Origin of the sequence: Alteromonas nitratireducens, from assembly GCF_040812025.1 — a bacterium.
Taxonomy (GTDB): Bacteria; Pseudomonadota; Gammaproteobacteria; order Enterobacterales; family Alteromonadaceae; genus Alteromonas; species Alteromonas nitratireducens.
Genome location: NZ_JBFNPK010000005.1, coordinates 1 through 57,671, shown reverse-complemented (window position 1 = coordinate 57,671; position 57,671 = coordinate 1). Strand labels below are relative to the sequence as shown.

The 57,671-nt window shown below is 53.0% G+C and carries 56 protein-coding genes and 1 pseudogene (1 of these 57 running past the window's edge); 21 read left to right on the top strand and 36 right to left on the bottom strand.

What is annotated here, in order from left to right; genetic code table 11:
- The 11 genes in view from AB1N33_RS06265 to gspC are tightly spaced (at most 21 nt apart) and all read right to left on the bottom strand, a layout consistent with a single transcriptional unit that may run on beyond the window.
- A protein-coding gene (locus AB1N33_RS06265; protein WP_411270689.1) for a type II secretion system protein M crosses the window boundary here: on the bottom strand, positions 1 to 323 show its 5' portion. 157 nt of this gene lie to the left of the window's left edge; only the first 323 of its 480 coding nucleotides appear in the window; the start codon lies at positions 321 to 323; its stop codon lies off the left edge, out of view.
- Positions 320 to 1,519: a type II secretion system protein GspL gene (gspL, locus tag AB1N33_RS06260; protein ID WP_411270688.1), complete on the bottom strand. Its 1,200-nt coding sequence runs from the start codon at positions 1,517 to 1,519 to the stop codon at positions 320 to 322. The genes AB1N33_RS06265 and gspL overlap by 4 nt, the downstream gene beginning before the upstream one ends.
- The gene (gene gspK, locus AB1N33_RS06255) at positions 1,519 to 2,502 is read right to left on the bottom strand and encodes a type II secretion system minor pseudopilin GspK (RefSeq protein WP_411270687.1); all 984 of its coding nucleotides are present in this window, start codon (positions 2,500 to 2,502) and stop codon (positions 1,519 to 1,521) included. Before gspK ends, gspL begins: the two co-directional genes overlap by 1 nt.
- Positions 2,499 to 3,122 carry a type II secretion system minor pseudopilin GspJ gene (gspJ, locus tag AB1N33_RS06250; protein WP_411270686.1) on the bottom strand — a complete coding sequence of 208 codons (624 nt, stop codon included), beginning with the start codon at positions 3,120 to 3,122 and terminating at the stop codon, positions 2,499 to 2,501. The genes gspK and gspJ overlap by 4 nt, the downstream gene beginning before the upstream one ends.
- Positions 3,119 to 3,496, bottom strand: a complete 378-nt coding sequence (gene gspI / locus AB1N33_RS06245) for a type II secretion system minor pseudopilin GspI (RefSeq protein WP_411270685.1) — start codon at positions 3,494 to 3,496, stop codon at positions 3,119 to 3,121. The genes gspJ and gspI overlap by 4 nt, the downstream gene beginning before the upstream one ends.
- Positions 3,493 to 4,119 (bottom strand): type II secretion system minor pseudopilin GspH, encoded by a 627-nt coding sequence (gene gspH / locus AB1N33_RS06240; RefSeq protein WP_411270684.1) that lies wholly within the window; start codon positions 4,117 to 4,119, stop codon positions 3,493 to 3,495. Before gspH ends, gspI begins: the two co-directional genes overlap by 4 nt.
- 14 nt (positions 4,120 to 4,133) lie before the next feature.
- Positions 4,134 to 4,571, bottom strand: coding sequence for a type II secretion system major pseudopilin GspG (gene gspG, locus AB1N33_RS06235; RefSeq protein WP_411270683.1), 438 nt, complete (start codon positions 4,569 to 4,571; stop codon positions 4,134 to 4,136).
- Positions 4,571 to 5,791, bottom strand: coding sequence for a type II secretion system inner membrane protein GspF (gene gspF, locus AB1N33_RS06230; protein ID WP_411270682.1), 1,221 nt, complete (start codon positions 5,789 to 5,791; stop codon positions 4,571 to 4,573). Before gspF ends, gspG begins: the two co-directional genes overlap by 1 nt.
- A 2-nt stretch (positions 5,792 to 5,793) precedes the next feature.
- The gene (gene gspE / locus AB1N33_RS06225; RefSeq protein WP_411270681.1) at positions 5,794 to 7,359 is read right to left on the bottom strand and encodes a type II secretion system ATPase GspE; all 1,566 of its coding nucleotides are present in this window, start codon (positions 7,357 to 7,359) and stop codon (positions 5,794 to 5,796) included.
- A gap of 2 nt (positions 7,360 to 7,361) precedes the next feature.
- Positions 7,362 to 9,407 (bottom strand): type II secretion system secretin GspD, encoded by a 2,046-nt coding sequence (gene gspD, locus AB1N33_RS06220; protein ID WP_411270680.1) that lies wholly within the window; start codon positions 9,405 to 9,407, stop codon positions 7,362 to 7,364.
- 21 nt (positions 9,408 to 9,428) lie between these two features.
- On the bottom strand, positions 9,429 to 10,349 hold the full coding sequence (gene gspC, locus AB1N33_RS06215; RefSeq protein ID WP_411270679.1) for a type II secretion system protein GspC: 921 nt from the start codon (positions 10,347 to 10,349) through the stop codon (positions 9,429 to 9,431).
- A gap of 124 nt (positions 10,350 to 10,473) precedes the next feature.
- Here gspC and hslR point away from each other — a divergent pair, with 124 nt between their 5' ends.
- The 3 genes from hslR to AB1N33_RS06200 all read left to right on the top strand — a co-directional run bounded on the left by hslR (position 10,474) and on the right by AB1N33_RS06200 (position 13,681).
- On the top strand, positions 10,474 to 10,878 hold the full coding sequence (gene hslR, locus AB1N33_RS06210; RefSeq protein WP_411270678.1) for a ribosome-associated heat shock protein Hsp15: 405 nt from the start codon (positions 10,474 to 10,476) through the stop codon (positions 10,876 to 10,878).
- A 41-nt stretch (positions 10,879 to 10,919) separates the two neighbouring features.
- Positions 10,920 to 11,819 (top strand): Hsp33 family molecular chaperone HslO, encoded by a 900-nt coding sequence (gene hslO, locus AB1N33_RS06205; RefSeq protein WP_411270677.1) that lies wholly within the window; start codon positions 10,920 to 10,922, stop codon positions 11,817 to 11,819.
- 296 nt (positions 11,820 to 12,115) lie between these two features.
- A complete protein-coding gene (locus tag AB1N33_RS06200; protein ID WP_411270676.1) occupies positions 12,116 to 13,681 on the top strand; it encodes a phosphoenolpyruvate carboxykinase in 1,566 nt (521 codons plus the stop codon).
- Positions 13,682 to 13,752: 71 nt separating this feature from the next.
- On the opposite strand, the gene AB1N33_RS06195 is transcribed toward AB1N33_RS06200, so the two are convergent.
- Together AB1N33_RS06195 and AB1N33_RS06190 are read right to left on the bottom strand one after the other, a co-directional pair.
- Positions 13,753 to 15,486, bottom strand: coding sequence for an N-acyl-D-amino-acid deacylase family protein (locus tag AB1N33_RS06195; RefSeq protein ID WP_411270675.1), 1,734 nt, complete (start codon positions 15,484 to 15,486; stop codon positions 13,753 to 13,755).
- Between the two features lie 4 nt (positions 15,487 to 15,490).
- Positions 15,491 to 16,540: a mechanosensitive ion channel family protein gene (locus AB1N33_RS06190; protein WP_411270674.1), complete on the bottom strand. Its 1,050-nt coding sequence runs from the start codon at positions 16,538 to 16,540 to the stop codon at positions 15,491 to 15,493.
- Positions 16,541 to 16,915: 375 nt separating this feature from the next.
- Here AB1N33_RS06190 and AB1N33_RS06185 point away from each other — a divergent pair, with 375 nt between their 5' ends.
- Positions 16,916 to 19,435 carry a reprolysin-like metallopeptidase gene (locus AB1N33_RS06185; RefSeq protein ID WP_411270673.1) on the top strand — a complete coding sequence of 840 codons (2,520 nt, stop codon included), beginning with the start codon at positions 16,916 to 16,918 and terminating at the stop codon, positions 19,433 to 19,435.
- Between the two features lie 197 nt (positions 19,436 to 19,632).
- Complete coding sequence (locus AB1N33_RS06180) at positions 19,633 to 20,079, top strand: hypothetical protein (protein ID WP_411270672.1); 447 nt, start codon at positions 19,633 to 19,635, stop codon at positions 20,077 to 20,079.
- Between the two features lie 47 nt (positions 20,080 to 20,126).
- Here the strand turns inward: AB1N33_RS06180 and AB1N33_RS06175 are convergent, their stop codons facing one another.
- From AB1N33_RS06175 to prmA, 13 genes and pseudogenes are all read right to left on the bottom strand, one after another.
- Complete coding sequence (locus AB1N33_RS06175) at positions 20,127 to 20,906, bottom strand: transglutaminase-like domain-containing protein (protein ID WP_411270671.1); 780 nt, start codon at positions 20,904 to 20,906, stop codon at positions 20,127 to 20,129.
- Positions 20,903 to 22,129: a hypothetical protein gene (locus tag AB1N33_RS06170; protein ID WP_411270670.1), complete on the bottom strand. Its 1,227-nt coding sequence runs from the start codon at positions 22,127 to 22,129 to the stop codon at positions 20,903 to 20,905. The genes AB1N33_RS06175 and AB1N33_RS06170 overlap by 4 nt, the downstream gene beginning before the upstream one ends.
- A 111-nt stretch (positions 22,130 to 22,240) precedes the next feature.
- Positions 22,241 to 22,774, bottom strand: a pseudogene (locus AB1N33_RS06165) (YceI family protein).
- 141 nt (positions 22,775 to 22,915) lie between these two features.
- On the bottom strand, positions 22,916 to 24,232 hold the full coding sequence (gene envZ, locus AB1N33_RS06160; protein WP_411270669.1) for a two-component system sensor histidine kinase EnvZ: 1,317 nt from the start codon (positions 24,230 to 24,232) through the stop codon (positions 22,916 to 22,918).
- A gap of 38 nt (positions 24,233 to 24,270) precedes the next feature.
- Positions 24,271 to 24,996 carry an osmolarity response regulator transcription factor OmpR gene (ompR, locus tag AB1N33_RS06155; protein ID WP_411270668.1) on the bottom strand — a complete coding sequence of 242 codons (726 nt, stop codon included), beginning with the start codon at positions 24,994 to 24,996 and terminating at the stop codon, positions 24,271 to 24,273.
- Between the two features lie 96 nt (positions 24,997 to 25,092).
- On the bottom strand, positions 25,093 to 25,992 hold the full coding sequence (locus tag AB1N33_RS06150) for a phosphoribulokinase (protein ID WP_411270667.1): 900 nt from the start codon (positions 25,990 to 25,992) through the stop codon (positions 25,093 to 25,095).
- A gap of 90 nt (positions 25,993 to 26,082) precedes the next feature.
- Positions 26,083 to 27,018: an ion transporter gene (locus tag AB1N33_RS06145; protein WP_411270666.1), complete on the bottom strand. Its 936-nt coding sequence runs from the start codon at positions 27,016 to 27,018 to the stop codon at positions 26,083 to 26,085.
- Positions 27,019 to 27,169: 151 nt separating this feature from the next.
- The gene (gene purD / locus AB1N33_RS06140) at positions 27,170 to 28,462 is read right to left on the bottom strand and encodes a phosphoribosylamine--glycine ligase (RefSeq protein ID WP_411270665.1); all 1,293 of its coding nucleotides are present in this window, start codon (positions 28,460 to 28,462) and stop codon (positions 27,170 to 27,172) included.
- Positions 28,463 to 28,476: 14 nt separating this feature from the next.
- Positions 28,477 to 29,292 (bottom strand): class I SAM-dependent methyltransferase, encoded by an 816-nt coding sequence (locus AB1N33_RS06135; protein ID WP_411270664.1) that lies wholly within the window; start codon positions 29,290 to 29,292, stop codon positions 28,477 to 28,479.
- Between the two features lie 154 nt (positions 29,293 to 29,446).
- The gene (purH, locus tag AB1N33_RS06130) at positions 29,447 to 31,045 is read right to left on the bottom strand and encodes a bifunctional phosphoribosylaminoimidazolecarboxamide formyltransferase/IMP cyclohydrolase (protein ID WP_411270663.1); all 1,599 of its coding nucleotides are present in this window, start codon (positions 31,043 to 31,045) and stop codon (positions 29,447 to 29,449) included.
- Between the two features lie 77 nt (positions 31,046 to 31,122).
- The gene (gene fis / locus AB1N33_RS06125) at positions 31,123 to 31,416 is read right to left on the bottom strand and encodes a DNA-binding transcriptional regulator Fis (RefSeq protein ID WP_012520109.1); all 294 of its coding nucleotides are present in this window, start codon (positions 31,414 to 31,416) and stop codon (positions 31,123 to 31,125) included.
- Between the two features lie 30 nt (positions 31,417 to 31,446).
- Positions 31,447 to 32,445: a tRNA dihydrouridine synthase DusB gene (dusB, locus tag AB1N33_RS06120; protein WP_411270662.1), complete on the bottom strand. Its 999-nt coding sequence runs from the start codon at positions 32,443 to 32,445 to the stop codon at positions 31,447 to 31,449.
- Positions 32,446 to 32,795: 350 nt separating this feature from the next.
- Positions 32,796 to 33,686, bottom strand: a complete 891-nt coding sequence (gene prmA, locus AB1N33_RS06115; RefSeq protein WP_411270661.1) for a 50S ribosomal protein L11 methyltransferase — start codon at positions 33,684 to 33,686, stop codon at positions 32,796 to 32,798.
- 162 nt (positions 33,687 to 33,848) lie between these two features.
- Here prmA and AB1N33_RS06110 point away from each other — a divergent pair, with 162 nt between their 5' ends.
- The 3 genes from AB1N33_RS06110 (at position 33,849) to AB1N33_RS06100 (ending at position 36,435) form a co-directional block, all read left to right on the top strand.
- Positions 33,849 to 34,634, top strand: a complete 786-nt coding sequence (locus tag AB1N33_RS06110) for a substrate-binding periplasmic protein (protein WP_411270660.1) — start codon at positions 33,849 to 33,851, stop codon at positions 34,632 to 34,634.
- 136 nt (positions 34,635 to 34,770) lie between these two features.
- Positions 34,771 to 35,535, top strand: a complete 765-nt coding sequence (locus tag AB1N33_RS06105) for a substrate-binding periplasmic protein (protein WP_411270659.1) — start codon at positions 34,771 to 34,773, stop codon at positions 35,533 to 35,535.
- 129 nt (positions 35,536 to 35,664) lie between these two features.
- A complete protein-coding gene (locus AB1N33_RS06100; protein WP_411270658.1) occupies positions 35,665 to 36,435 on the top strand; it encodes a substrate-binding periplasmic protein in 771 nt (256 codons plus the stop codon).
- A 134-nt stretch (positions 36,436 to 36,569) separates the two neighbouring features.
- On the opposite strand, the gene AB1N33_RS06095 is transcribed toward AB1N33_RS06100, so the two are convergent.
- The 3 genes from AB1N33_RS06095 to AB1N33_RS06085 all read right to left on the bottom strand — a co-directional run bounded on the left by AB1N33_RS06095 (position 36,570) and on the right by AB1N33_RS06085 (position 37,865).
- Positions 36,570 to 36,863, bottom strand: coding sequence for a high-potential iron-sulfur protein (locus tag AB1N33_RS06095; RefSeq protein WP_411270657.1), 294 nt, complete (start codon positions 36,861 to 36,863; stop codon positions 36,570 to 36,572).
- A gap of 164 nt (positions 36,864 to 37,027) precedes the next feature.
- The gene (locus tag AB1N33_RS06090) at positions 37,028 to 37,681 is read right to left on the bottom strand and encodes a flavin reductase family protein (protein ID WP_411270656.1); all 654 of its coding nucleotides are present in this window, start codon (positions 37,679 to 37,681) and stop codon (positions 37,028 to 37,030) included.
- Positions 37,674 to 37,865: a zinc ribbon domain-containing protein gene (locus AB1N33_RS06085; protein ID WP_411270655.1), complete on the bottom strand. Its 192-nt coding sequence runs from the start codon at positions 37,863 to 37,865 to the stop codon at positions 37,674 to 37,676. The genes AB1N33_RS06090 and AB1N33_RS06085 overlap by 8 nt, the downstream gene beginning before the upstream one ends.
- 87 nt (positions 37,866 to 37,952) lie before the next feature.
- Here AB1N33_RS06085 and AB1N33_RS06080 point away from each other — a divergent pair, with 87 nt between their 5' ends.
- The 3 genes from AB1N33_RS06080 to AB1N33_RS06070 are packed head-to-tail and all read left to right on the top strand — an operon-like array spanning position 37,953 to position 40,732.
- Positions 37,953 to 38,243 carry a hypothetical protein gene (locus tag AB1N33_RS06080; RefSeq protein WP_411270654.1) on the top strand — a complete coding sequence of 97 codons (291 nt, stop codon included), beginning with the start codon at positions 37,953 to 37,955 and terminating at the stop codon, positions 38,241 to 38,243.
- Between the two features lie 53 nt (positions 38,244 to 38,296).
- Positions 38,297 to 40,414 carry an exonuclease domain-containing protein gene (locus tag AB1N33_RS06075; protein WP_411270653.1) on the top strand — a complete coding sequence of 706 codons (2,118 nt, stop codon included), beginning with the start codon at positions 38,297 to 38,299 and terminating at the stop codon, positions 40,412 to 40,414.
- A 51-nt stretch (positions 40,415 to 40,465) separates the two neighbouring features.
- Positions 40,466 to 40,732, top strand: a complete 267-nt coding sequence (locus AB1N33_RS06070) for a TIGR03643 family protein (RefSeq protein WP_411270652.1) — start codon at positions 40,466 to 40,468, stop codon at positions 40,730 to 40,732.
- 152 nt (positions 40,733 to 40,884) lie between these two features.
- Here AB1N33_RS06070 and AB1N33_RS06065 read toward each other — a convergent pair whose 3' ends face one another.
- The 7 genes from AB1N33_RS06065 to cutA form a co-directional block, all read right to left on the bottom strand.
- Positions 40,885 to 41,817 (bottom strand): hypothetical protein, encoded by a 933-nt coding sequence (locus AB1N33_RS06065; protein WP_411270651.1) that lies wholly within the window; start codon positions 41,815 to 41,817, stop codon positions 40,885 to 40,887.
- A 407-nt stretch (positions 41,818 to 42,224) separates the two neighbouring features.
- A complete protein-coding gene (accC, locus tag AB1N33_RS06060; RefSeq protein ID WP_411270650.1) occupies positions 42,225 to 43,568 on the bottom strand; it encodes an acetyl-CoA carboxylase biotin carboxylase subunit in 1,344 nt (447 codons plus the stop codon).
- 12 nt (positions 43,569 to 43,580) lie between these two features.
- A complete protein-coding gene (accB, locus tag AB1N33_RS06055) occupies positions 43,581 to 44,036 on the bottom strand; it encodes an acetyl-CoA carboxylase biotin carboxyl carrier protein (protein ID WP_411270649.1) in 456 nt (151 codons plus the stop codon).
- Between the two features lie 16 nt (positions 44,037 to 44,052).
- Entirely contained in the window at positions 44,053 to 44,493 is a 441-nt protein-coding gene (gene aroQ / locus AB1N33_RS06050) for a type II 3-dehydroquinate dehydratase (RefSeq protein WP_411270648.1), read from the bottom strand.
- 192 nt (positions 44,494 to 44,685) lie between these two features.
- Complete coding sequence (locus AB1N33_RS06045; protein WP_411270647.1) at positions 44,686 to 45,495, bottom strand: M23 family metallopeptidase; 810 nt, start codon at positions 45,493 to 45,495, stop codon at positions 44,686 to 44,688.
- Positions 45,496 to 45,498: 3 nt separating this feature from the next.
- A complete protein-coding gene (locus AB1N33_RS06040; RefSeq protein ID WP_411270646.1) occupies positions 45,499 to 47,298 on the bottom strand; it encodes a protein-disulfide reductase DsbD in 1,800 nt (599 codons plus the stop codon).
- Between the two features lie 21 nt (positions 47,299 to 47,319).
- On the bottom strand, positions 47,320 to 47,643 hold the full coding sequence (gene cutA, locus AB1N33_RS06035; protein WP_411270645.1) for a divalent-cation tolerance protein CutA: 324 nt from the start codon (positions 47,641 to 47,643) through the stop codon (positions 47,320 to 47,322).
- A 178-nt stretch (positions 47,644 to 47,821) separates the two neighbouring features.
- Between cutA and AB1N33_RS06030 the strand changes: the two genes are divergently transcribed.
- The 10 genes from AB1N33_RS06030 to AB1N33_RS05985 all read left to right on the top strand — a co-directional run bounded on the left by AB1N33_RS06030 (position 47,822) and on the right by AB1N33_RS05985 (position 57,640).
- Positions 47,822 to 48,319 (top strand): FxsA family protein, encoded by a 498-nt coding sequence (locus AB1N33_RS06030; RefSeq protein WP_411270644.1) that lies wholly within the window; start codon positions 47,822 to 47,824, stop codon positions 48,317 to 48,319.
- Between the two features lie 258 nt (positions 48,320 to 48,577).
- Positions 48,578 to 48,868: a co-chaperone GroES gene (locus AB1N33_RS06025; protein WP_115593773.1), complete on the top strand. Its 291-nt coding sequence runs from the start codon at positions 48,578 to 48,580 to the stop codon at positions 48,866 to 48,868.
- Between the two features lie 38 nt (positions 48,869 to 48,906).
- Positions 48,907 to 50,547 (top strand): chaperonin GroEL, encoded by a 1,641-nt coding sequence (gene groL, locus AB1N33_RS06020; RefSeq protein ID WP_411270643.1) that lies wholly within the window; start codon positions 48,907 to 48,909, stop codon positions 50,545 to 50,547.
- 101 nt (positions 50,548 to 50,648) lie between these two features.
- Complete coding sequence (locus tag AB1N33_RS06015; protein ID WP_411270642.1) at positions 50,649 to 51,299, top strand: hypothetical protein; 651 nt, start codon at positions 50,649 to 50,651, stop codon at positions 51,297 to 51,299.
- Positions 51,300 to 51,529: 230 nt separating this feature from the next.
- Entirely contained in the window at positions 51,530 to 52,690 is a 1,161-nt protein-coding gene (locus tag AB1N33_RS06010) for an NAD(P) transhydrogenase subunit alpha (RefSeq protein ID WP_411270641.1), read from the top strand.
- Complete coding sequence (locus AB1N33_RS06005) at positions 52,690 to 52,974, top strand: NAD(P) transhydrogenase subunit alpha part 2 (RefSeq protein WP_411270640.1); 285 nt, start codon at positions 52,690 to 52,692, stop codon at positions 52,972 to 52,974. Before AB1N33_RS06010 ends, AB1N33_RS06005 begins: the two co-directional genes overlap by 1 nt.
- A 27-nt stretch (positions 52,975 to 53,001) precedes the next feature.
- Positions 53,002 to 54,375, top strand: coding sequence for an NAD(P)(+) transhydrogenase (Re/Si-specific) subunit beta (locus tag AB1N33_RS06000; protein ID WP_411270836.1), 1,374 nt, complete (start codon positions 53,002 to 53,004; stop codon positions 54,373 to 54,375).
- Positions 54,376 to 54,629: 254 nt separating this feature from the next.
- Positions 54,630 to 55,073, top strand: coding sequence for a hypothetical protein (locus AB1N33_RS05995; protein WP_411270639.1), 444 nt, complete (start codon positions 54,630 to 54,632; stop codon positions 55,071 to 55,073).
- A gap of 89 nt (positions 55,074 to 55,162) precedes the next feature.
- On the top strand, positions 55,163 to 57,073 hold the full coding sequence (gene speA / locus AB1N33_RS05990) for a biosynthetic arginine decarboxylase (protein WP_411270638.1): 1,911 nt from the start codon (positions 55,163 to 55,165) through the stop codon (positions 57,071 to 57,073).
- 36 nt (positions 57,074 to 57,109) lie between these two features.
- The gene (locus AB1N33_RS05985; protein WP_411270637.1) at positions 57,110 to 57,640 is read left to right on the top strand and encodes a transposase; all 531 of its coding nucleotides are present in this window, start codon (positions 57,110 to 57,112) and stop codon (positions 57,638 to 57,640) included.
- The last annotated feature ends 31 nt before the right edge of the window (positions 57,641 to 57,671 follow it).

Below are 57,671 nucleotides of genomic sequence, written 5' to 3'. Positions count from 1 at the left end.
TCTTCCCCTTGCGGCTGCATGCGGGCGATGGCAATGTTGTGCTGTGCGGTGGTGCGATTGACGGCCTGTGGCAGTGAGCCTTTAAAGGCGCTGTTGCCGCTTTGGGTGCGTTTGAGCTGCTGCGCGCGTGCCACGGTGTCTTCTACCCAGCCCAACAGCGCCTGCTGTTCGTCCAGCAATGCGCGCTCGCGCTCTATGCCGGTGGTCAGTGGTGACCAGACCAGGAAGTAAAACGCAGCAATCAGCATAACAACGCCCGATAAGGCAACCAGACGCTGCTCGCGCTCTGTCAGGGCGCGGTATTTTTCGGCTAAGGCGTTCATGTTGTACTCCTGACTGATACGGTGCCAATCACGTCATTGTCGCGATTATTGATGGCGCCCTGCTCGACCACGAAACCTGCGCTTTCGGCCTGTCGGCGAAAGCGTTCGAGCGCCTCGAAGTCTTTACCTACCGCCTGCATACGAATTTCGGTGCGTGACGCATCAAACCGCAAGGTTTGCGGGCGCACACTGGAGGCGGCAAACGGACCGCTTAACTGCTCCAGCATCACCAGCATCGAGGCTGCCCCGCCGGTTTGTTCCAGTCGCGCCAGTTCAGTCTGCAGTTTGCGCTTCACGTCGCGGTAAACCCCAATATTCGGAAATCCCTGCTTTACCTTATTATCTATCTGCGCGCGCAGCGCTTCGTTTTGCTGCTCAAGCTGATACAGGGTAATGCCCTTATCGACCAGGCTGGTGGTGAGTGCCAGCACGGCCAGTACCGCCGCTACCCGCCACTGATGCCACGCCTTGTTGCTGGCGCGCTTCACTTTGTATTCACCCTGCAACAGGTTAAACGAAACGTGCATGGCTTCTTGCGCTAACACATGCATGGGTAATTCAAGCGGAGGATGGGTAACCACAATGTTGTCTGCATTGCTGACGTCGAGGTCGGCATAATTTACCAGATTGACGGGCTCTGGCTGTGACGCGGCAAACTGCGTCAGTGCAGGCAGCATCCAGCTGGCTTCACCCTGCATACCGGCCCAGTTGTCCTGGCGTAATAACAGCGCATCGCCCATCGCCAGTAGTGCCCAGCCCTGCGGATTATGCGGCACGGCAAGCACGTCGGGTATGATCCGGTCGCAAAACAGCCCGGCGTCTTTCAGCCAGCGCTGCCATTGTTGCAACTGCTCGCGTGAGACCACGGCAACGGCCTGCTGGTCGTCTACCTTTGGCCCAAAAGCAAAAAACTGATCGTCGATGGCGGTCGCCAGTTCGTCTTCCAGCATGTAGGGAATGGCAGCCAGTACTTTACGGCCGGCGCGTGGCGGCAACGTCACCCATTTCAGCAGCACGTCGCTGCCCGGGGCCAGTGCAATCACTGGTCGCTGACCTGCCCGTTCCGACAGCGTGGTGAGATCTTCAGCGCTGCTTAGCTCGCCCGACGCGATGATGTCCTGTTCGGTCTGTGACCATACCAGCCACTGCACCGGGTCTTCGCGTCGGGAGCCTAACCTGACAAGAAGTTGTTCCATTAATCTACCTCTTTAAATTCGCGCCGAAGTACGCTGACCTGCCCGCTGGCTGTCGCTTTGAATACGGTTGTCATAGTAAACGTTGCGTTATTGTAGCGGGTCTTGGTATGTAACATAAAATACTCTGTCGTGACGGTAAACCAGTCACGCCGCGTATTGTCCAAATTTAACGCCTGGATCACGGGTTCATTCAGAAAATCGCCGGCTTCTGCCCAGCCATTTTGAGGGCGGGTCGAAATCAGGTTAGTGGCCTGATCAAGTGTGAGTCCGGTGGCCCCTGCCAGTAACGGAGCACGTTCCGGCGTAAGGGTGTTGATGTTAATCTGCATGGTATCGTCGTTGGGTACCACACAGACCAGCGGCAGTATGGCGTTGATCCACGCCGGCGATACACCGTTTACCAGCCGTAATTCAGACTGCGCACTCATCAGTCCGTTGGCGGCCAGGTAAGGGTTCTCGCGGCTCTCATACTCACTGTCTTCTGCGCCATAGGGGCGCATCCTGTCGTCTGCGTCGAGCCAGTCCGCCAGGCTGTCGCGTACCGTTTCGGCTGTATAGCTGTCGATGTCCAGATTGGTCGCCAGCAACATGTCATGAAAGCTCTGCATGGCCGGCGTGGTTTGCTGTGCGTTGTTATCGTCGGGTTTTTCACGTAGCGCATTGAGGTTAAAGCAGCTTCGCATATCTTCCAGACGGGCCTTCAGACCGCCATTTTCGAGCGGAAACACAAACTCCTGAGCCCAAACCTGATCAACGGAAATCTTATCACTGTCATTTTTCATCAGCGCTGCCAGTGATTTTCTGGCAAACGCTTCAGCCCCGACCGCATACCAGTAGGCCTGATTGCTGTCCTTAATATTCACGGTGCGCTGGATCTGTAACTGTAAGCGACGCCCCATCTCGGTAGCCAGCACCGACACCAGTGCCACTACCATAAGGACGACCATCAGCGCCACACCGCGCTGTCTGTTTAATGGCCTCACTGGCTGCCTCCCAGTGTGAATTCGCGCCGGATGCGGCCAAAATCCCGGGACACAAATTCAAACGCCACGGCAAAAGGCAGCGCGGTACCCTGATAGCTCTCAGACCAGCGGTTATCATCATCACTGTTGGCATTGGGGTCGGGTCGGGTGGCGATAAACTCAACCGTGAACTCGCTGACATCTTCCAGGATCACACGCACCTTGGGTTCGTAGCCAATCACGTTATCAACATAATTGCTGTACAGGCGTTCGAGCTTGCCGTCGCGCAACCGGTATGCAACATACTGCTGTGTGCTGCGCGGCAGCATCATCTGAGGGTTATCCCAGCCGCCACGGACAAAGCCGATGCCGTCACCGTCACTGCCATCGACATCGCCGCCGGCCATCACAACCTCGCGCTTTTCGCCGTTAACACGCACCGCACGAGGTACCGCCTGCAGAATGTCCCGCTCGAGCATGAGCATGCCGCGCTGCAGGTGCTGTAACTTTTCAAACCGGCTTTCAGACAGATCATTGCTGCTGATTACGGTGGTCAGCAGACCGGTGGAGGCCAGACCAATCAGGGTAAAGATGGCCATCGCAATCAGAATTTCGAGTAACGTGAAGCCGCGGTTTTTCATGGCGTCGGCTTCGCAATAAATGTGGACACGGAAGTCAGTGAACTTTGGTAGTCCGCATCCAGACCCACGGAAATGGTCACTGATCGCATGTCATCGTCGTTGGTTTTTACCACCTGCTGTTGCCAGTACCAGGTCCGGTCGGCCATTTCCATAGTGCCGCGTTTGTTACGGGGCGGCCAGGTGCCTTCGCGCTGCATTTCGCTTAACCGGTTGCTGGCGACCCAGCTGGCGAAGGTCATTTCTTCAATCTGTCCTACGCTGGTCAGATGGTCACCGGCGGCTTTCAGTATGGCGCTGCCGGTCAGGGCAAAAATCGCCAGTGCCACCATGACTTCCAGCAGGGTCATGCCCCGGTTGCTGCGCACGCGGTTCATAGTGGCGGGCGCTCCAGGGGTCCTTCCAGGGCCAGCGGTGGCATGTCCTGATTACTCAGCACAAAAAATGCCGGGGCTTCACCGAAGTCGGCTTCGTAGTTGAAGGTCAGGGTAAACGGCGTGACTTCACCGCTGGACATGATCAGAATTTGTGGTGGCGGCAGGGTTTCTTCTTCCTCGCCGATTTGCACCCCGTCTTCAGATACGCTCAGGCTTTCGTCAAACAGTTCGCGATCAAACAGGCGGTCGTCCATATCCCAGGGCAGATCATCCAGGTTCAGGGTGAAGGTAAAGGGCTCGGGCAGGGTATGACTGTCGTAAATCGGGACATCGGCAATACGCTGCCATTCGTCATCCTCGTCCAGATAGACAAAGTAGTATTCGTTGTCCTCTTCTTCGATGCGCAGCCCGAGTTGCTGTTGGTTCAGTACCGCATAGTCGCTGGCCATATCGACAATGATTTGCAGCCGCCTGGCCTGCTCTTTGAGCAGATCAGACTGACTGGTACCAAATGCGTTAAACACCACATAACCTGCCGCCAGTCCCATCAATAGCAGAACCAGCATGACCTCAAGCAGGGTAAAGCCGACCGCAGCGCGGCGGCGTTGTGGCGTGTCACGCATGTGGCATCAGCCTGTTAATTCAGGTATTCGTTAATATTCCAGTTACCAATATCATCTTCGGTACCCGGTTCTTCATCGGGACCGTTCGAGAAGATATCGATAATGCCCAGTTCTCCGGGGCTGATCAGGGTGTATGGATTGCCCCACGGATCATCCGGCAGACGCTTAATAAAGCCTTCCGGCGGGTAATTACGCGGGATCGGATCAATGGTAGGGGCACTGACCAGCGCATCCAGCCCCTGTTCTGTTGTCGGGAAACGATTGTTTCTCAGCTTGTACATTTCCAGTGCACTTTCAAGCTGCTGAATGTCGACCGCAGCTTTTTTCAGTCGTGCTTCTTCCTCGTTGCCAAGGATAGCCGGTGCGACCATCGAGGCCATAATACCGATGATCAGTAGCACCACCATAACTTCAATAAGGCTGAATCCAGCGCTACGTTTTAAGGTTTTCATTACATATTCACCATTTGGTTCATTGCGAGAATAGGTTGAAGAATTGCCATCACAATAAACAGTACAATCACTGCCATTGTGACAATCAGCAAAGGCTCAAAGACCTTTAATGAGACACCAACCAGGGCTTCAAATTCCCTGTCCTGATTATCGGCTGCCCGGGCCAGCATTTGCTGCAGTTCACCCGACTTTTCACCGCTGGCAATCATGTGCATCATCATGGGCGGAAACATGCCGGTGTTGTCGAGCGCGGCGCGCAGACTGCTGCCCTCTTTTACATTCACCGTGGCATCCGAAATTTGGTTCTTAATATGTTGATTTTCAAGCACTTCGCCAGCTATTCGCATGGCTTCAAGCAGCGGCACTGCGCTGGCAGTAAGAATGCTTAAAGTACGGGCGAAACGCGCAGTGTTGAGGCCACGCGATACTTTACCAATCAGCGGTAGCGTGAGCAGAAAACGATGGTAGCGCAGCCGCATGGCAGGCTTTTGCAGGACCCGCTGCACCACAATAATAAGCACAACAAGTACACCAAGCATGGCCAGGCCGTAATGCTGCAGCCATTCACTGATACTGATGAGCAGTTGCGTAATGGTCGGCAAGTCCTGCCCCATATGATCAAACTGGCTGACAATTTTGGGTACCACCACCGTCAGCAGCAAAATCACAATGCCCATGGCAAAGAACATCATCAGTGACGGATAGACCATCGCCTGAATAATCTGACTGCGGGTTTGCTGGCGGCGCTCGGTGTAATCGGCAAGCCGGTTCAGCACGGTATCAAGGTGACCGGATTTTTCGCCGGCGGCAACCATGGCGCGGTACAGCTCGTCAAACACGCTGGGGAATTCTGCCATGGCATCGGCCAGGCCGTGCCCTTCGACCACTTTACTGCGTACCGCCATCATCATGTTTTTCTGGCGTGGCTTTTCACTTTGTTCAGCCACAGCCAGCAGGGCTTCTTCTACCGGCAAGGCCGATTCAACCAGCGTGGCAAGCTGACGGGTCAGCAGCGCCAGATCAGCCGCCGAAATGCGGGGTTTGAAGAAAGAAAAGCCGGACTTGCTGCTTTTATTGCGTTCTGCAACCTGTTCCACTTCCAGCGGGATCAGGCCCTTTTCACGTAACTGCTGACGCACCTGGCGGGCGTTGTCGCCTTCCAGCACGCCGGTTGCGTTGCGGCCGCTGGCATTGACTGCCTTGTATGCAAATGCCGCCATACTCAGTCTTCCCGCGTAACTCTGAGGACTTCTTCCAGCGACGTGATACCGGCCAGTACTTTGCGGCATCCGTCTTCGCGAATACTGGGCGTAGATTTACGGATATAACGTTCTATCGCCTGTTCGCCGTGTCCCTCGTGAACCATTTCACGGATTTTTTCGTCGACCAGTAACAGCTCATGAATGCCGGTACGGCCACGGTAGCCGGTCTGATTACAGGCGGCGCAGCCGCGTGCGGAGTAAATCGACGGTACCGGCGACATCTCGCTGATACCCAGAATTTGTGCTTCCTGTGGGTTTGGCTCGTGCGGTGTCTTACAGTCGGGACACAGGGTTCTGACCAGACGCTGGGACAATACCGCGAGCAGACTGGATGACAGCAAAAACGGCTCAATACCCATGTCTTCCAGGCGGGTGATTGCACCCGATGCGGTATTGGTGTGCAGTGTCGACAGTACCAGGTGACCGGTCAAACTGGCCTGCACGGCAATCTGGGCGGTTTCGACGTCACGGATCTCACCGACCATGACCACGTCAGGATCCTGACGCAAAATGGCCCGCAGGCCACGCGCAAAGGTCATGTCGACGCGCGGATTCACCTGGGTCTGTCCAATGCCGGGCAAATCAAATTCAATCGGATCTTCGACGGTCAGGATATTCCTGTCACGGCTGTTGATTTCACTCAAGCCTGCGTACAGGGTGGTACTTTTACCGGAGCCGGTCGGGCCGGTGACCAGAATAATCCCGTGAGGTTTGCGGATAAGTGACGAGAACACCTCACGGTTCTTTTTGGTCATGCCTAAATCTTCCAGATTCAGGCGTGCATTATTCTTATCAAGCAAACGCAACACCACCCGTTCGCCGTGGCTTGATGGCATGGTCGATACCCGCACATCAACGGCGCGTCCGGCAATACGCAGAGTAATGCGCCCGTCCTGTGGCACGCGCTTTTCGGCAATATCGAGCTTTGCCATCACCTTAATACGCGACACCAGCATGGATGACAGCTTGCGGTTAGGGCGCAGGATCTCGCGCAGCACACCGTCTACGCGAAAACGCACAACCAGCTGATTCTCAAAGGTTTCAATGTGAATGTCCGACGCGCCTTCTTTAATCGCTTCGCCCAGCATGGCGTTGATCAGCTTGATGATGGGGGCGTCGTCCTCGCTGTCGAGGAGATCTTCAGTATCCGGTAAATCTTCTGCCAGCGAAAACAGGTCGCTCTCGTTACCGAGATCTTCCATCAGCTGCTTGGCAGCGGAGCTGTCACGCTGAAATGCACTGGTCAGCACGGATTCAAATTCATCGTCGGGGATAAGCCTGGGCGCAAAGGGCTCTCCAAAAAAACGGCGCACTTCAGCAAACACGGAAAACGGGGTCTGCGAGGTATAGTACAGGGTGGCCGGCGACGAATTGGTCTCCAGCAATACCTTATTGCGTTTGGCAAACCCGAAGCTTAGCTGACGATGTCCGTCGGCATCCGACAGGATGTCATCATCGCCCATGGCTTCCAATGCCGCTTCCTGGGCTTCAACCGCCTGGCTGAGCTTATCGTCACTGACCGTCATGGTTATTCATCGTCCTCGTTGTCCTGCCCGAGTTTTTCCTTTTTCATGATGTACTCTTCGAACGACGGCGGCAGCACCAGCTTGTCATCCCACTCTGGCATGCTGGGGCCTTCTTCGTTAGGCATCAGCGATACGCCCTGCTGCTGACGACGCAGTTGCAGCGCGCGGATATAGTTGTACTTGCTGTGGCTGATTTCATTCATGGTTGCCGCGTCACGCACAATGGTGGGTTTCAGGAACACCATCAGGTTGCGCTTGCGTTTGGTGGTTGAGGTGGTTTTAAACAGGTGGCCGAGGATAGGAATATCACCCAGCAGCGGCACCTTTGATACGCTTTCCTGCACGTCTTCGTCAATCAGGCCGCCAAGTACGATGGTACCGCCGTCATCCACAATGACCGTGGTTTTAATTTCACGTTTGTTGATAGAAATATCCACCGACGTCGCGCCACTGACGCTGGACACTTCCTGCTCAATCAGCATCTGAACCGCATCGCCTTCGTTGATCTGTGGGGTGACTTTCAGTTTGATACCCACTTCCTGACGATCGACCGTCTGGAACGGGTTAGAGTTATTGGCGCCCGTCGTGGTACCGGTGATGATAGGCACTTCCTGACCCACGATGAAGAACGCCTCTTCATTGTCCATCGTTGTCAGATGCGGGGTGGCCAGAATATTGGAGTTGGTGTCGTTACTGACCGCCTGAACAACCGCGCCCCAGCCGTTCTCAATGACACCGGCAATCAGGCCATTGGCACCGCCCAGCAGGTTCGCCAGCGGGGTGAAATCACCCTGAATAGTGTCAGTCGAGGTGACGACCTCGCCATTGGCGGTGACGTTAGTCTTATTCACTTCACGGTCTTCTGCCTGACGCAGTGCAACACCCAGCGCGCCTACCGGTACAACGCCGTTGGTAAACTGGGTACCGCCGCCGCTTTCAGATACCCATTGAACGCCGAGCGTGGTGCCGTCGCCTTCAAACACCTCAACAATGATGGCCTCTACCTGCACCTGGGCACGGCGAATATCGAGCTGACGAATGACGTCTTCCAGTGAGCGCATCATATCGGGCTCGGCGGTGATCACCACGGCGTTGGAATCTTCATGGGTCTCAATGCTGACTTCACGGTTGGATGAGCGACGTGTGGTATTGCTACCCTGCTCTTCTGCCTGAATGCTGGCCGACACGCCGCGCAGCACGTTTACCATGTCTTCGGCTTTGGCGTAGTTCAGAAAAATAACCCGGGTATTACCGTTAGACTCAAGCTCCTGATCCATACGCTGAATCAGATTAATCAGGCGCTGCCGGGCTTTCACGTCACCACTGACAATCACCGAGTTGGTGCGGTCATCCGCGACCACGCGCGGCTCCGATTTTACACCGGTAGCCCCTTTACCCTGCGACTTATTGATGCTGTCGATAATACGCACCATTTCCGATGCAGAGGCGAAGCGCAGTTTTACAATTTCGACTTCTTCATCACCGGCGCGGTCAACCCGCTCGATGATTTCAACCAGACGGTTTACCACCGCGGCACGGCCGGTCAGCATCATCACGTTAGACGGGTCGTGGCTGACCACGTTGCCGCCACCTGCCTGGTCATTCAGCTGACGCAGAATAGGCGCAAGTTCGCGAACCGGTACGTTGTAAACCGGCACAACACGGGTAATCATCTCGTCACCGTCGCGGGCCGCACCCTCGACAACCGGGATGTTGGAGGTTTTCGCATCTTTCGAGCGCACGACTTTGAGAATACCGCTGGGCATTTCAACCACAGCGAAATCATAGACCTGCAGCACGTTGAGGAAAAACTGGTAGTACTGATCCTCGTTCAGCATGTCATAGCTGCGTACACTGATTTTGCCGCGCACGTTGGGATCAACAATAATGGTGCGTTCCAGGTTTTTGCCTACGATATTGATGAATTCATTGATGTCCGTATCTTTAAAGTTGGGCATATACTCGGCAGCGGTGGCCGACACACACATCAGCGCGCTACACAACGCAACGCCGATACGTGATAAAAGAGTGTGACTGGCATGCCTCATAATGTTTCTTCCTATTCTTTCTTATTGTGCTGCGGGTTCAGGCAAATCGAGATAAAGCGTTTCGTAACTGCCATCGCGAAGAATAGTCAGTTCAATGCTTTGCGCGCTTCGCAGCTCAGAGAGTGCTTCCTGGGCCTGTTGAACATCGGTAACGTCAAGACCATTAATCTGGGCTATGACATCACCCGCTTTTAGTCCTGCGGCGTCAAACAGGGCGGGTTCCTTCCCCGGTTTTACCTGATAGCCGACCAGCTGGCCGTCTTCGGTTTTAGGAGAAATGGAAATAAAATCGGTGAAGTTTGCCGGCTGGCTGCGCAGTGAGGCAGTTGCTTCGAGCGCCTCTTCACTCAGGCGTTGTTCTTCTTCGGGTGCGGCGCGTTCCTGACGAGTGACAGACTGACGACGGCGATTGGCCTCTTCAAAGTCAACGCCGTCCAGCATCAGGGTTTCATTGCGCGCGCCGTTACGAATAATGACGCGGTCACTGAACACCTGTTGCAGGGTGGCATTGGTGTCTTCAATTTTTTCACCCAGCCCGTAGACGCTCTGGCTGCCGCGATTTTCGATAATGGCGGCGGCAGCCTGCTGCAGGCTGCTGACGACCACGCCGGTCAGTGTCAGGTTAAGGCGGGTTTCCGGCGCATCGGTAACCACTTCCTGTACCACGGGTTGTGGGGCTCTGGTGGCATCACCGAACAAATTGAGCTGTTGTATTTTACTGATGTTGACCCCACCTTGAGAGCCTGTTGCGCTGCTGCGGGGCTTATCAGTTATCGCTGGTGGAGGCGCCATGGCAGGTTCGGGTATAATGCGCCAGGTCAGATTGGCGGCGAACGCAATAAGGTAAAGACTCAATACCACCACAACGGCCAGGCGAAGTGATTTCTGATGTTTGAGTGCCACGCCAGAGAGGGCCTGTGGGTTGAGTTTCTCGAAAGTCATGCGTTAATGATGATACTGCTTTTTATAATGTAGTTGTGAGAATCATGCGCTTTTTGCCGACCCATCATAGCCTAGTCGGGCTAAGGGTCACAACACTAAAGGGCGTCGGTGACGAAATTATTACATGAGTCAAAATCGAACAGACAATACATCACAAAATGTCCGGCTGGACAAGTGGCTGTGGGCTGCCCGCTTCTTTAAAACCCGCGCGTTAGCAAGAGACATGGTGCAGGCCGGAAAAGTTCACTACAACGGCCAGCGCGCGAAGCCCGGCAAGGTGGTCGAAGAGGGTGCTATGCTTAGCATACCGGCTGGCTGGGATACCAAGGTCGTAAAAGTGCTGGCCGTCAGCGACAAGCGTCTGGGCGCCGCACTGGCGCAGGGCCTGTATGAGGAAACGCCCGAAAGTATTGAAAAGCGTGAAAAAAATCAGCTGGCAAGGAAGATGAATACGTTTCATAGCCCGCACCCGGATGGCCGCCCGGACAAGAAACAGCGGCGCGAAATTATCAAGCTTAAGCACCGCTGACCGGTGTCGCATTTTATTTGTAACAGAATGTAGGAATTTTCATGAGTTCATTTGATCAGCTGAACCGATTTATTTTTAACGAGGCCAGCGTGCGCGGCGAGCTTGTCAGACTGCAGGACAGTCTCAAGCCTATCGTACACAGTTACGAATACCCTGTGCAGGTACAGAAACTGCTCAGTGAAATGGCGGCGGCTACCTCCTTACTGGCGGCAATCCTGAAGTTCGAAGGTGAAATCGGGCTGCAAATTCAAAGTGAAGGGCCGGTGCGGTATGCCGTGATTAACGCCACTCACAAGCAGACCATGCGCGGTGTTGCGCGCTGGGATGAAACACTGGCCTCGCTGCCGTCGTCTTTCTCTGACCTGATGACCAAAGGCGTGCTGGTGATTACCATTACGCCCGATGAAGGGGAACGCTATCAGGGCGTGGTGGCGCTGGATAAGCCGTCGCTGGCAGAATGTATTGAAGCGTACTTTGCCCAGTCAGAGCAACTGGCTACCCGGGTGCGCCTGATGACCGATATGTCGGATCCGCAAAGTGTGATGGCGGCAGGTATGCTGCTGCAGGTGCTGCCCGAGTCAGCCAGTGCCAGTGAAGCGGCATCCCTGAATGCGTTTGAGCATATCGCTACGCTGACCGATACCCTGACTACCGAAGAAATGTTCTCGCTTGGGGTTGAGGACATTCTGTATCGCCTGTATCACCAGGAAGAGGTGGAACTGTTTGCGCCGCAACCGGTGTCATTTGCCTGTACCTGTTCACGTGAGCGCAGCGCGGAAGCGCTGCGAAATGTCGATAAGGCGGAGTTGCTTGCCATTATCGAGGAGGAGGGCGTGATCAGCATGAACTGTCAGTATTGCCATACTGACTACAAGTTTGACGCCATAGATGTTGAGGCCATCCACGGTGGCCACCGTAATGATGCGCCGGCCAACCAGTAACTTCTTATCCCTGTGCCGTTCCCGCCATACAGCGGGACGGCACTCACGCTATTATTTTCTGTAACCTTTCATACCCTGTTACATTTTTGTCGTCATTCATTTTCTTTGCATTGTCAGATTGTTAACTGCTTCCATCCAGTGTGTTTTGTCTGCTGATATCATTTCATGCGCGTTAATATCGCCACAGGCGACCAAAAAATAACGAATATCGGTCAGCTAAATGTTGCCAGATGCGAGCATTGCCGTACAATTCGCACCTGTAAGTGGCTTTGAAATATTACATACAGGTTTTCAATATGACGGCAGCAACAATGAACGCGACAACGAAAGCAGCACCGCTGGTGGATCTTTCCCGGGCACAACTGATTGAACTGGCACTTCTGCGCGGGGAAGGCCAACTGGCCAGCAACGGCGCACTGGTCGTAGAGACCGGTCAGCGCACGGGTCGTTCACCTAACGATCGCTTCATTGTGAAAGAGCCAAGTACTGAAAACGACATCGACTGGGGTAAGGTCAACAAGCCGTTTGATGCGGATAAGTTTGATGCGCTGTGGACCCGGGTAGAAGACTTTCTGACGACCCAGGAACATTTTTTGTCACACCTGCAGGTGGGCTCTGATATCGATCATGCGCTACCGGTTGTTGTGCGTACCCAGACGGCCTGGCAGCATATTTTTGCGCAGAACCTGTTTATCCGCCCCGATGAGTGGAATCCGAAGGATGCACCTGCCTGGCAAATTCTGAACGTGTCTGGCTTTGAGTGTGTGCCTGAGCGGGACGGTACCAACAGTGATGGCGTCGTTATCATTAACTTCGCACAGCGCAAAGTACTGATTGCCGGTATGCGTTATGCCGGTGAGATGAAAAAAGCCATGTTCTCTGTGCAGAATTTCCTGCTGCCGGCAAAAGAAGTGCTGCCGATGCACTGCTCGGCGAATGTCGGTGATGAAGGCGACGTGACGCTCTTCTTCGGCCTGTCTGGTACAGGGAAAACCACGCTGTCTGCCGATCCGAAACGCCACCTGATTGGTGATGATGAGCACGGCTGGGCACCAGGCAGCGTCTTTAATATTGAAGGCGGGTGTTACGCAAAATGTATCGACCTGTCTGAGAAAAACGAGCCGGTTATTTTTAAGGCCATTCGCTTTGGAACCATCCTGGAAAACGTTATCCTGGATGACCAGCGCCAGCCGGACTACCGCAACACGTCACTGACCCAGAACTCACGTGCCGCTTACCCGCTTAGCCATATTGAGAAACGTGTGCTGGAAAACCGCGGTGGCGAGCCGCGTTCAGTGGTGTTCCTGACCTGTGATGTCAGCGGTGTGCTGCCGCCGGTGTCGGTGCTGAGTGAAGAAGCCGCGGCCTATCACTTCTTAAGTGGTTACACGGCCAAAGTGGGTTCAACCGAAATTGGCTCCAGTGCTGACATTGAATCAACGTTCTCTACCTGCTTTGGCGCACCCTTCTTCCCACGTCCGGCGGGCGTGTATGCCGAGCTGCTGATGAAGCGGGTGCGTAACTTCAACGCCAAAGTCTACCTGGTGAATACCGGCTGGACCGGTGGTCCTTACGGGGTCGGCAAGCGTTTTGATATTCCGACCACACGCGCGATCATTGACGCCATCGTAAACGACACCCTGCGTGACGTTGAAACTCAGCACATTGATGGTCTGAATCTGGATGTGCCGGTGGCGGTACCGGGCGTGGACAGCAACCTGCTGATCCCGAAGAATACCTGGAGTGATCCGGCCGAGTATGACCGCTACGCGAAAAACCTGATTGAGGAATTCCAGAACAACTTCCGTAAATACGATGTCAGTGACGCCATTGTTAACGCGGGACCAGGTTACCGCGCGTAACCTGCCGTTGTCACGATTGTGCCTGTCACGGCCGATTGTTTTGCCCGCACCTGGTGCGGGCTTTTTCTTTTTCAGGCCCCCGTCGCGGGCAGGAAACTGCCATAGCCGGTCTCTTTGCCAAGGTCGCTGGACAGGTTCTCATTATCAACGGCAAAGCGGCCGTTGATGAGCACGTGTTCAACCAGCCCCGGGTTGCGGTTAACCAGCCGCTTCAGGTCAAAGTTTTCCATCTCTGCCCAGCACACCGCTTCTAAGTTCTGCGATAATCCGTCCGGGTTAATCACCAGTACATCTGCCCGGTCACCTTCCCTGATTTTCCCCGCATCAATGCCAAACCAGTCGGCCTGATCACCGGTAACCCGCCATACCGCCTGTTCAATACTCAGAAAATCACTCTGCTGGTTTTCGTAAGCCAGCTTAAGCAGTCGCAACGGCAGATTGTAAAAGGCCATGTTGCGAATATGCGCGCCTGCGTCACTGAAGGTGATCAGTGAGTCTTTGTCTTTTATCAGTTTTTTAAGTACCTCGGGCCGGTGATTGGCAACGGTGGTATACCAGCGCAGATCGGTGCCGTATTGCACCACCAGGTCGAGGAAGAGATCGACCACATGAATACCACGTTCATTTGCCACCGACTCGAAATCACGGCCCTCAAGGGTTTTGTCCGGACACCCGAGAATGATGGCATCGCCGAAGTCCCGATGCCACACGCGTGGACTAAGCTTTTCGCCGTAAAACTTACGAAAGTCGCGACGATAGTTTTCGTCTTTGAGCAGGGCGTCCCGTTCCACTTTGGTTTTTAAGTCCAGTGCCAGTTCGCCTGCCCCGAATTCTTCAAAAAACACCACATCAATGCCATCGGCGTAGACGGTGAACGGCGTTGGCAGTACCTGCCAGCGAAAATTCCCTCTAAGCAGATTGGCAGTGGATGAGGCAAACTTGGTTAAGAAATTGATATAGGGGCTGCCTTTCAGATCCATCCGGCTGATCAGGGTGGTCTTAAGTGGTTTCCGGAACCAGCCCAGGGTTTCTTTGATGTAATCGAAAATGCGCAGTGGCGTTGCCGCGTTAGGGGCACCCTGATGCACGCGCCCGTAACGCCGCAGTATGTTACTGAGACGCGAGATTTCGCGCCAGGCCGCATAGGTACTTGGCAGACTCTTTGACCACTCTCTGTCACCGTCTACCTTATCCCAGGTTAAGCGCATGGTCGACAGCCCCAGAAAACCGCACTCCAGGGCTTCCGTCAACAGGCGCTCCATCTTTGCCATTTCTGCTTCGGAAGGAATCACATCCGCGTCGGTGGCTCTGGATAGCCCCATGACCGATGTGCGCAAATCACTGTGGCCAAGCAGACTGACCACATTAGGCCCTAACGGTAGCCCTGAGACATACTCCACCCATTGCGCGGGTGAAGACCAGCTTTTTGTCTGCTGTAAAATGGGCAGCACCTTGTCGCGAGGTACCGTCTCTACGCGGGTAAAAATGTCCGACGCATCTTCATAGTCACTGCACACCATGCTAAGCGAGCAACTGCCGACCAGCACGGTGGTGACACCGTGTCTGACCGACTCCGATAAGCTCGGTGATACCAGCAGCTCGGCGTCGTAGTGTGTGTGGGTATCAATGAAACCCGGCATAACCCATTTGCCAGTGGCATCAATAAACCGGGTTGCCAGCTCAGGCGACAGCGGCTCAGAGGTTACTTTGACAATGATCCCATCTTTTATGGCAATGGATTTGATATCAGAGGGAGCGCCTGTGCCATCGAAATAACGCCCGCCGGAAATAATCGTATCGAACATCGCTTTAACGCCTCTCTTTCTCTTCTTCGCTTTTTTTGACCACACTGGCCAGGCGCGCTTTTACCTTATCGCGCTGTTCGGTCAGGCTCGCTTTGTCGTCACCGCTGGCACTGCTCAGGCGCTCTTCAAGCTCATCCAGTTTTGCCTGTAGCTGCTCACGCTCGGTCTCGGTACTTTCTGCTTCTTCTGCTTTGTCGAACATGACGGTTTCTGGTGTGGTGTCATTATCTGGTGAAGGCGACGTTTCACCCTGCTGAGGCGGGATCATCCTCAGCCCTTCCGGCTGAGGCCGCTGATTCATAAAGCTGGGAGACACAATTTCAATGTCGGCCTGATGCAGACTATCCAGTACCGCCTTATGCAGCCGTGAGCGCGCACTCAGCAGGCTTTTAACGTCTTTTAACAGACCCGCTACCCGGTATGTGACGGCGAAGTCACCCAAAGCAATCACCTGCACAAAGGGCTCTTCCAGTCCGGCGCTTTCCGCCCCCGCCAGCAGGTGCTTTTCAATCACGCTGTGATGAATGTCATACCCCAGGCTCAGATCAACCGACACAATCGCCCCTGAAGCTCTGACCACACTAACCGGATTGTTGACCATCAGGGTGTTGGCAAACGCGATTAATTCGCGGGTCTCTGTCTGAATCTCGGTATCCAGTAAGCCCATTTCGGCTACCCGGCCGCTGTGCTCATTCACCCGGATAAAGTCACCTACCCTGAATGGACGGTTAACGCGCAGCACCAGCCCGGCCATCAGATTGCTGACGATAGTGGTGGAAGAAAAAGCAATCACACCCGACGCCAGTACGCCAATCAGTCCAATAATTTGATTTCGGGTTCCCTCGCTCACCGGCAGTGTCACGGCTATCACGACCAGACCGATCAGCGTGAGGATAAGCAGTGAGAGTTGTCGCGGAAGTTTTTGTTCACCGGTTAAATGGTCATGACGGGTCAACAGCAGATAGTGCAACAGCCACAGTCCACTGGTTACCAGGGTAATGGCGATCACCAGTGGCAAAAAGGCAGGCAGTGTTGTATGAAATAAGTCGCTCACAAGGTCTTTTCCTGAATGTGCCGGGATCAGTTCGTCCGCCAACCCTGTCTGGTAACTGTATGCCACCGGCAGAATAACCTCAACTGCTCACGATTACGGTGTCGAAGAAGGTATGAGAACAAAATAACTAAGCTACCCTGGCAATCGGCAATAGTCGAGGGGCTGCCTGACAAATGTTTATTACTCAGTTACCTATGCGATATCGCGTTATCGCTATGCCACAATTACGTATTCATTTTTATTCCTGGTGGCCTAATCAGGAAACCAACCTCACCGCCTGTTCTTTATACTCTTTTCACGTTTTCAGGGCAGTGATGTGCCACCTTCGCACTGCAGCCCTTTATGTGTTTTTCGCTGTTTTTTCTGAGGCAGATTATGACATTGTTGACTTCCCGACGCGGCATCGTAGCCGCACTCGTAGCTTCCTCATGGATGAGTGTTACCGCCAACGCATCCGCTGAGCCGTTACCTTTATTCAAGGAAGTCTCTCCGGCATCAGGCACATTGCCGGCGCATGCCAGCGCCAAATACAGTATTAAGGCCAGCCGTCAGGCGCTGCTGGGCAATGAGATTGCTTTTACACTGCCAGGCAGCGATGAGACGCTGGTTGCAGTCAGGACTTACCTCGACCGTCGTACGGCTGGCTCCCACATCTGGGTAGGGCATGTTCAGGGTGATGAGGCCGCCAGTGTTATTATTACGTTTCAGGGCATGCATCTGTCTGGCCTGATCCAGTGGCAGGGTGATACCTACCGCCTGAGCAGTGATCAGTCGGGGCGTCATATTTTGTACCAGGTGGATACCAGCTCATTCCCGTCGGAAGAGCCTGATGGTGAGACGCCGCAGGGTGATGCCGCTGACTCCAGTGGTACGCTGAGCGCAGACACTACCACAGCAGGTGACACGATAAGACAGGATCTGCTGGTGGCGTATACTCAGGGTGCCTGTAACTATGCGGGCAGCTGCGCACAGCTTGAAGCCGACATTGCGACGGCGGTGGCCGATATGAACAACGCGTATGCTGCCAGCGGCATCAATATCACCATGAATCTGGTGGCAACACACCTCACCGATTACACCGGTACCGGCGCCAGCCAGACATTGTCGGCATTGCGCTCAACCACTGACGGCATTATGGACGACATCCATCAGGTACGTGACGAAACCGGCGCAGATATTGTGTCATTGGTTTATGACGGCGAGGGATGCGGAATTGGTTACTTAGGCGCTGGTCCTGCCACCGCGTTCAATGTGACAGATGTGCCGTGTATGGTGGGTAATCGCACCATGGCACACGAAATCGGACACAATCAGGGAGCGCATCATGACCGCCAGACGGTTGGTGGTGGCGTATCAGGCAACTTCAACTACGGGTTCCGCCGTTGTAACGACGGGTCGGTTGACGATAAGGGCTCTCCGTTCTTCCGCACCATAATGTCATACAGTTGTTCAGGTGCAGCCCGGGTAGGCCGGTTCTCGAACCCACAGATTAATTATGCGGGTGTTCCTCAGGGCGTTGATCCTACGACTGATCCTGACTTTGGTGCCTGGAACGCGCGCACCCTGAACGAGTCAGCGTCATTCGTTGCGTCATTCAGAGCCGCGCAGGCTACTGTGCCGCCGTATGCGCCCGGTAACCTGTTTATTGCAGCGGTATCCTACAATACCGTCAGTCTGCAGTGGGATGATAATGCAGACAATGAGAACAGTATGGTGGTGCAGCGTCGTACAGATGCCGGCACCTGGCAGACCATTGCGTCACTGGCTGCCGACACGACGGCGCTTACTGACAACAGTGTACAGGCCGGGACCTACTATGAATACCGCGTCAGCGCCGAAAACAGCATTGGCATGTCTGGCTACTCAAATGTCGCGGGTGTGACCACAGACGCTTTGCCCTCGGAAGTGACTGAGGTTGCCGTTGCCGATAATGCCGTGACCGGTCAGATTGCGGGCAGCTATGTGGCTACCCAGGCAGATGACGGTACGTTCCAGACAATTACCGAAGCCAGTTCGGGCGGGCCTAAACGTTCACGCAAACAGCAGTACGATCATCGCTGGCAGTTTTATGTGACCGGTGGCCCGGGTGGTGTGATCTTCACTGCCAATGCATGGGTGTCTGGCAGTGAAGGAGCTAACTTCAGTTTCTCACTTGACGGTGGGGTAACCTGGACGCCGCTATTCACGGTAAACAGCCGCGCCACTGACAACGTGCAGGCAGCGATGCTGAATGATATCAGCGGTAACGTGCTGGTGCGTGCGACAGACGCTGAGCAGCGTAGTGGTGAGAGTGCCGACAGCCTGTTCGTCGATCATCTGGTAATGACCTCTTCGCTGGTGGTGCCTGCAGCGCCGGACGCTCCGGCTGACCTGAGTGTCGTCAGCGTGACCGCGACCCGAGTGGATCTGGCGTTTACCGACAATGCCAATAACGAAACAGGCTTTGTATTGCGCCGCGCCGCGAGTGCCGGGGTGAGTTGTGACGCAGCCGAAGACATTGAAACCATTCCGGAAGCGGCGGGGCGCTCACAGGTCAATATCGCTGATTTTCAGGCGCCGGCAGGGGAAACCCTTTATTACTGGGTTGTTGCCTTCAACGGCGGCGGCGTGTCAGCCTGCTCTAATCCGGTGGAAATTACCACTGATGCCCAGCCGCTGACCTTAAGTGTTGCTGGCTTCAAAGACAAGGGCATTCAGCATGCTCAGCTGACCTGGTCCGGAATGGCCTCAGCCAGTGTCGATATTTACCGTGATGGTCAGCGTATCGGCACGGTGGGAAATACCGGCAGCTACACCGACAATATTGGCCAGAAAGGCGGCGGCAGCTATGCCTACCAGGTGTGTGAGCAGGGTAGCATGACCGTCTGTTCAGACAGCCAGCGCGTCACCTTCTGATACTCCTCAAGGGGCATATCCTATGCCCCTTTTTTGTCCGCATCGACAACACGTTAAACGTGTTTTGCCACATTCTCATTTCCTGAACTATGCTCAACAGGCGATGACGTCACCGCGATGACCTGAGTCTGCCGTTCGTTGTGTTCGCTACAGCTATAACAACTGACATTTTGACATCAAGAAGGCAGAAAGACGTGATGAAAAAAATACTGATTGCTTTTGTAGCAGCCCTGCTGGCTGCGCCGTTCAGCCAGGCCGTAGAACTGGTCAGCGGTGACAAATCCAACCTCACTGAACTGTGTATCGCGGCCGCACAGTCTGACGAGATGCTCAGGCTGACTGTCCGTCAGTACGGGTTTTCGCAGACGGAGCTGGACTCGTTTACCTGTAACGGCATGACGCTGGAAGAGTTCGCCGACGCCTACCGCAACAATGACAGCGGAAAGCCGGTGATGGTGTATACCTTTGAAGTGGCCGAGGACAGCCGGGAGTCACAACTGTGTGTAGCTGCAGCTACCTCAAACGAAGCCTACATGGAAGCCAAGGAACGGTTATACGATGGAAAGGTGGGCGATATTGCCTGTAATGGCCTGCCCATTGAACGTTTCGCCAAACGTTATGGTAACAAGGGGTTCAGAAAGTAAACGGATATCAGGGTGCCTGCCGGGCACCCTGACGGCTGGCGGTTGGGTTACGGTGCGCTTTTCACGCCGTCCAGTCTGGCCGGCAGCAGCATGTTAAGTGTCATCAGCGACATACCAAATCCGGGACCTTCGTTGTCCAGTGCGCCGGACGGCAAGTAAAAATGTCGGGTGCCCGTCGAGCGATATAATGCACTGTCAGTGATATGCCACTGTCCATCAAATTGCACTTCCGACCAGGCGTGACCAAACGCCAGTACGCCGTCCCCGCTGTCAATAATCACCGTGCCCAGTATTACCCTTGCCGGCAATCCCAGCGCCCGCGCCAGTGCACTGGTCAGCACGGCATATTCCGTGCAGTCACCGCTGCGCTGTGTGGCAATCACGGACGCGATGTTAAAGCCATGAATGTAGCTGGGGTTATCGATATAACTATCGACATAGGCCATCAGTGCGTCCGGTGTCGGCGGGGTATCAGCGGCAGCAGGGAACCCGTCAGTAAACGCCCGGGTAGCAGGCTCATCGGTATCAACCACGAAACTGCTGCGTAAATAGGCAGGTGTCGCTTCACCGGCATAAGCGGCTCGCTCGGGCAGAGTAACATGCAGCGTTTGCTTGTCGGTAACCCGCGCAACTATGTCAGGCCATGCGGTCAGATAACCGGCTGCCTTGCCGGCATCACTAACGATGACGTCCGCTTCGATAACGCTGGCAAGTGGCCGGGTGGCAGTACTGTCAAGTGATACACTGATTTGCGCATAAAAGGGCACGCCTTCGGCACTGACACTGCCTGACAGTGCCAGCATCAGCCATCCGAATAGGGCTCTCATGGCGTGACCGGCGATCCGCGGCGGTGCACCAGCTCCAGTTTAACCTGTAGCCCGCCCATTTCCATTGCCGCATGCTTCATTACGCCCTCAGCGTCTGCGGTATAGTCCATCGACAGCGGGCCGGCATCAAAACGGTATGCGTTTTCTGCCTGCTGTTTGCTTAAGGTCACTGCCATGACGGATGTCGGGTCCGCTTCCGGTACCCACATGGAGTAGGTGGATGACGGGGTGTCTGCATCTGCCAGGCTGGCAGTTGCCAGGTAGCCGCCAAAATCAGACAGTAACCAGCCATCGTGGTCCAGCGTTGCACTGACAGGTTTGTTTTGCAGGCTACCCTGAACCTGCCAGGCGTCATCCTGATAGGTAATCGAAAATTGTGACGAAACGACCCCGTTATCAATGGTGTATTCGTTGGCATTGATCAGCGCGCCGTCCGGTGTGCTCCATGCGCTGACAACAGCGTCTGAACGCGATACTGATGACGCATCCACCGGCACCAGGAACACCGAGTCGGTTTCAATATTCACGTCGCCGTCTTCATCATAGGTGTACGTCTCACGGCTGTAACCGATGGGCGTGCCGTTTAATGTCATTTTATAGACAGGCTCAAAAAAGGCGTTGTCCTGTTCCTGCGCGTTGATCCCCTCAATCAGCGAGGAGAATACCGCCATGAAGCTGTCGCGATAGCCAATTTCGTTGTGCAGACAAATCTGCAGACTGCGGTCGGTACGCGCCGCCAGTCCTTTGAGCGTGCCGGAGACTTTTTCACTGCCTTCGCCCAGCGTATACAGGGTATCCAGCCCAATGTACGGAACGCCGCTGACTACATCGCTGTCGATAGCGAAATTAAACGCGCCGGTCAGGGATTTGTTGTTCAGGTTGGCGGCGCTCTGGAGACTATGCTCCATGATGGCATAGAACGACGTTGCCGTGCCGTCAAATTCGGTAAACACATAACACTCGACCGGAGAACCGGTACCAATGTTCATCTGGTAATACGACATACCGTCACCCTGCTCAAGCAGCGACGCCTTGCCCGGTACCCTGACCGTCAGGCCCAGGCTATCAATGGCCAAATCGGTGCTGGTTTTTATCTCGGTCGTGCGGGCCAGCGCATCGGTAAACCAGCCCGGAAAATCATTCAGTGGCACCAGGTCAACAGCCTGTGCAGTATGCGGGGCCAGCATGGCGCAAAACAGTAAAGTGGCAGATACGGACTTCATAAGATTCATCCCTGAAAAAGGTTGTAGGCACGGTGACTGCGAAAGTGCACGCGTGCGGTTAATTCCGGTGTTCAGAGTACACCGGCCGGTCACGTAAATGCCAGCACAAAGTTATTTGGAAAACTCGGCCTCAATAATGATGGTCACGTCATCACCAATCATTGGCAGATAACGGGTCATACCCCATTCAGAGCGCTTGAGTGTGGTGGTGGCGGAAAACCCCAGAGTCGGTTTGCCGGTGAGTGGCTAACGCGCCATCCCACCATTTAGTGTGACGGTGAGTGTCACTGGCCGTGTCTGTCCAAGCAAGGTTAAGTCGCCGGTCATGCTGGCATGGGTTGCACTGTGCATCTCAATGCGCGTGGAGGCAAATGTGATCTCAGGATATTCATCGGCGTTAAACCAGTCCGCGTCATAGGCCAGCGTAGCGTTAAAGTCGGTCTCCTGCGGGTAGGGGAAGTGGGTTTCCAGTGATGCGGCGCGTATGGTTGCCTGTACCTGACTGGCGCTGAGATCAGCCGGATTAAAAACCAGACTGGCATCGATGTCAGTAAACAGGGCTGTATAGTGAGAGAGGCCAAGATGGGAGACTTTCCAGATCACGCTGGCGTGGGTTTTATCCAGCGTGTAGGTGCCTTCAGGCATGCGGATAACATCGGTTTTGGCAAAGACCCAGCTTACACAGCCGGTCACTGCCAGCAGGCACAGGATCACAAGGTGTCTGGGTATCATCAGTCAGACCTCGTCAGCATTTACCGATTAATAGTCGTAATCGGCCGGAAAAGTTTATTCATGCCTGACAGGCAGCCAGAATTCTGCGATCAGGCCGGCCTGGGGATGGTTGCGCAGCCGTACCTCGCCGTCGTGGCCTTCGATGATACGACGAATAATCGCCAGCCCGAGCCCGGAGCCTGACGTACCGCGCGCCTTATCGACCTGCGCGAAGGGCATAAAGACGTCTTCGAGCTGTTCATCCGGAATGCCGGGACCAAAATCCCGGACTTTGCAGTAGACCCGGTTATCCCTGTGGTCATAAAAGGTTGTAATGACAATCGCATCGGAGCCATAGCGAAAGGCATTCTCTATGAGGTTTTCGATGACCCGTTTTATTGAGATCCGTCGCAAGCTTAAGGTTGGAATGTTACCCAGTTTCAATGAGATATGATGCGCTGCTTCGAGTTGGCGAGCCTGAGTGACGTCTTCTATCAGAGTATTCAGACTGGTTTCTTCATAGCGCTCTTCTTTGTCGTAGCGGGCGTATTCAATGAACTGGTCGATGATGGCATTCATGTCCTCAATGTCATTCACAATCCCGTCTTTTATCCAGTCCTGTTCGTCCGGCAGCATTTCAGTAGCCAGCCTGATGCGGGTCAGTGGCGTACGCAGGTCGTGGGAGATACCCGCGGTCATCAGCGTCCGGTCATGCTCAAGTTGCTTAATGCCCTGGTTCATGCGGTTGAAGGCGCGGGTTACCGCAATCATTTCGCTGCTGCCCTGCTCGGGCAGCGGCGGTGGGAATTTCCCATGGCCGACGTCCAGTGCGGCGCGTTGCAGCGCCTGCAGCGGGCGGGTCATGCGCCGCACAAACAGCCAGCCACCGGCCACGCTGAGAATACCAATGACCATCAGATACATGGTCAGCGGGGAAATATTTGCCTCGTTCAGGCCGGTAATGGGAACGGAAATCCAGGTATCAGGATAGCGACTGAGTGATATCCAGACTAAGTAGGGCGGATCGTTGGCGGCGCCCTGAATGGTGCTGATGCGGACATCGGCGTCCATATCCAGCTGGTTACTGACTTCATTCGACATGAAACCGTAATACGTGGCATCAGTGAGACCGGCGGTCAGCGCATCACTCTGATCCAGCACGCGAATGCCGGTTTTTTCAAAATAGCGGTCACGGGCACTGCGGGTACTGACCAGCAAATCATCGGCAATCACGGTTTTTACCTGCGTGGCGAGCAGGCTGTTAATTTGCTGATAGCTTGGTCGGATAAAGTAGTAGGTGACCGACAGATAGGACACCACCTGATTGATCAGCAACAGGATGCCAATCAGCAGTACCGTCTGCCCGAATGCACTTTTAGGAAGCAGTCGCACGGGCGCTCAGCACCGCGGACGTAATGCTGCAGGAGTCATCAGGCAGTCTTTTCACCGTCAGGCACAAACACGTATCCCAGTCCCCATACCGTCTGAATATAGCGTGGGTTTGCGGGATCTTTCTCCAGCATTCGACGCAGACGGGATACCTGTACGTCAATACTACGTTCAAGGGCGCTGTAATCACGACCCCGCGCCAGGTTCATCAGCTTGTCACGGGACAGCGGTTCACGCGGATGCGTGACCAGTGATTTCAGTACGGCAAACTCGCCGCTCGTCAGGGTCATCGGCTCGCCATTGGCGGTCATTTCGCGGGTAGCAAGATTAAGCGCATAATCACCAAACTCAACAATTTGCGCCTCACGCGACGGTGCGCCGGGCGCTTCGGTGACCTGACGGCGCAAGACTGCTTTAGCGCGGGCCAGTAACTCACGGGGATTAAATGGCTTCGGTAGGTAATCATCTGCGCCCATTTCCAGACCGATAATACGGTCGACTTCGTCACCTTTGGCGGTCAGCATGATAATAGGGATAGGATTGTCAGACTTGCGCATGCGGCGGCAGATTGACAGGCCATCTTCACCCGGCAGCATCAGATCCAGCACCATCAGGTGGAAATTTTCACGTTCCAGCAGACGGTCCATTTGCTCGGCATTGGCTGCCGTACGTACCTGAAAGCCCTGCTCAACGAGGTAGCGCTCTAACAGGCTTCTCAGACGCATGTCGTCGTCGACGACCAGTATTTTGGAGGTTTCCTGACCCATCAGCAAATCCTAATGTTTTTCTTCACTATAACCATAAGTTGCGAATGAAAAAAGTATCGAATTGTTGCCAGGCGGGCCGGAGTGTTACAAATAGTGTCAGTCGCCGACCCAGTCCATCTGGTGTCCGGCGCGGCGTTTCTTCACCAGCAGCTCTTCTATCAATGGCGTCAGAATCAGTTCCATAGCCAGCCCCATTTTGCCGCCGGGTACGACCAGGGTATTGATCCGGGACATGAAAGCGCCATCAATCATCTGCAACAAATAGGGATAGTCGACGTTTTTCATTTCGCGGCGAAAGCGCACCACCACAAAGCTTTCATCCTGAGTCGGAATTTCGCGTGCGCTGAACGGGTTTGAGGTATCGACCGTGGGGACACGCTGGAAGTTAACATGGGTGCGCGAAAACTGCGGCGTGATGTAATGAAAATAGTCATCGAGACCGCGCACAATGCTGCTCATTACGGCTTCCCGCGAGTGACCGCGGTCAGTAGTGTCACGGACGATTTTCTGGATCCATTCGAGGTTAACAATCGGCACCATGCCGACCAGTAAGTCCACGTGCTTGGCCACATCGTTTTCTTCGGTCTTCACGCCGCCGTGCAAACCTTCATAGAACAGCAGGTCGGTATTAGCGGGCAGATCCTGCCACGGGGTAAATGTGCCTGGCATCTGATTAAACGGTACTGCTTCATCAAAGGTATGCAGATACTGTCGGAACTGGCCGGTGCCGGAACTGCCGTATTCGCGAAACAGGCTCTCGAGCAGTTCGAAGTCATTGGCTTTAGGACCAAAGTAACTGATGTGACGTCCCTGCTCCTGGGCCTTGCGTATTTCCACTTCCATTTCAGGGCGGGTAAAACGGTGGAAGCTGTCACCCCCAACCACAGCCGCGTTAATCTTCAGGTTACGGAAGATATGACGAATCGCGTTGGTTGTTGTGGTGGTGCCGGCACCAGACGATCCGGTGATAGCAATGATTGGGTGTTTTACTGACATAGGCTCACTTAGGGACGAGTCGGAGTTTAGTTATAAGCTTCTGAATTCGATTAATCAAGTGGGGGGCCACAGACCTGAACCGGTGAATAGCTAGCTATCGTCCGGCTCACGTGTCTTGTGGTGGTGCTGAAGTAATTTCACGATCAGCTCGGCTTCTTCTTCATCCAGTTCGAGCAGGTCTCTGACGCGCTCCAGGTGATGGGCGTCGTGTTCACTGATTTTGCCATCGGCGATGACCGTTCTGACGGTTTCCTTAAAGCGGTCGCGACGCAGTTGCATCTGTGCGGTGAAGCTGGATGACAAAATACCTGCTGGCAGGGCATACAGCCCCACCCCAAGCAACGTGATCACACCACCAAACACTTTGCCAAGCGCCGTGACCGGCACGACATCCCCATAGCCGACAGTGGTCAGCGTAACCAGCGCCCACCATAATGACGCGGGGATACTGGCAAAGGCCTCTGGCTGTGCCTCATGTTCGAGGTAATAAATCACGGTGGCCGCAACCACCATCATGATAAGCAACACGCTTAAGGCTGCCATCAGCGTGCGTGCTTCGCTGCGGATCACCGCCATCAGCGCCTGCATCGAGCGCGAGTAACGCCCCAGCTTGACCATCCGAATGACCCGGAAAAGCCGCAATACACGAAGATCGATAAAGAAAAAGGCGCTTAAATAAAATGGCAGAATGGCCAGCAGATCGACGATTGCCATTGGGCTGAGTATGTAATCAATCCGCCTGTTCCAGCGCGGCTCGCCGGGGTTATGCGGGTGGGGTGAAAGTGGTGCCACCCAAACTCGTAACAGATATTCAATACTGAACACCGCCACGGAAAACGCGTCAAACAGCGCGAGCTGTGCATGCCACTTGGTATTTACCGAGGGCATGGTCTCGGCCATCATGGCCATGACATTGGTAATGATTAGGGTGACCAGAAAAAGGTCAAACGCCTGTGCCAGCCGATCGCGCTGTTCGCTGTTGCGATTGGGGTTTAACAGCCGGTAGCAGACAGATTGCAATGACATGGCGCTTCCTTTTGATACGGTCATCTGACACACCGAGTATGCGTGACTGTGCAAAAGCTTAACCTGACCTGCGTCAAATTGCGAAGCGAAAGCGGTGAAGAGAAAGAAAACGGTGCGATACGTAACGTGTACCGCACCGGTTGTCAGCGTGTTACCCGGCGTCGCGCTCGCGACTTATTGCGCGGTGAGCGATGTCGGTACGGTAGTAAACGTCTTTGAACTGAATTGCAGACACCAGCTTGTAAGCGTGTTGCTGCGCCTCGGTGACGTTGTTGCCCAGTGCCGTGGCACACAGCACCCGGCCACCACTGGTCACTACCTCGTCGCCGCGAAGTGCTGTGCCAGCGTGGAATACCTTGCCATCCAGCTTGTCAGCCTCGTCCAGTCCGGTGATCGCGTTGCCTTTTTCATAGCTGCCAGGATAACCCCCGGCGGCCAGTACCACACCAACAGCTGCGCGCGGGTCAAACTCAATAGTTGCGCTATCCAGTTTGCCTTCACAGGCGGCCAGACACAGCGCAACCAGATCAGACTGCAGGCGCAGCATAATCGGCTGGGTTTCCGGGTCGCCGAAGCGGCAGTTGTATTCAATCACCTTAGGCGTGCCGTCGGGCATGATCATCAGACCGGCATACAGGAAACCGGTGTACGGCATACCTTCCGACGCCATACCGTCGACGGTCGGACGGATAACCTCATTCATGATGCGCTCGTGAATGTCCGGGGTCACTACCGGAGCCGGCGAATAGGCACCCATACCGCCGGTGTTTGGCCCGGTATCACCGTTGGCCGCACGTTTGTGATCCTGGCTGGTGGCAAAAGGCAGTACGTTCTTGCCGTCAACCATCACGATAAATGAGGCTTCCTCACCATCGAGAAACTCTTCAATGACCACGCGCGAACCGGCGTCGCCAAACGCGTTGCCTGCCAGCATATCGCGCACGGCAGCTTCGGCTTCGGCTTCGGTCATTGCCACAATCACCCCTTTACCAGCGGCCAGCCCGTCAGCTTTTACCACAATCGGGGCACCCTGCGCTTTGATGTACGCCAGTGCCGGCTCAATGTCGGTAAAGGTCTGATAGAACGCAGTAGGTATATTGTGTCGCGCCAGAAAGTCTTTGGTAAATGCTTTTGACCCTTCCAGCTGCGCTGCCGCCTGGCTTGGACCAAAAATGGTCAGGCCGTCAGCCTGGAACGCATCAACAACGCCTGCCACCAGCGGCGCTTCCGGACCGACAATCGTCAGTTCCACCTGATTATCTTTAGCAAAGGCCAGCAGTGCAGTGATGTCGCTGGCGTCGATTGCCACATTTTCAAGTTTCGCTTCGGTGGCTGTGCCGGCATTGCCGGGTGCAACAAACACCGTGGTCACAGAAGGAGATTGCGCGGCTTTGAATGCCAGCGCATGTTCGCGGCCGCCGCCGCCAATGACAAGTACGTTCATTAAAGTTCCTGCTATTACGCTTTTGGTTTTACAAATTTCAGGGTCATGCGGTTGCTTTCACCGATGCCCAGGTATTTCGCCTGATCCTGGTCGCCCAGTGCCAGCGTTGGCGGTAAGGTCCAGACCCCTTTGGGGTGATCGGCAGAATCCATAGGGTTGGCATTGATGTCACTGCTGGCTGCCAGTACAAAACCGGCTTTTTCTGCAGCTGCCATCACCACCGAGCGTTTCATATACCCGCTCGATTTCATGGCATCATCGCTGGCCGACTCGGGCAGTTCGTGTTCAACCACACCCAGTACACCGCCTGGTTTAAGGGCGTCATAAAATGCCTTAAACGCATTATCCAGCCCCTCCAGGCCTGCATTCATGTACCAGTTGTGTACATTTCGGAATGTCAGCACCACGTCGGCGCTGCCGGCGTCAACAATATCCAGCGCCTTGACCGGATGGAAAGTAGCAACAACGACTTCAGAGTACGGTGGATAGGTTTTTACTTTTTCGCTGAATTTCGCCCGTGCATTGCGATAGTAATCCCGGGTTTCATTGTCAACATAAAAATGGGCACCAACATACTTCCCTTCGCCTTTGACGACGGCGGTAAGGATATCAGTATACCAGCCACCACCTGGCCAGATCTCAACCACGGTCATGTCCGGTTCTACGCCAAAAAAGCGCAGCGTTTGCTGCGGGTGACGATATTCGTCACGCAGTTTGGCTTCGGCTGAGCGGTTGTCACTTTTTACAGCATCACTGATCGCATCTGCGCTGGCAGTGAAGGCACTAAGACTCAATACAGAGGCGGTAAAGTAGAGCGCTAACTTTTTCATGTCGTTTTTCCTTGTTATCGATACAGGCAATACATTGCTAATACTGCAGCAGTAAAGCATCAGATTAAGCCTAACCCAGATTATTCACAAGGCGATGAAAAATCCGTCAGATCTTGCTGCCGTTGCGAGGAACGGCAGCAAGGTGTCGTCAGGATCAGTGACGGAAATGACGCATTCCGGTGAAGACCATGGCGATGTCATGTTCATCAGCCGCGGCAATGACCTCGTCATCACGCATGGAGCCGCCCGGCTGGATAACCGCCCGAATGCCTGCTGCGGCGGCTGCATCAATGCCATCGCGGAACGGGAAGAACGCATCCGACGCCATCACAGAGCCAGCCACTTCCAGGCCTTCATCGGCAGCCTTGATGCCCGCAATTTTCGCCGAATAGACACGGCTCATCTGACCGGCACCGACACCTACCGTCATACCGTCTTTGCAGTAGACAATGGCATTGGACTTCACGTATTTGGCGACTTTCCAGCAGAACATCAGATCGCGCAGCTCCTGCTCGGTAGGCTGGCGCTTGGTGACAACTTTGAGGTCGTCCATATCAACCATGCCAAAATCGCGCTCCTGCACCAGCAGACCACCGTTGACACGTTTAAAGTCGTAGCCTTCAGTTAACTGACCATGCCAGTCGCCACAGGCCAGAAGACGGACATTCTTCTTGGTTGCGACAATCTCTTTGGCACGTTCAGACACCGACGGTGCAATGATGACCTCAACGAACTGACGGTCAATAATGGCCTCTGCCGTGGTGGCATCAAGTTCGCGGTTAAATGCGATAATGCCGCCGAACGCTGAAGTCGGGTCAGTTTTAAACGCACGGTCGTAAGCTTCAAGAATGTTCTCGCCAATCGCCACACCACACGGGTTTGCGTGTTTAACGATGACACAGGCGGGCTCGACAAACTCTTTCACGCATTCCAGCGCGGCGTCGGTGTCGGCAATGTTGTTAAACGACAGTTCTTTACCCTGTAACTGCTGTGCAGTAGCGACCGAGGCTTCCTGAATGTGATTTTCGACATAGAACGCGGCGTTCTGATGGCTGTTCTCGCCGTAACGCAGGTCCTGCTTTTTGGTCATCTGAATATTGTAGGTCCGCGGGAACTCGCTGTGCGCGTGGTCACACTCGTCGCCACACTCAGCAGCATCAATGCGCGCACCAAAATAGTTAGCAATCATGCCATCATATTCTGCCGTGTGCTCAAACGCTTTAATGGCAAGATCAAAACGGGTCTGGTAAGTCAGTGAACCGTCGTTGTCGCGCATTTCCGACAGCACGCGATCGTAGTCTGCGGCGTTGACCACAATGGTAACGTCACGGTGGTTTTTGGCGGCAGCACGCACCATGGTCGGTCCGCCAATATCGATGTTCTCAATGGCGTCTTCCAGCGTGCAGTCTTCCCTGGCTACCGTGGCCGCAAACGGATACAGATTAACGGCAACCAGATCGATAGGCGCAATGTGATTGTCTTCCATCACCTGCTCGTCCTGCCCGCGACGACCTAAGATACCCCCGTGAATTTTGGGGTGCAGGGTTTTCACCCGGCCGTCCATGATTTCCGGATGACCAGTATGTTCAGAAACTTCTTTTACCGGCAGGCCGGCTTCGCTAAGGAGTTTTGCGGTGCCGCCGGTCGACAGCAGTTCAACGCCAGCGTCATGAAGCGCTTTGGCGAAGTCAACAATACCGGTTTTGTCTGAAACACTTAAAAGCGCGCGTTTAATGGGTCTGAGAGTTTGCATAGTGTGTACTGTTTAGCTGTGAGTGAAACAAAAAGAGCACCGTCAGGTGCTCTTGTGTGGGCGTAGCCCAATTCGTCTTAGTTCATGCCGTACTGCTTCAACTTTTTGCGCAGTGTGCCACGGTTGATGCCCATCATGATGGCCGCGCGGGTTTGGTTGCCGCGGGTGTAAGTCATAACTTCTTCGAGCAGCGGCGCTTCAACTTCAGCAAGAACCATTTCGTACAGGTTATCGATGTTGGCGTTATCAAGTTGTTTCAGATACTTGTTAACAGCCTGCTTTACTGAATCACGCAGTGGTTTTTGCGCCTGAGTCTGAGAAGGCGTGGTTACTGTTGTTGTAAAAGGTGAAGTCACATTTTGATCGAACATAATACAGTCTTGCTCTTTAGTTAGTCATCACTATGCTGCAGGAGAAATCTGTCGGGTTTCTCGACGATGCAGCGATTGAAAATAGTCGTCTATGGCACCAAGCTGGGCGTCTGCCTGCTCGATGGCATTAAAGACTTTACGAAACTGACGCTCCTTATCATGCTCCGCGAGATACCAGCCCACGTGTTTTCGGGCAATTCTTACACCGGTAACGTCACCGTAAAAAGCATGAACATTGGCAACATGACTTCGTAACACCTCATGTTGCTCGGACAGTGGCGGAGGTGGCAGGTCTTCGCCGGTCTCAAGGAAATGCAGGATTTGCTTAAAAATCCAGGGATTACCCTGAGCACCTCGACCGATCATCACGCCATCAGCGCCGGTGTAATTGAGCACATCTTGTGCTTTTTGTGCAGAAGTGATGTCACCGTTCGCGATCACCGGAATAGAAATTGCCGCTTTGATCTGTCGAATGGTGTCGTACTCTGCTTCTCCCTTGTACATACAGGCACGGGTTCTGCCATGAACTGCCAGTGATTGTATGCCGTTTTGTTCTGCAATCCGGGCAATCTCTACCCCATTGCGATTGTCGGTATTCCAGCCGGTGCGGATTTTCAGTGTTACCGGAACATCCACCGCGTTAACGACGGCTTTCACGATAGACTCCACCAAATCCGGGTATTGAAGCAGTGCAGAGCCTGCCAGCTTCTTATTTACCTTTTTGGCCGGACAGCCCATGTTGATGTCGATAATCTGCGCACCGTTTTCAACATTGAACTGTGCTGCCTGTGCCATCAGTTCTGGGTCGGCACCGGCAATTTGTACGGAACGAATACCGTCTTCCCCGCTGTGATCCATGCGCGCCATCGATTTGGCCGTGTTCCACACCCTGGGATTGCTGGACAGCATTTCGGAAACCACCAGGCCCGCCCCCATACGTCTGCAAAGCTGACGAAAAGGACGATCGGTAACTCCCGCCATCGGCGCAAGCATCAAATTATTGTCAAGCTCGTAGGGGCCAATTCGCATAAATATTCATCAACAACTGAACAGAAAATAGTCACCCGGCTCGAACGGGGCGCTAAGTGTACGCGTTTTCGCTCGCCATGAAAAGGCTAAAAATCGCACAAAATTTACAGGTGGGCCCTTGACAGCGGGCAAAAAGTGATATGTCCGGATTGCAGGCGGAGAGCGGGATTTACCCTTAAAACACGCTCTCCGTTATATGGTCAGCTCTGTGGGCTATTGTCGGTGTGGTTTCTGCGCGACCGGTCTTCCTCCATGCAAATCATGCTGGCAATGCGCGCAACCTGCGATCAACGTGGGACGGTTTCAAGGCTCGACCCCACTCTCAGTTATATGGTCAGCTCTGTGGACGATTATTGCTGTTGTGTTTTTTTGCTACCGCTCACCCGTGCCCATTCGCCATCGATGGCGTGCGGTTCAAGGTCGAAATCGGCCGCGTAGGCGGTTTCAATGGCATTAACCTGCTCGGCTAAAATGCCGGACAGAACCAGTTTGCCGCCGGGCTTGCAGAATCCGGTGATTATTTCGCGCAGCTCCAGTAACGGGCCACTTAAGATATTGGCAATGACCACATCAGCCTGCATGTCGGGCTGATTTTCCGGCAGATAGACCTGCAGTTTGTCTTCAACATGATTGCGGCGTGCGTTTTCTTCGCTGGCCTGCAACGCCTGGGGATCGATATCGATACCCACGACGTTCTTTGCACCCAGTTTGAGGGCGGCAATACCCAGAATGCCTGAGCCACAACCGAAGTCGACGACCGTTTTGCCGGTAAGCTCCAGACTGTCGAGCCAGCACAGACACAGGGCCGTTGTCGGGTGTGTGCCCGTGCCAAAGGCCAGGCCAGGATCGAGCATCACATTGACAGCTGACGGGTCAGGTACCTCACGCCAGCTCGGACAAATCCACAGGCGCTCACCGAAACGCATAGGGTGAAAGTTATCCATCCATTCGCGTTCCCAGTCTTTATCTTCCAGCTGTTCGACCTTATGGTGAACACCGTCGCCGAGGACGCCGATGGCCGTTAACTGCGCCACCACCTGTTGCATATCGTCACTGGCATCAAACAAGCCAATAATTCGGGTGTCAGGCCACAGCATGACTTCACCTGGCTTTGGCTCATACATTGGTGTGTCCTTGGCATCGACAAAGGTCACTGCCTGCGCACCGCAGTCGCTAAGATGTTCGCCGATAACTTCGGCGTTGGAGGATGTTGCATCAATAATCAGTTGAAGCCAGGCCATAAAACATGTGGTTGATAAATTTGCGGGTATAGTACCAATCGTCACGTATGGAAGAAACGTGAAGTTGGTATTGTTGCCATGTCTTTCATTAACTAAAAGTAATATTGAGCTGGTATGTACATCTCTTTATACTGACTTTGACGTTTTTGTAGTGAGGTGGCTTTGCGTATCGTCCTCTTTTTTATCCTGCTGACTTCATGGTTTGCCCACGCAAGGCAAATTGAGGCTGTCGTTGGCTGGGACAAGCCACCGTATGTGATGCAGGACAGAAACTCCGGGTTTGAGGTAGAACTTGTCAGGCAGATCCTGTCCGAGCTGGGGCACGAACTGATACCCGTGTATGTCCCGTTTGGCCGCACAGTCATGATGGTCAACGACCGCCAGGTAGAAATGGGACTGACGATGAGCAAAAGCCATGAAGTCGACCCGTCTATTCTGTCTGATACCTATGTGATATATCAGAACGTCGCTATCTCGCTGCAACAAAGCAACCTCGCGTTAACCAATCTGTCTGACCTGGCCGGGTTAAGGGTGTTGTCTTTTCAGACTGCCTCGGAAGTGCTGGGTGAGGCGTTTCGCAGCGTAGTGCCGCAGATGAGCGGCTATGTGGAAGTGCCCATTCAGGACCGGCAATTACTGATGCTGATGTCCGGCAGTGTTGACGTTGCTATTCTTGACCGGAACATCTTTAACTACATGCAGAGCCATCTGTTACCGTCGGAACGTGAGCCCATCGCCATTCATGAATTATTCGACGTTATTCCCTGCAGTGTGGCGATTCATGATCCGGTACTTCGCCGCCAGTTCAATCAGAAACTCGCCGAATTTATTGCCGACGGCCGGTATCAGGTGTTGCTGGACCAGTTCGGGCTGGTGAACCTGCTTGACCGTCTGCCACAATACCGTGCAACGGTGATCCCGTCTCCATCAGGCAGCACTTACCCATAACGTCACCCGGTAAACACCAAATCGCCGTTACCGCAAGGGTGCAGAAAAGTGGCATGTTAGCCTTTCGTTTAATTGTAGGTATCGTTACCTGCCAGTAAACTGACTGTTGAATAACAATAACTATAAGACAGTAAGTTTGCGTATATTAATCGTGATTTTATTGGTGATGGTCTCGTCTTTTGCCTCTTCCAGAGAAATTGAGGCAGTAGTTGGCTGGGCTAAACCACCCTACATAGTTCAGGATGGGAGCTCAGGCTTCGAAATTGAACTTGTTCGACAGGTGCTCGCCTCGCTTGGGCATGAGCTGGTTCCTGTTTTTGTGCCTTACGGACGCTCAATGAGAATGATGGAAGACCGTAATGCCGAAATGGGTCTGACCATGAATGCATCACAAAATATAGACCTGGCAATACTTAGCGACCCCTACGTGACCTATCAGAATGTTGCGGTGTCGTTAAAGCAGCGCACCCTTCAAATAGAATCTTTGTCTGACCTTAAAGGATTGAGTGTCATTGCTTTTCAGACTGCCAGTCAGGTATTGGGGCCTGAATTTAGCCGTGCTGTCGAGAAAACCAATGGTTACCTTGAAGTCCCTGAGCAATATCGTCAGGTACGCATGCTATTACTCGGAAGCGTGGACGTGGCGGTAATGGATATTAATATCTTTGAACATTTTAAACGCCAGATGCCTTGCGCAAGGCAGGCCCAAACGACAATTCACTTTTTGTTTGATGCAATCCCTTACAGTGCAGCCATTCGTGATCCTGTATTGCGATCGCAGTTCAATGACGTATTAGCGCAATTTAAGGCAGATGGGCGTTATCAGCAATTACTCGACAGGTTTGGTTTAATAAATCAGGTTGAGTTACAACCTGAAAATCGCGGGTTCGCCAGTCTATAACGCGAATTCTGCTAGAGAGTCGAATCGTTTTATAACCTACAGACCAGCTAAGACTCATGTCGATATCAGGCACGTTTGCCATTCACTGTTTATACTTGAACCCAGTCGGTGGTAAACAACGAGTGTTAAGTGAGATTAGTTCTTCTGTGTCTTACTCTCTGCTGCAGTCAGGTAAGCGCGAAAGTGATTCGCGCCGCGGTAGGTTGGGACAGACCGCCTTACGTTATTGAAAAAAGCGAAAGTGGCTTTGAAATAGAGCTTACAAGGCAAATACTGGCTGAGGACGGTCACGAATTTCAGCCCGTCTTTACGCTGATTGGCAAAGCATCTGAGATGCTGCTATCCGGCAACATCGACATGGTACTGACCATAGACATAAAACATAGAGTAGACCCTGAACTACTCACTGAACCGTATGTCGTTTATCAGAATGTGGCGGTAACATTGCGTCAGAGGGCAATTAGATTATCCCGCGTTAACGAGTTGCGACTGCACTCTGTCATTGCGTTCAAAGATGCCAGTAACCTATTGGGAACAGAGTTTGCCGACACCGTAAAACCGTCGAAAAAATACCTTGAAGCGGCTATAACCGAGCGGCAAATAAAGTTACTGATGGTTGGCAGTGTCGATGTCGTCGTTATGGACAGACATATTCTCGCGTTCCTTGTCAAAAAGTTACCGTTAAGATTGCAGCGAGAACTTTCGATTCACCCATTGTTTGACGTGATGCCATACCGGGCAGCAATCATCGATCCCGAAATAAGGGCGCAATTTGACAACACACTGAATGTGTTTATGCGTAATGGACGCTATCAGCGTCTGCTGGATGAATTCGGGCTGGTTAATCTGCTTGATAAACTGCCGGTACGTGACGGTCAGTTCGCCGATTCAGACCAGTAACCAGCGGTCTTTTTGCGCCGTGTAGCGACACGGCCCGGACCATTTTTGATACCGCATAAACAAAAACGCCGGGCGATGCATGCAAAAAATGCAACACCGCACGGCGTTCATATCACTCTGTGTATTGAGTCAGGTTACCCTGGTTTCTTCACCCAGGCGCTACACCAGCCGTTTGCGTTAATCAGCTTGCCAGGGAAAATCGCGCACGGGCGCATGTCTTTACCTTCTTCACCCTGAACATACATGCAATTTGCACACTGAGAACCTTCTACAGTGGATGACGGCGTGTAGTTCAGCGCTTTGGCGGTAGGATCGTCAGCACTCAACGGCTCCTGGGCGTTAGCACGAAGTGCGGTACCACCAAGCGTAATTCCAATTAGTGCCGATCCTGACAATTTCAGGAATCCGCGACGATCGACAGATTTCATAATTTGCTCCCGGTTAAACAGAATTGAGAATGATTCTTTTTTATCCAACCTATAAAACGCAAAAACCTGCCGGCGGCAGGTTTTTATATCGTTATATACTTATACTCGCATTTCTAGGATCTGGCAAAATACTTTTTATTTCATTGATTAAGATTAATTTTGTTTCATTCTGGCGGTGTTTTTTCCCGAACCGGTTCATCGGGTTTTGCATACGCATACTGGGCAATGCGCTGCGTGCGGTGGTAACTGTCCAGTCCGGAAATACAGGCGATGTCCAGCTGCTCCAGATCCAGATAACCATCCCCGGCAATCGCCGCGCGATTAACGTGGACTTGACGGATGCGCCCTATCACCAGTTCCGTTTTATTACACAGGGTTAGGTGCTCTGCCACTTCAAGTCCAATATTCAGCGGGCTCTCGGCAACAAACGGCGCGGCGAAATCTGCCGAATACCAGGCTGTCAGCCCGGTTGCGGTAAACTCGCTGGTGTTCTGTGGGTAGCGCGCCGACGTCTGATGCGCCTTGCCGGTAATGTCTGCGGCAATCTGATTGAGGGTGTACATCTTACGGTCTTTGATGTTCTGCAGTGAGTGCCTCTCGACGGTATGTGGGCGCATGATCATGCCAAGCAGGGGTGGGTTTGCGCCAATGTGAACCACTGAGCTGACAACAGCCAGGTTGTCGGTGGTGCCATCGGTTGTGCCAAGCAGCGCCGCCGCTTTAAAACCAGACAGACTGTTAATGAAATTGGCACGATAGCGCTGCGCCATAGCGTCAATGTCTGACGCCGTAAAAGCGGTTTTCTGTGACTCAGTCATTTTCTCTCCGTGCATCAATGACAAGATCCGAACCATCCTGAAATACGTTTAGTTCAATGGGCTGGCAGCAAATCTGGCAGTCCAGGATCTGAACCTGTCCAATGTCATTGGCTTCGTCGATTTCGACGTCGTTGTACGCCATACAGTAAGGGCACTCGAACGACATAGGCCGGGTAAGGCTCATGATACTAACTCCACAATGCATTTTTACTGTCGCTAAATACGCTGTTACGGCAAACGTGGATTGATTTTCGGTTAACGAGGAGTGTGAATGGTACAGCGGGTGGATATTTGTCCCTGCTGCAGGCGAAAGGCCAGGCTGACTTTTCATCATCTGATCCCCAAACAGATGCACCGGCGGCGTTTCTTCAGGAAAACGCTGACCCGTGATGAGCGAAATGAAGGTATTGCCATTTGCCGTCAGTGTCACGACGGTATTCACCGGTTTTATTCGCCGATGGAACTGGCAAAATCGCTCAATACCCTGGAGAAGCTGCTGGCCGACGAGCAACTGGCGGGCTATTTTCACTGGGTGTCAAAACAGCGAATACGGCTTGATTAACGCCCGCTTCCGTTATTACACTGTCTATAATTACAGTATTTTTCTATTATCCCATGCGTAAAACACTGCCAGCACGCTATTACCTGACACACTTTCATGAGTTTTTGCAGTTTTTCGACGGTGCTAACAGCGCGTTGTTAACCAACGAAGCACATGACTTTATCTCAGCGTTTCGCGCGCTCGATGAGGATAAACAGTGCCTGATTGCACGCGCCGCGAACCGAAAATACGCCATTATCGATCGTCGCCAGTTTGCGTATGCGGAAATCAATGCGCCTCAGCAGCACCTCGATGCACTGATTGAACAGGGGTATTTTGGGCCGCTCGAAGAGGCTGCGCTACCGGACATTGCCAGCGCGCTCACCAAAGACGCCATTATTGCTATTCTGGAGACCTCGATTACCGGTGTGACGCTGACATCGAAGTCGAAGAATGCGCTGGTCAGTCTTTTGGAGCAGACCAGCGATACCATTAACTGGCCTTCGGTAACGGACAGCGATTATCTGGTTTGCCGGTTTAGTAGTGTACTTAACTATCTGTTATTTCTTTACTTTGGGAATACCCGTGGGCGACTGAACCAGTTTTCGATGCGTGATCTTGGCATCATGCGCACACGCGAAAACGTCAGTGGTGACAATACCCGTTTTGAAAATGTGCACGAGGCCAGCGGAGCATGGCACTACATCACCCAGTGCCAGTCGATTCCTTTCATGGAGGCTGAGCAGCTCATCGCGTTAGCTCAGCAGCCTCATCCGGCGGTGACGTCGGTACAGGCCGCACCCTATCGGGACCGCTTTTTTTTCACACTGGGAACAACGCTGCTGACCCATGATACCGGGCTGGCATTGTCGGTGCTGCGCCGCGCAGACTCTGATGAGGCAAAAGAAAAATGGCTGCGTGAGGCCTATAAGGCCGGTTTGAAAGACGAGGTAAAAGCCGCACTTGAAAGCCATATCGAAAACCCGCCGTCTGACACCTTTCTGGCGTTTGCTGAAGATTTTTACGCCCGTAAGTTTCATCAAAAACGTACCAGCGTAGTAACGGATATGCTTCGCAATGCAAGCCGCTCGCTGGATCTGGACGAAAGTCAGCGACACCAGGTAGAGCGTGGTGTCATGGCTGCCTACCGGCGTCGGGGAAGTCAAAGCTGGCGTACCGAAAATACCCTGTGGCGCAGCCTGTTTGGCCTCACATTCTGGTCGTTGCTGTTTGAGCAGGATACGCTGGTAACCGAATTCGACCGGCGACCTCAGTCACTCAAACATAACACCTTCTATGCCGACTTTGACGTGCAGATTGACGCTTTGCTGCAGTCGCTGGATTCCGCCGATACCATGCTACGGCACGTTACCCGCATGGCCACAGAACACTACGGTAAAAGCAACTGTCTGTTCATCTGGCATCGTGATGTGCTGACGCCAGTTAAGGTATTGCTCGAGGCGACCTCGTGCAAGCAGGTGTGTCAGGTGCTGCTGGCCATGGCCAAAGACTTTCACAGTTTAAGTGACGGGTTCCCCGATATCATGGTGTTGGAAGACGGCGCATTGCGGTTTGAGGAAATCAAAGCTCCGGGTGATCAGATCCGCCGTAATCAGCTTGTCAGCATACAGTGCCTGAAGCAGGCCGGGTTTGATGTCACCATCACGCAGGTTAACTGGGTGCGCGATCCCGACCAGCCGTACGCGGTAGTCGATATTGAAACTACCGGCGGCAACAGTGCTTACCATCGGGTAACGGAAGTCGGTATTGCCAAAGTAATACGCGGGGAAATTGTTGATACCTATCAGACACTGATAAACCCCGAACGCCGTATCCCGTCAGCGATTACCCGGCTGACCGGGATCAGCGATGACATGGTGGCAGATGCGCCGGTTTTTGCTGAGGTAGCCGATGCCATAGACCGTTTTACCGCAGACTGCGTGTTTGTGGCGCACAATGTAAATTTTGACTATGGCTTTATTAAACAGGAATTTGCCCGTCTGGAGCGCAGCTATCGCCGGCCTAAGCTGTGTACGGTCAGGGAAATGCGCCGCGCCGTGCCTGGCTTGCCAAGTTATTCACTGGCGTCGCTGACTGCCCACTATGACATCACCATGGAAAGACACCATCGTGCGCTGTCAGACGCGAAAGCGGCTGCGGCCCTGCTGAATATTGTGCATGACAACAGCTGAACGAAATCGCCGTTTTTCTCGTAGCACAACAAAAAAATACTGAGCTCTTTTATGAAACATGAACTCAATGCGGTGGATCAGTCTCGTGTTATAGAAATGGCATGGGAAGATCGTACTCCTTTCGAAGCCATTGAAAAGCTGTACGGACTGGATGAAAAAGCGGTGATTAAACTGATGCGTGCAAGTTTGAACGTGCGTGCATTTAAGAACTGGCGGGCCCGTGTCAGCGGAAGAAAGACCAAGCACAAGGCCCTGCGACCTGCAGGCGTTGACCGCGGCTACTGTCCGTCACAGTACAAACCAAAGGGGGCCGGCTGACCGCCGTTCCGTGAAAACCGGCGCGATAAAAAATTAACTATTCGTAATTTTAAAAAAATGAACCCGGCTATCACTACGCGCGTAATGGATGATGCACTGTTGAAAGTGTGTACGCGTTCTTGCTGTTTGGCCCATCGTTTGATGGGCCTTTTTTATTGCCCGTGTGCAAACGACAGCTTTATACCGGTTAACAGCCGCGACACACTGTCGATAACGTCAATCCGAACAAACCAGTCCAGACGGTGCTGGTGAGACAGCACGCCGTCAAACTCGGCTGACGCCCCATGACCGGTACCGAGGAAGTCCTCTGTCAGCTCAGCCCGGGCACCCAGCCCGTCGCTGACATAAGAATAATGAGTAAAAAACGACACCGGATACTGACCAAGATGAAACTCACCGGACAGTCCGACAACCGCTTTGGTGCCTGATTCATCCAGTCGGTGCACCAGTTCGGCAAAGGCAGTGCGTCCGCTGGTAAAACGATGCCGGTATTCTGCCCGTGCGAAGTTTCCGCCGGTCATGCGTTCCAGACTAAACTCATACGACTGTGACTGGTCGATGCGCGCCGAATATTCCAGCTCAATATAATCTGCTTTGTCGGGCAGCGACAGCGCCCTGCCGGGCTGCGTGTTATTCAACTGGCCGACGACTAGCTCAAGCTGGCTGTCATCAGGCAAAAGACGTACGTGGCGAAGCCCTTCAATCCAGCCATCCTTAGACAATCCTGATGACGACACCCTGCCTTTGTAGGTGGGAATGACGCCGAATTCAGTCTTACCGTAATCTGCCTGATGACGTAAATACAGGCGACGTACGTGAACGCCCTGATCCGACTCGCCAAAGGTGTTGTGACTGGCACTGAAATCGTCGCCGGTGACAGCAAACGCGTTTAATGACCATGATGAGTAGGCTGATAAAGAGAGCGACGGATAATAGCGTATCCGGTACTGATCGCGACTGGCGCGATTGCTGCGCATGTCATGGCGCACCTGTAGGTCAGTTTTGTCAGCGTAATGCAGTTCGGCCCGCACCAGGGCAGGAGAGAGGGCCAAACAAGCCAGCAGACAGGTCAAAAGCGATTTCATGAACACCGGTGCCTGAAACGGGTTTACGCAAATCATGACAAAAAAAGCGGTCAGCAAAAAGAAAAAAAGCCGGTGCAGAGGCACCGGCGGAGAATGGAGGAAGACTCCAATGGGGTATTACAGCTAAGCCTGTTTCCAGTTCAGGGAGAAGATAGTCATGTCAATACAGCGCACATGTATCTAAAACTGGTGCAGGTAGCGGGACTACCTGCAAAACACATAGCCAGTATAGGGGCGCCAGATATCCGTGACTATCGGAGATAATTGATTGTTGTAATCAATAAAATAGAACTATCGAAAAACGGTTAATCAAAAATTTATTACTATCGGTGTCGACGGCCTTTGAATATAGACAGCGCGATCAAAAATGCCGCACGAGGTGCGGCATTTTTATGGTCTGACGGGTATCACGACATACCGAGTTTTTTCTCGAGGTAGTGAATATTGGTACCACCGGCGAAAAAGTTTTCGTCTGCCATAATGTTACGCTGCAGCGGAATATTGGTCTTGATGCCATCAATGACCAGTTCGTCCAGTGCATGACGCATGCGCGCAATCGCTTCGTCACGGCTTTCACCGTAGGTGATCAGCTTGCCAATCATCGAGTCGTAATAAGGCGGTACGCTGTAACCGGCATACACATGTGACTCCCAGCGAACGCCAAGACCACCTGGGGCATGGAACATATTGATTTTGCCCGGGCTTGGGACGAAGGTGTTGGGATCTTCGGCGTTAATCCGGCACTCAATCGCATGGCCACGGATCTGAATTTGTGACTGGTCAATCGACAGCGGCTGCCCGGCGGCAATGCGAAGCTGCTCTTTGATCAAATCCACGCCCGTGATCATCTCTGACACCGGGTGTTCTACCTGAATACGGGTGTTCATTTCGATGAAGTAGAACTCGCCGTTTTCGTACAGGAATTCAAACGTACCGGCACCGCGGTAGCCAATTTCAATACAGGCGCGGCGACAGCGGTCGCCAATTTTGGCACGCATCTGCTCCGAAATACCCGGCGCAGGCGCCTCTTCCACTACCTTCTGGTGACGACGCTGCATTGAGCAGTCACGTTCACCCAGGTGAATGGCATTCCCCTGGCCATCGGCGAGCACCTGAATTTCCACGTGACGCGGGTTTTCCAGGAACTTCTCCATGTAAACCATCGAGTTGCCAAATGCTGCACCGGCTTCTGCCTTGGTGGTTTCAATGGCTTTAATCAGCTCGCCTTCGTTGCGCACAACACGCATACCACGACCACCACCGCCGCCGGCGGCTTTCACGATAATCGGGTAACCAATACGTTTAGCGATGCTCTTGTTGCGCTCTTCATCATCGGTCAGCGGACCGTCTGAGCCGGGTACACAAGGTACGCCCGCTTTTTTCATCGCATTGATAGCTGACACTTTGTCACCCATCAGGCTGATGGTCTCGGCAGTCGGGCCGACAAAAATGAAGCCGCTTTTCTCTACCGCTTCGGCAAAGTCCGCATTTTCTGCCAGAAACCCGTAGCCCGGGTGAATGGCAATAGAATTGGTGACTTCGGCTGCCGCAATAATGCGCGGAATATTCAGGTAGCTCTCTGTCGCCGACGCTTTACCAATACAGATGGACTCGTCGGCAAGCAGCACGTGCTTGAGGTTTTTATCCGCAGTGGAATGTACCGCAACGGTTTTGATGCCCAGCTCTTTACAGGCACGCAAAATACGAAGCGCTATTTCCCCACGGTTGGCAATGAGTACTTTATCTAGCATGGTATTGGCCTGTTATTCGATGACAAACAGTGGCTGGTCAAACTCGACAGGATCCTGGTTATCCACCAGAATTTCTTTCACCACGCCGGCTTTATCGGCTTCAATCTGGTTCATCATTTTCATCGCTTCAATGATGCACAGGGTGTCGCCGACATTCACCTTCTGGCCAACTTCAACAAACGGCTTGGCCGTGGGTGATGATGCGCGATAGAACGTACCGACCATTGGCGAATTGACTGTGTGACCCGCTGGTGCAGCAGGTGCTGCCGCTTCTGCAGGCGCTGCCGGAGCCGGCGCAGGGGCTGGCGCAGGTGCCGCTGGCGCAGCAAAGCTGTAATTCATTGGCTGAGGTGAACCAGACGGACCACGGTGAATACGTACTGATTCTTCACCTTCCGTGATTTCCAGTTCCGCAATGCCGGATTCTTCTACAAGCTCGATAAGTTTTTTAATCTTTCTGATATCCATGATCTGTCTCAGTGTCTTAATGTTGTTTTGGCTGAAATTGTAATGCGGCGGTCAGGGCCAGTGAGTAACCAATGGCGCCCATACCCATGACGACACCTGCTGCCACATCTGAAAAATACGAATGCTGTCGGAACGGCTCACGCGCATGAATGTTGGAAAGATGCACTTCGATGAAGGGCACCGAAATTGCCAGCAGGGCGTCACGTAACGCCACGCTGGTGTGCGTGAACGCGGCCGGATTGATAATGATGGCGTCAATATTGTCTTTCGCCTGGTGAATACGCTCAATCAGCGCATGCTCGGCATTTGACTGAAAGTGCACCAGCGAAGCCCCTGCAGAGGCGGCCTGCGCCTCCAGGTCGGCAACAATGTCATCCAGCGTCTGGTGACCGTACTTGTCTGGTTCTCTGGTTCCTAACAGATTAAGGTTAGGCCCGTTTATCACTAAAATATTCATCAAAAATGCTGCTATCGTGCTTGAAAATTAAGACTTAACGCCATTTCAACAAAAAATGCGTCAGCTTGCACGAAAAAACATCAATCCGTCTTTCATGTTTCGACAATAGTGCCTGATTATAGTTCTGTTCACAGATTTCGCAGCAAAATACTGGTCTAATCAGGTGAAATCGCCGCAAAGTTTTGATGAAAATTAACGTCTGGTTGGTTGGGTTTGCGTAATATCGGAGGACAGGACGAAGGGCACAGTGACATACTGGCCGTGAGGTTTGGCCATATACACACCAAAATGCAAATGGGGCAGCGACGAGAAACCGGTATTGCCGGTATAGCCGAGAAGCTGACCGGTTACGACCTTTTCGCCGCGTTTTACCACGACACCCTGATAGTTAAGGTGATAGTACTCGCCGGTTGTGCCATCGTCATGCAGTACAGCCACATAATTAGCGTCGCTGGCGAAGCGCTTTGACGGTCCACCGCGCTGACTGTCCTGTTTGGTGTCGATCACAATACCGCCGCGCGCGGCCAGCACCGGCGTGCCTACCGGCGCCGCAAAATCCAGCGCATAGCGTGAGGCACCCTGATGGCTGTAACTGCCGTTAAAGCCCTGTACAACCGGGTACTTGTCGGGCGGCACCAGCGCAGGCTGGTAGCGCACGGTATCATCATGGCGGGCGTTTGGATTGCCCACCGTCCAGCGCACCGACATGTTTTCCCAGAACCCTGCCGATGTGGTCAGGGTGCCGAGGGTATGTGGCGTGTCATCATCAAGAAAGGCGCTGGCATGGTGGCCGGGCAGTAACGCCGAGTAGAGCGTGAGGATCACCGGCAGTGGCTGGCTGCGTGTCGCCGTCACCAACGCCTGCTGTCCTTCTTCCTTTATATGAATACAGAACCGGTTATCGTCGAAGCAGCCAGAAGACTGAGCGGCATCAACGAGGGGCGATGCCAGCAGGGAAAGGCACAGTGTCGTCAGCCACAACCCTGCAATACGCATCATCATGCCCTACTGTGCCGGTGCGTCCGGTAAAGTGCGGCGGACATGCCGGGCGAATTTATCGGCTTTCATAAAGCCGGTCACACGGGAGCCTGGTACTTCCTCACCGTCGGTATTGAAAAACAGAATTGTCGGCAGGCCAAGCACATCAAAGGCCTCCTGAAACGCCAGGTTGGTTGGCGTATTCTCAGTCAGATCAATCTGCATCCAAACGGTGTTGCTGAGCGCGGTAATGACCTGCTTATCAACAAACGTGTACTTTTCAAATTCTTTACAGGCCACACACCAGTCGGCATACAGGTCAACCATGACAGACTTGCCATCGGCGTTCGCCGCTGCCAGCTTTTGCTGAAAGTCGTCGAGGTTTTTTACCACCAGAAATTCCGGGTGTGAGACCGCTGCAGCAGTGCTATCACCCGCCGATGACGGCGTATGCCCAGACAGGGTCTGATACCCCACCATGGCACTGACAAACAGACCGAGAAAGATGATCAGCGCACGTACGCCCTTGGCAAAACCGGTCTGGCTGCCCTGGTTCATCACCTGATAATAACTGAACGCCGCCAGGCCCAGTGCCGCATAGAGCAGGTTGACGTACTCACTTGACCACAGCCGCTCAACAAAAATGAGTGCCACAGCCACCATCATAAACCCGAAGGTCACTTTGACGATGTTCATCCAGTTACCGGCTTTCGGCAGCAGTTTGCCGCCTGTCATGGCGAACAGGATAAGCGGGATCCCCATGCCAAGACTCAGTACATACAGAGTAACAAAGCCGAGTACCGCATCGCCGGTCTGTGCAATAAACAGCAATATGCCGGTTAGCGGCGCGGTGGTGCACGGCGACGCCACCAGGCCAGACAACACACCCATCACAAACACACCAATATACGACCCGCGTTTCTGATCGTTGCTGACCTTATTGAGCTTTTCCTGCCACGACGACGGCAACTGCAGTTCGTACGCGCCGAACATAGCCAGTGCCAGCAACAGGAAGATCACAATAAATGTGCCCAGTATGGCCGGGTGTTGGAGTGCGGCCTGAAACTGCACGCCGGCTGAGGCGACAACCAGTCCAAGCAGCGAATAGGTAATGGCCATACCCTGTACATATACCAGCGACAGCCAGAAGGCCCGCGACAATTTAATGTCTTTGCCCTGGCCAATTACAATGCCTGAAATAATCGGATACATCGGGAACACGCACGGCGTAAACGCCAGACCCACACCCAACGCAAGAAACAGCAACAGCGTCAGCGGCAGGTTGTCGTCATTGCTCAGGCGCTTAGCCAGAGAAAACTGTTCGGATTCGGTGGTTGTGCCTGCCGTCGCGTCCGCTGCGGGCGCCTCGCCCACCGCATTCAGATAGACCTGCTTAACGGTCGGCGGGTAACACAGACCCGCTTCGGCGCAGCCCTGATAGCGCACCTTCACCAGTGCATCGTTTTTCGCCTGGGTGACAGGAATGACGATGCGTAACGAGGTGAAGTACACATCAGATACCCCGAAAAACTCATCTTCTATCTGCTGGGCTGTGGGGAACTGTGGCTCGCCGGTACTGGCGTCCCTGGTGACAAACTGAAACTGCTTTTTATATAAATAGTAGCCATCAGCGATATCGAACTTCAGAATGAGTTGCCCGTCTTTTTGTTCAAAATCAAACACAAAGGCCTGATCTACCTGCAAGAATTCGGGTTCAGAACTGGCAAACGGATCATCCATATCCTGGGTATCAAACTGGGCTGACACCGTCAGGGGAAGGCTCAGTAAAACGAGCAATAAAAAGGCATACATACGGCGTAAATTCATGAAATCCTCAACGTTGACCTGCTACTTAGTGTCTGCGACTTCGCTGTGAAGCCAGTGCAGATAAGCTTCACTGCCACTGACGCTGTCAATGGTCAGCCACTGCGGCACATCGTACGGGTGCAACTGCGACAGTGCTTCCCGCGCACGCTCACTGGCCGCTGCCGTGGTTTTGATCACCAACTGGTATTCGGTGTCGCGCTGAACGGCATTGTCCCAGCGATACAGCGATTCAATCGCCGGCACAATCTGTACACACGCGGCCAGCCGCTTTTCCAGCAGCGCGGCGGCGATATGTCTGGCGCTGTCCACATCCGGTGCGGTGCTTAATGCGATAATGGCTGTCATAGTGTTACCTTCAGACCTGTCTTGTCACAGTATTCTTTCATAATTACGTATCTAAGTCGTAAACCGGTTATCGCATTGTTTGGGTAAGTGGTCTGTCGCACCGGAAAACCGGTGAAACCATTGTTATTCTGCGTTGTCACCCCAATACACAGACATAGTGCATTAACAGGAGATCACCGTGCCACTGCTATTTTTACTTTTTGCGGTCATGCCGATTATTGAAATTACCGTGCTGATACAGGTCGGCGGCATGATTGGCGGCTGGAATACGGTAGCTATTGTTATTCTGACGGCATTCGCTGGTGCCTATCTGGTGCGCCGCGAAGGACTGCAGACGCTACAGACGGCGCAGCGCAAAATGCAGCAAAATCAGTTGCCGGGCAGAGAAATGATGGAAGGTCTGATGCTGGTGATTGCCGGTGTCCTGCTGGTTACACCGGGCTTTATCACCGACATCATTGGTTTTTTATTTGTGTTGCCACCAACCCGAAAGCTGCTTGCAGCAGGATTAAGCAAGCATCTGAAAATGCGCGTGGTGACGTCGCAGGGAGGCTTTACCGCGTACAGCCAGCATGCGGCGCCGGAGGATTTTCGCTCCCCGCGTGGTGAGGGTGACATCATAGAAGGCGAATATGCCGACAAAACCGAGCAGGATCCGGATCACCGGTTACGCTGAGCAGGCAGTGGGTGCGTGTTTTTAGCGCCCAACGTCCACGTTTGTTAATTAAATTTCTTTATTCCACAAGCGATTAGCGACAACCAAAAAAAAATTGCACTTTTTTATGCAATGCCCCTTGAGATTGTCGGGGTACTCCCCCATTTATCCGAGCAGAATGAATTTTGTCCGCAAGGACACTTGGGTATCCGACACATACACCCGTGTGCGTCGTACTAATAATCAACTTGAATAGTGAAATTTTCAGGAGACTTGAAAATGGCAATTCGTCCTTTACACGACCGCGTAATCATCAAGCGCGCAGAGCAAGAAAGCAAATCTGCTGGCGGTATCGTTCTTACCGGTTCTGCAGCAGAAAAGTCTACGCGTGGTGAGGTTATCGCAGTTGGCAATGGCCGCATCCTTGAAAATGGCGATGTGAAAGCTCTGGACGTTAAAGTAGGCGACACCGTTATTTTCAACGACGGTTATGGCGTGAAAACTGAGAAGCTGGACGGCGAAGAAGTGCTGATCCTGAGCGAGAGCGACATCCTGGCGATCGTCGAGTAATCACCCTACCGGTTTAACTGAATATAGAGGAAATCATCATGGCAGCGAAAGAAGTACGTTTTAGTGACGACGCACGTCAGAAAATGCTGAAAGGCGTAAACACCCTGGCGAACGCGGTAAAAGTAACTTTAGGTCCAAAAGGCCGTAACGTAGTACTGGATAAGTCATTCGGTGCACCTACTATCACTAAAGACGGTGTGTCTGTAGCCAAAGAAATCGAGCTGGAGGACAAGTTCGAGAACATGGGCGCGCAAATGGTGAAAGAAGTCGCGTCTAAAGCCAACGACGAAGCCGGTGACGGTACAACTACTGCAACTGTACTGGCACAGGCCATCGTGACTGAAGGTCTGAAGTCTGTTGCTGCGGGTATGAACCCGATGGATCTGAAGCGCGGTATCGACAAAGCGGTTGTTGCTGCGGTTGAAGAACTGAAAGCCCTGTCTACTGACTGTGCCGACAGCAAATCTATCGCACAGGTAGGTACCATCTCTGCCAACTCTGACTCAGAAGTGGGTGACATCATTGCCCAGGCGATGGAAAAAGTAGGCAAAGAAGGCGTTATCACCGTTGAAGAAGGTCAGGCGCTGCAAAACGAGCTGGACGTGGTTGAAGGTATGCAGTTCGACCGCGGTTACCTGTCTCCTTACTTCATCAACAATCAGGAAAACGGCACAGTCGAACTGGACAACCCGTACATCCTGCTGGTTGATAAGAAAATCTCTAACATCCGCGAACTGCTGCCTACCCTGGAAGGCGTAGCTAAAGCAGGCAAGCCGCTGATGATCATTGCTGAAGACGTAGAAGGCGAAGCACTGGCTACACTGGTAGTTAACAACATGCGCGGTATCGTGAAGACGGCTGCGGTTAAAGCGCCAGGTTTTGGTGACCGTCGTAAAGCTATGCTGCAGGACATCGCTGTTCTGACTGGTGGTACTGTTATCTCTGAAGAGATTGGTCTGGAGCTGGAAAAAGTTCAGCTGGAAGATCTGGGTACTGCGAAGCGCGTGGTTATCAACAAAGACAACACCACTGTGGTTGACGGTAACGGCGACGAAGCGGCTATTGAAGCACGTTGCGCACAAATCCGTGGTCAGATTGAAGAGTCTACTTCAGACTACGACAAAGAAAAACTGCAGGAGCGTCTGGCCAAGCTGTCTGGCGGTGTTGCAGTAATCAAAGTCGGTGCAGCTACCGAAGTTGAAATGAAAGAGAAGAAAGACCGCGTTGAAGACGCGCTGCACGCAACCCGTGCTGCGGTTGAAGAAGGCGTGGTACCTGGTGGTGGTGTTGCCCTGGTTCGTGCGGCCGCGAAACTGGCTGGCCTGACGGGCGACAACGAAGACCAGACTCACGGTATTAAGCTGGCACTGCGTGCGATGGAAGCGCCACTGCGTCAAATCTCTTACAACGCGGGAGCAGAAGCGTCTGTAGTTGTTAACGCAGTGAAAGCTGGCGAAGGCAACTACGGTTACAACGCGGCCAACGATACCTACGGCGACATGCTGGAAATGGGTATCCTTGACCCAACGAAAGTAACCCGTTCTGCACTGCAGTTCGCGGCATCTATCGCATCTCTGATGATCACAACAGAAGCGATGGTTGCAGAACTGCCGAAAGACGAAGCAGCCCCAGCAATGCCTGACATGGGCGGCATGGGTGGCATGGGCGGCATGATGTAAAGCCCTGCCTCGCAGAGAAATAAGAAAACCCGGCATTACGCCGGGTTTTTTATTGGCTGAAAAAGTGTGTACTCTGGATAAAAATCGCAGGTTTTACCCCTATGACGCTTTACGAACCTAAACACCAACTCAGCAACATTATTGATTATTGCCGCGATAATCCCGGTTTCACGCTTTCTATTGCCTATGTCCTGCTGACGCTGTGCGGCATTTTTTACAGCGACGCGTTTTATGGCGAATTCAGCATCCCGTATCTCAAACTGGCAGAATCCAGTGATTTATTGATTGTTGGACTGGGTGAACCGGCAGCACTGTTTATGTTTGTCGGCGCGCTTATTCTTGCCTGGCTGGTTGACTACCTTACTGTCAAATCCTTCGAGATAAGGCAGCGCTGGCTGCAAAAGCCCGGTTCAGTGGTCCAGCGCCTGGTGACGATTATTCTGTACACACCAAAACATCGCGAGTCGGTTATGTTCGGGATCATTCTTGCTTTTGTTCTGTATGGGATGATGTTTGTGACACTGTACGCAGAATGGCAGGCCGAGCAGGTTAAGGCGGGAAAGGGGCAACGCATTGTTGCCGCGATGCAGGAGGCAAGCGGGTCACACGACACCATTTTGCTGGGCTCTACCGCAAATTACCTGTTTGTTTATTCGGTCGATGGAAAGCAGTCACACATCTATTCGGTACAAAATATTCAGTCACTACAGCCCGAGCTTCATCAGAAACCTTCCAACACCGATACCCGATAACTCGCCGGATGCGGCTTGCCCGCGTCCGGCTACTTCTTTCAGACCTGCTTTTTTCTCGCCATATTCACACTGACTGTACGATAAATAATCCTTTTTTGTTTATGTTTTAAGCTGTAGGCTGTTGTTATATAACTCTGATTTCTTGAGTATATTCTAGCCATAAATAAACAAAATGGTCTGACCTTGCAGTTAATGTCATGCTCATAAAGCGGTGCTAGCAGGAGAATAGTGTGAAACTCATTGTTTTAAATGAAGCTGTAGAGAACGTATTGTGCGAGAAGACCGACAAGCGGTGTCCTGTCACGCCCTCAACGGTCTCCCGACTAACAAAAAAAGGGATAGAAATCATTATTGAGTCTGGCGCGGGTATAGCGTCGGGTTATGATGATGCTTCACTTATCGCATCGGGCGCGGCGTGCGTTAATGATATCACACCGGCTCTCCCGGAGGCCGATATGCTGGTCTGCGTTAATCGTCCCAGTCAGCAAACCCTCGACGGACTCCGATCCGGCGCCATGGTTGTCGGGCATATCGATCCGTTTTTCCAGCAGGGGCTGGTTGAGCATATGGCACAAAAGCAGCTTACCGCCATTTCTGTTGAGATGATTCCGCGTTCGTCGCGGGCGCAGAAAATGGATGCGCTCAGCTCTCAGGCCAGCCTTGCCGGGTATGTCATGGTCATGAAAGCCGCCACACACCTGCCCTCTATTCTGCCCATGATGATGACGCCGTCAGGCACGATAAAACCGGCAAAAGTCTTTGTTATTGGCGCAGGTGTTGCCGGTTTACAGGCTATCGCCACCGCAAAACGCCTGGGTGCAAATGTGTTTGCCTACGACACCCGCGATGTTGTTGCCGAACAGGTAGAGTCGCTCGGCGCGAAATTCCTGCACATTGATATTGGTGAAACCGGCCAGACCAAAGACGGTTATGCCAGGGAACTCACTGATGAGCAAAAGCGCAAGCAACAGGACGCCCAGCGCGATGCTATCGCCGGCTCTGACATTGTGATCACAACCGCTCAGCTGTTTGGTCGCAAACCACCGCAATTAATCAGTAAAGACACGCTGGCACTGATGCGCCCTGGCAGTGTGGTAGTAGATATGGCTGCACAGGGAGGCGGTAATGTTGAAGGTTCGGTTGCCGGTGAGGTGGTTACCGTTGAAGGCGTCACCGTCATCGGTACCGGTGACTGGAGTCAGGAGGTGGCGCGTGCCGCCACAGATATGTACGCCAACAACATCATGAACCTGATTGACGAATTTTATGACGATGAGCGCAAGCTGTTCGTGCTCGATCTGGAAGATGACATTCTGAAAGGCTGTGTGATCACCCACGACGGAGCGGTAACCAATGACATGCTGCTCAATGCCTATAAAGGAGACCACTAATGGAAACCATTTACCTCATTTTTATTGTGCTTCTTGCGGCATTTCTGGGTTTTGAACTGATACGAAAAGTGCCTGCTACGCTGCACACGCCGCTAATGTCTGGCTCCAACGCGATTTCCGGTATCACCCTGGTGGGCGCTCTGGTGTCTGCGGGGGCAGGCGACGCGCTGATAACAACCCTGCTGGGCACCGCGGCGGTGGCGCTGGCGACCATTAATGTGGTGGGTGGGTATCTGGTGACCGACCGCATGCTGGGCATGTTCAAGAAAAAAGAGAATAAATAAAGGAGCTGCCCGGTGAGTAATATTGATATGACAATTAATCTGGCCTACGTCGTTGCGGCGGCGCTGTTTATTTTCGGACTAAAGTTGCTCAGCCATCCCGGCACCGCAAGAAAAGGCAATGCCGTTTCGGCGCTCGGTATGCTGGTCGCCGTGATTGTGACGCTGCTTGATCAGCAGATCATCAGCTATACCTACATCATTGCCGGCGTTGTTCTTGGCACGGCCATTGGTGTGTGGAAGGCGCGTACCGTACAAATGACAGCCATGCCGCAAATGGTATCGCTATTCAACGGTTTCGGCGGTGCCGCCTCTCTGTTGCTGGCATGGGCCACGCTGTCGGGCATGTCAGTACCGGCACAGCAGATGGCAACGCCATATCTGATGCTGTCGTTGTTCTTCACCCTGCTGGTAGGGGGCATCACCTTTTCCGGCTCAGTCGTAGCGTGGGGTAAGCTTGCTGAGAAAATCAGCACCCGAGCGGTGATTTTCACCGGCCTGCGTGAACTCAGTATTCTGCATATCCTGGGTATGGTCGTGGTGGCCTACCTGTTTATCAGTGAGCCGGGTGAACCACTGTGGCTGTATGTGACTATCGCACTGGCACTGAGTTTTGGTCTGTGGGCAACCATCTCCATCGGTGGTGCGGATATGCCGGTGGTGATTGCCCTGCTTAACAGTTATTCCGGTATTGCCGCCACAGCTGCGGGTCTGGCGGTTGGCAACACCATTCTGATTGTTACCGGTCTGCTGGTGGGGGCATCCGGCCTGATCCTGACCAATATCATGTGTAAGGCCATGAACCGCTCGCTCATGAATGTACTGCTGTCAGGATTTGCCACCCCGGTTGAAAGCGCAGAGAAAATTGAAGGGGAAATTCGCGTCTTACCTGCTCAGGATGCGTTTTACGTACTGGAAGCTGCATCGGCTGTACTGGTCGTGCCCGGTTACGGCATGGCGGTTGCGCAGGCACAGCATGCTGTGCGCGAGCTGCAATCGCTGCTGGAAGCGAATGGCGCGACCGTGGATTACGCCATACATCCGGTGGCCGGGCGAATGCCGGGTCATATGAACGTGCTGCTGGCAGAAGCAGATGTGCCGTATGATCAACTGCTCGAAATGGATGACGTAAACCCGAAAATGGAAAACTATGATGTGGTTATCGTGATTGGCGCGAATGACGTGGTCAACCCGGCCGCAAAAGAAATGAAAGGCAGTCCTATTTACGGCATGCCGGTGATTGAGGCGTATCGTGCACGTACCGTGTTTGTATTGAAGCGTTCCGCCAGTGCGGGCTTTGCGGGGGTTGATAACCCACTGTTCTTTAAAGAAAACACAAGAATGGTATTAGGCGATGCTAAGGACACCATTAACAGTATCATCCGCGAATTTGGTGACGATTAACCACGCCGGCTGACAGCCCATCTGTCAGCCGCTATTCGTCTGCAGCGGTCATAGTCGCGACAAAACGTCGCCAATGCCCCGCGTGTTAGTGTACAATCCTTGAACATGCTGACCGCCAGCGTGACGTTGTTCACGTTGTGGTTGGCAGACCCGAACAACACCAACAATAAAAATGATTCGGCAATCTACAACAAGTAAGAAAGTAGCACAGGGAGTGTGGGAAACATTTTCTTATAGAAAAGGCCGCATTCATTATGGCAACAAAGCAATACGAGATCAGGAAAGTCGATAACTGTTTTCTCGTCAGAACAACCGGTGACTGGGATCTTCAGAACGATCTCAGCTACATCTCAGATCTGTCCGATGCATTGAAAAGCAGGCAGGGTAAAGCCTTTTACCTGGTGGTGGATATGCGCGGCCTGGCCGTGCCCGACAGTGTAAAAAACAGCAAAAAGAACTACCCGATTCACTTAGACCGCCGTAATCAGCAGGGCGAGATCTGGCTAATGGACGATTTTAGCCAGACCGAACACCTGCTGATTTACTTTGAAAAGGTGGGCTTTGAACTGAAACGTACCACTGAGCCGGGCGAGTTCATCGACTGGCTGTATCAGCGAATTGCACCGCACACGCTTAACGAGATCGTGAGCTGGATTGGCGATGCAGATTCTTCAAAAAATAATCGACAGTTAGCATAGCGTCGTACAATCTCTTGTCTATAATACGCGGTTTTGAACCAGAATTTTCCTTCGGCCCGAAAGGTCGATAACAGGTTGAGGTAAATACGTTGGCGAATTGGAGCATCGAAGAAGCAGAACGCGTCTACGGCGTGTCGCAATGGGGTGGTGGCTATTTTCAGGTCGGCGAAAACGGAAACGTGCACGTCACGCCGGTACCTGGCGATCCCAGCATCCGCATTGATTTCAAATCGGTCATCGAGGAAATACGCGAAGAAGGCGTCCAGTTTCCTGTGGTGGTCCGGTTCCACGATATTCTTCGCTCGCAGGTAGAAAGTCTGAATATTGCCTTTCGTGAGACCATCGCGGAAGCGCAGTATCAGGGGCAGTATCAGGGCGTCTACCCGGTTAAAGTTAACCAGATGCGTGAAGTGGTGGAAGAAATCGTCGATGCCGGTGCACCGTTTAATTACGGTCTGGAAGCCGGTTCAAAAGCCGAGCTGCTGACCGTACTGGCGATGAATGTTAACGAATCCTCGCTGACGGTACTGAACGGATACAAAGACCAGGAGTTCATGAAGCTGGCGCTGCTCGGACGTAAGCTCGGCAGAAAAATTGTGGTTGTAGTCGAGAAGTACAGCGAGCTGCTGCTACTGGTAAAAACTGCCAAGAAGCTCGACATTGAGCCCATCATTGGGGTACGCGCCAAGATGACCGTGAAAGGGCGTGGCAAGTGGGAAAGCTCTGGCGGCGAGCGCGCAAAGTTTGGTCTCACTATTTCCGAGATCATCAAAACCGCGCGTTACCTGGAAGAAGAAGGCATGGCGCACTGCCTTAAGCTGTTGCACTTCCACATCGGCAGCCAGCTGACGGACATCCGCGCGGTAAAAGAAGCCATGACCGAAGGCGCCCGTATTTATGCCGATCTTTATAAAATGGGCTTTCAGCTGGATTACGTTGATGTTGGCGGCGGTCTTGGCATTGACTATGACGGCAGTAACTCCACCAACGAGTCATCACGTAACTACAGCATGCGTGAATACGTTGCCGACGTTGTGTATGGCATGAAAGAAATGTGTGACCTGGAAGGTGTGCCTCACCCCAATCTGGTCAGTGAAAGTGGCCGTGCGATTACGGCACACCACAGTTGTGTGATCACCGAAATAGTGGGTGAGATTAAGTCGAACAGTGCACAGGTTGATACCGCTGTGAGCGAAGGCGAGCATTTCTTCGTGAAAAATATGCGTGAAATGTATGAAACGCTGGATGACGAGCCCAACATGCAGGAAGTCTATAACGACGCCTCGCAATACAAAGAACAGGCGCTCGATGCGTTTAAATTGCGCGTGCTGTCGCTGGAGGAACTGGCCAAGATAGAAACCCTGTACTGGCAAATCATGGAGCGGTTGCAGGCCTGGTATGCCAATCAGGAATATGTGCCGGAGGAGCTGCAGGAACTGGATTACAGCTTATCTTCACAATACCTGTGTAACTTCTCGGTGTTCCAGTCAGCAGCGGATACCTGGGCTATTGACCAGCTGCTGCCGGTAGTGCCACTGACCCGCATGAACGAAAAGCCAACGGTGAACTGCTCGCTGGTGGATATTACCTGTGACAGCGACGGCAAGATTGACCAGTTTACCATTGGCCGTGAAATCACCGATGTGCTGCCAATGCATCCGCTGAAAAAAGATGAGCCCTACTATGTCGGCTTGTTCCTGACCGGTGCATATCAGGATGTAATGGGTGACATGCATAACCTGTTTGGCCGCCTGAATGAGGTGCATATCTTCAGTTATGACGACGACCCGGAAGACTTCTATATTGAAGAGGTTGTGAAAGGGTCATCGGTAGAAGATGTGCTAAATATCATGCAGTACAATCCGCGTGCGATGGCGTCGGATGTGAAACGGATGATTGATAAGCAAATCTCTGCGGGCAAGATTAACCCGCGTGAAGGGGTACGCTGGACCGACTTTTATGAAGCCTGTCTGAGTGGCTACACCTATATGAAAACCTGATAGAAAAAGGCGGCACTGTGAAGTGACCCCCAATAGTTGGACATTCCAATTACTGGGGGTCTTTTTATGTCCAAATACAATAGAGCGTTTAAGTTAAAGCTCGCCAAACTCGCTCAAACTCTATCTTCCGGGGAGGTGGGCAGACGCTATGGGGTTACATCCAACCTTATTCGATATTGGTCGCAGGTATACAGCATCAATGGTGCTGAGAGTTTTACGCACCCACATCAACCGTATTCACTTACATTTAAATCCCATGTACTGGCAACGATGACGGAGAATGGCTGGTCTTTAAACTATACCAGTGCGCACTTTGATTTATCGAGTCAGGGCATATTATTTCAATGGCAAAAGCTATATGCTCAGGGAGGACTATCTCGTCTCACTCCCCGGAAAAAAGGCAGGCCTAACGTGACTACGCATTCTACAACGCCAAAACCCTCAGCTGAAATGACTGAAAAAGAACTCAGAGAGGAGTTGGACTATTTACGGGCGGAGAATGCGGTCTTAAAAAAGTTAGAAGCCTTGGCTCAGGCCAAAAAGAAAAAAGCAAAGAAAAGACCCTAGTGGTCGATGAGCTCAAGGCACAACATGGCTT

Bases quoted from the DNA above. Each gene is read 5' to 3' on its own strand.
- gspL (WP_411270688.1), bottom strand. From the start codon at position 1,519: ATGGAACAACTTCTTGTCAGGTTAGGCTCCCGACGCGAAGACCCGGTG.
- gspJ (WP_411270686.1), bottom strand. From the start codon at position 3,122: ATGAAAAACCGCGGCTTCACGTTACTCGAAATTCTGATTGCGATGGCC.
- gspI (WP_411270685.1), bottom strand. From the start codon at position 3,496: ATGAACCGCGTGCGCAGCAACCGGGGCATGACCCTGCTGGAAGTCATG.
- gspH (WP_411270684.1), bottom strand. From the start codon at position 4,119: ATGCGTGACACGCCACAACGCCGCCGCGCTGCGGTCGGCTTTACCCTG.
- gspG (WP_411270683.1), bottom strand. From the start codon at position 4,571: ATGAAAACCTTAAAACGTAGCGCTGGATTCAGCCTTATTGAAGTTATG.
- gspF (WP_411270682.1), bottom strand. From the start codon at position 5,791: ATGGCGGCATTTGCATACAAGGCAGTCAATGCCAGCGGCCGCAACGCA.
- gspE (WP_411270681.1), bottom strand. From the start codon at position 7,359: ATGACGGTCAGTGACGATAAGCTCAGCCAGGCGGTTGAAGCCCAGGAA.
- gspD (WP_411270680.1), bottom strand. From the start codon at position 9,407: ATGAGGCATGCCAGTCACACTCTTTTATCACGTATCGGCGTTGCGTTG.
- gspC (WP_411270679.1), bottom strand. From the start codon at position 10,349: ATGACTTTCGAGAAACTCAACCCACAGGCCCTCTCTGGCGTGGCACTC.
- hslR (WP_411270678.1), top strand. From the start codon at position 10,474: ATGAGTCAAAATCGAACAGACAATACATCACAAAATGTCCGGCTGGAC.
- hslO (WP_411270677.1), top strand. From the start codon at position 10,920: ATGAGTTCATTTGATCAGCTGAACCGATTTATTTTTAACGAGGCCAGC.
- AB1N33_RS06200 (WP_411270676.1), top strand. From the start codon at position 12,116: ATGACGGCAGCAACAATGAACGCGACAACGAAAGCAGCACCGCTGGTG.
- AB1N33_RS06195 (WP_411270675.1), bottom strand. From the start codon at position 15,486: ATGTTCGATACGATTATTTCCGGCGGGCGTTATTTCGATGGCACAGGC.
- AB1N33_RS06185 (WP_411270673.1), top strand. From the start codon at position 16,916: ATGACATTGTTGACTTCCCGACGCGGCATCGTAGCCGCACTCGTAGCT.
- AB1N33_RS06180 (WP_411270672.1), top strand. From the start codon at position 19,633: ATGAAAAAAATACTGATTGCTTTTGTAGCAGCCCTGCTGGCTGCGCCG.
- AB1N33_RS06175 (WP_411270671.1), bottom strand. From the start codon at position 20,906: ATGAGAGCCCTATTCGGATGGCTGATGCTGGCACTGTCAGGCAGTGTC.
- AB1N33_RS06170 (WP_411270670.1), bottom strand. From the start codon at position 22,129: ATGAAGTCCGTATCTGCCACTTTACTGTTTTGCGCCATGCTGGCCCCG.
- ompR (WP_411270668.1), bottom strand. From the start codon at position 24,996: ATGGGTCAGGAAACCTCCAAAATACTGGTCGTCGACGACGACATGCGT.
- AB1N33_RS06150 (WP_411270667.1), bottom strand. From the start codon at position 25,992: ATGTCAGTAAAACACCCAATCATTGCTATCACCGGATCGTCTGGTGCC.
- AB1N33_RS06145 (WP_411270666.1), bottom strand. From the start codon at position 27,018: ATGTCATTGCAATCTGTCTGCTACCGGCTGTTAAACCCCAATCGCAAC.
- purD (WP_411270665.1), bottom strand. From the start codon at position 28,462: ATGAACGTACTTGTCATTGGCGGCGGCGGCCGCGAACATGCGCTGGCA.
- AB1N33_RS06135 (WP_411270664.1), bottom strand. From the start codon at position 29,292: ATGAAAAAGTTAGCGCTCTACTTTACCGCCTCTGTATTGAGTCTTAGT.
- purH (WP_411270663.1), bottom strand. From the start codon at position 31,045: ATGCAAACTCTCAGACCCATTAAACGCGCGCTTTTAAGTGTTTCAGAC.
- fis (WP_012520109.1), bottom strand. From the start codon at position 31,416: ATGTTCGATCAAAATGTGACTTCACCTTTTACAACAACAGTAACCACG.
- dusB (WP_411270662.1), bottom strand. From the start codon at position 32,445: ATGCGAATTGGCCCCTACGAGCTTGACAATAATTTGATGCTTGCGCCG.
- prmA (WP_411270661.1), bottom strand. From the start codon at position 33,686: ATGGCCTGGCTTCAACTGATTATTGATGCAACATCCTCCAACGCCGAA.
- AB1N33_RS06095 (WP_411270657.1), bottom strand. From the start codon at position 36,863: ATGAAATCTGTCGATCGTCGCGGATTCCTGAAATTGTCAGGATCGGCA.
- AB1N33_RS06090 (WP_411270656.1), bottom strand. From the start codon at position 37,681: ATGACTGAGTCACAGAAAACCGCTTTTACGGCGTCAGACATTGACGCT.
- AB1N33_RS06085 (WP_411270655.1), bottom strand. From the start codon at position 37,865: ATGAGCCTTACCCGGCCTATGTCGTTCGAGTGCCCTTACTGTATGGCG.
- AB1N33_RS06080 (WP_411270654.1), top strand. From the start codon at position 37,953: ATGGTACAGCGGGTGGATATTTGTCCCTGCTGCAGGCGAAAGGCCAGG.
- AB1N33_RS06075 (WP_411270653.1), top strand. From the start codon at position 38,297: ATGCGTAAAACACTGCCAGCACGCTATTACCTGACACACTTTCATGAG.
- AB1N33_RS06070 (WP_411270652.1), top strand. From the start codon at position 40,466: ATGAAACATGAACTCAATGCGGTGGATCAGTCTCGTGTTATAGAAATG.
- AB1N33_RS06065 (WP_411270651.1), bottom strand. From the start codon at position 41,817: ATGAAATCGCTTTTGACCTGTCTGCTGGCTTGTTTGGCCCTCTCTCCT.
- accC (WP_411270650.1), bottom strand. From the start codon at position 43,568: ATGCTAGATAAAGTACTCATTGCCAACCGTGGGGAAATAGCGCTTCGT.
- accB (WP_411270649.1), bottom strand. From the start codon at position 44,036: ATGGATATCAGAAAGATTAAAAAACTTATCGAGCTTGTAGAAGAATCC.
- aroQ (WP_411270648.1), bottom strand. From the start codon at position 44,493: ATGAATATTTTAGTGATAAACGGGCCTAACCTTAATCTGTTAGGAACC.
- AB1N33_RS06045 (WP_411270647.1), bottom strand. From the start codon at position 45,495: ATGATGATGCGTATTGCAGGGTTGTGGCTGACGACACTGTGCCTTTCC.
- AB1N33_RS06040 (WP_411270646.1), bottom strand. From the start codon at position 47,298: ATGAATTTACGCCGTATGTATGCCTTTTTATTGCTCGTTTTACTGAGC.
- cutA (WP_411270645.1), bottom strand. From the start codon at position 47,643: ATGACAGCCATTATCGCATTAAGCACCGCACCGGATGTGGACAGCGCC.
- AB1N33_RS06025 (WP_115593773.1), top strand. From the start codon at position 48,578: ATGGCAATTCGTCCTTTACACGACCGCGTAATCATCAAGCGCGCAGAG.
- groL (WP_411270643.1), top strand. From the start codon at position 48,907: ATGGCAGCGAAAGAAGTACGTTTTAGTGACGACGCACGTCAGAAAATG.
- AB1N33_RS06015 (WP_411270642.1), top strand. From the start codon at position 50,649: ATGACGCTTTACGAACCTAAACACCAACTCAGCAACATTATTGATTAT.
- AB1N33_RS06005 (WP_411270640.1), top strand. From the start codon at position 52,690: ATGGAAACCATTTACCTCATTTTTATTGTGCTTCTTGCGGCATTTCTG.
- AB1N33_RS06000 (WP_411270836.1), top strand. From the start codon at position 53,002: ATGACAATTAATCTGGCCTACGTCGTTGCGGCGGCGCTGTTTATTTTC.
- AB1N33_RS05995 (WP_411270639.1), top strand. From the start codon at position 54,630: ATGGCAACAAAGCAATACGAGATCAGGAAAGTCGATAACTGTTTTCTC.